The sequence below is a fragment of the Flavobacterium erigeronis genome (genome assembly GCF_054075165.1).
In genome coordinates, this window is the sequence record NZ_JBSKGP010000005.1 from 346,030 (window position 1) to 403,700 (window position 57,671).

Sequence of the window (57,671 nt, forward strand, 5' to 3'; positions counted from 1 at the left end):
AATGAAAAAATTAATTCATTAAGTGCAGAAATTACAACACCTTGGCTGACAGGTCAAGTTCAATACACCGTTTTAAACGATCATTTATATTTTAAGGATGATGCCTCAGCTGCACAGAAAGCAGCTGATATTCAAATTGTAAAACCTTTTCAATACGGAAATGCAATAAATTATTTAGAAATAAAAGCAAGCCGTGAATTTAAATTTGGAAAATTTGCTTTAGATAATACCCTTTTATATCAGAAAGTAGATCAGTCAGATTTAATTTTAAATGTACCTGATTTTGTAACTAGAAATACATTTTATTATTCAGGTCATTTTTTTAAAAAGGCATTGTTTATGCAAACGGGACTTGTCTTTAATTACATGACAAAATATTATGGAGATGATTATAATCCTGTAATCGCAGAATTTTTTGTGCAGCAGGATAAAAAAATCGGAGGTTTTGCAACATTCGATTTCTTCGTAAATGCCAGAATACGCCAAACGCGTTTTTATTTAAAAGCAGAGCACTTTAATGCTTTATTTTCGCAAAGCAACTACTATGCAACACCTAATAATCCGTATCGTGACTTTGTGTTGCGTTTTGGTTTGGTTTGGAATTGGTTTGAATAAAAAAAGAGTTAAAGATTTATTATAAAATCAAATATTAAATAATACAAAATGGACTTTTCAAATAATATTTTAGAAACAATAGGCAACACGCCGCTTGTAAAACTCAACAAAATTGTTGCTGAAATTGATGCGTTAGTATTGGCAAAAGTCGAAACCTTTAATCCTGGTAATTCTGTAAAAGACAGAATGGCTGTAAAAATGATTGAAGATGCAGAAGCAGATGGCCGACTAAAACCGGGAGGAACTATTATTGAAGGAACTTCAGGAAATACAGGAATGGGACTTGCACTTGTGGCAATCGTAAAAGGATACAAATTAATTTGTGTAATCTCAGACAAACAGTCTAAAGAAAAAATGGATATTCTTCGTGCTGTTGGTGCAAAGGTTGTCGTTTGTCCTACAGATGTTGAGCCAACAGATCCACGTTCTTATTATTCAGTTTCTAAGCGTTTAGCAGAAGAAACTCCAAATTCTTGGTATGTGAATCAATATGATAACATGTCAAATTCTTTGGCACATTATGAACAAACTGGACCGGAAATCTGGAAACAGACAGACGGAAAAATTACACATTTTGTGGTAGGAGTGGGAACAGGAGGAACGATCTCTGGAGTTGGAAAATATTTGAAAGAAAAAAATCCAAATATTAAAATCTGGGGAATTGATACTTACGGTTCTGTTTTTAAAAAATACCACGAAACAGGAATCTTTGACGAAAACGAAATCTACTCTTATATAACAGAAGGTATCGGAGAAGATATCTTACCTAAAAACGTTGATTTTTCTTTAATTGACGGTTTTACAAAAGTTACCGATAAAGATGCAGCCGTTTATACCAGAAAGATTGCTCTTGAAGAAGGAATTTTTGTAGGGAATTCAGCTGGAGCTTGTATAAAAGGTTTATTACAGCTGAAAGAACATTTTAAACCAGAAGATGTTGTTGTGGTATTATTTCACGATTCTGGAAGCCGTTATGTCGGAAAAATGTTCAATGACGACTGGATGCGTGAGCGCGGATTCTTAGAAGAAAACGTAACAAAAGCCGAAGACGTTATCAAAGATCATATCGATAAAGAATTGATCGTCGTTCGTACTGAAGAGCTGGTTTCTCATGCCATTGAGCGTATGCGTAAATATAAAATTTCGCAGATTCCAGTTGTAGACATCAACGGATTTGTTGGTTCTGTAGACGAAACAGATTTGTTTAGAAGCTACGTTGCCGATAAAAATGTTGCAGAAAAACCAATTAAGGACGTAATGGGTAAACCTTTCCCGATTGTAAAATTAGGAACGCCAATTGAAGAAGTTTCAAAACTTTTCAGCAAAGAAAACGATGCTGTTTTGGTTGATTTAGGAAACGGACATCATCACATTATTACCAAATATGACATTATTGGCTCAATAAAATAAGCCATTTCAAACAAAATAATCCATAAACCCTTATTGTAATTCAATTGGGTTTATGGATTTGTCTTTTAAAAATAGAAAATGAATTTTACTGCTATTGATTTTGAAACTGCGACAGGATATCATCCTTGTTCTGTAGGTATTGTTACAGTTGAAAACGGAGTTATCGTTGATGAATATGTCTCACTAATCAAACCGCCGAACAATGAATATAATCCGTTTACAATTCGCGTTCACGGCATTTATCCAAAAGATACAGTCAATGCAAAATCTTTCTTTCAAATCTATCCCGAAATTGAAAAACGACTTAAAAACAGAGTTGTCGTAGCGCATAATGAAAGCTTTGATCGTAATGTTTTGATGAAAACGATGCTGTTGCATGGTTTAAATTATGAAGATTTAAATATCGCTTTGAAATGGGAATGCACAGTCAAAATATATAAAGCTAAAGGGATCAAGCCAACCAAATTGAGCGATTGCTGCCGTGAGATGGAAATTCAGCTCAATCATCACGAAGCCTTATCTGATGCAAGGGCTTGTGCAAAGCTTTATATCCTTCGTTAAAAAAAAACCATAATTTGTAAGAATAGTATTAAAATTTAATTATTTTTAGATTTTGTAATCATACTATAAAATCTAAATGAAAGAAGACTTCCTTCATTATCTCTGGAAATTCAAGAAATTCGACACCTTGAATTTGAAATCGACTCAAGGCGAACCAATTACCATTATTAAAACAGGTGATTATTTAGAACTTTCTGGACCTGATTTCTTTAATGCTCACATAGAAATTGGAAATCAAAAATGGGCTGGCAATGTCGAGATTCATTTAAAATCTTCAGATTGGTACCTTCATAACCATGAGAAAGATCCAGCCTATAAAAATGTTATTCTTCATGTGGTTTGGGAGAATGATACTGCCATTTTTAGAGAAAACAATACAGAAATTCCCGTTTTGGTTCTTAAAGATTATGTTTCAAAAGAAATAATAGAAAATTATACCGCATTGATTGCTCCAAAAACATGGATTTCTTGCGAAAGAGAATTAAAGCAAATTGATGGTTTTGTTTTCAAAAACTGGCAAGAAAGATTGTTTTTTGAGCGTTTAGAACGAAAATCAAAGTTTATATATCAATTATTGGAAGAAACCAATCAAGATTGGGAAGCGGTTTTATTTTGCCTTTTGGCTAAAAATTTTGGACTAAATACCAACGGAAATTCTTTTCTGCAAATTTCTAAAGCTATTCCGTTTTCAGTGATTAGAAAAGAGAGTTTTGAAGTCGAAAATTTAGAAGCGCTTCTTTTTGGAACTTCAAATTTATTAGAAGCTGAAAAAGAAGATGTTTATTATAAAGATCTCAAGTTTCGCTATTTTTATTTGTTGCATAAATATCAAATAGAAAAAACGCACACAGATCCGCTTCAATTTTTTAAACTTCGTCCAGATAATTTCCCAACAATTAGGCTTTCGCAATTAGCGGCTTTATATCATAAACATCAAAATCTGTTTTCAAAAATTATTGATTTAAAATCTACTACTGATGTATATCGTTTGCTAAATGTCTCTGCAAGTTCCTATTGGCAAAATCATTATATGTTTGATAAAGAAAGTCCAAAGAAATTAAAAATGCTCTCTACGTCGTTTATAGATTTAGTAATTATCAATACCATTATTCCGCTTCAATTTGCTTATTCAAGCATCATGGGAGAATCAATTGCCGAAGATTTAATTGATTTTATGAATGAAGTCACTTCAGAGAAAAATGCCATTATCGATAAGTTCAATTCGTTCGGAATTAAGTCTAAAACCGCATTTGAAAGCCAAACCCTATTAGAACTCAAAAATGAATATTGTGAGCGTAAAGCTTGCTTAAAATGTGCAATAGGAATAGAATTGCTTAAAAATAATTAGCCAATTAGAAAATTTGATAATTAGATAATTCTTATTTTTGTAAATCTAAAATCTAAAGTCATAAATCTAAAATATAGATGTCAGCAATTTTAAAACTTAAATTCTTCTTCGAAAAATATGGTTTTCATGTTTCTTCAAGATTAGCAGATAAACTCGGAATGCGCGTAACAAGCGTGCGATTGTTTTTTATCTACATTTCCTTTGTCACAGCCGGTTTAGGATTTGGAGTTTACCTGACTCTGGCTTTCTGGATTAGACTAAAAGATTTAATCCGTTCCAAAAGAACTTCAGTATTCGATTTATAAAAAAAAAGCTCCAAATTTTACGTTTGGAGCTTTTTTTTATTTTTTATGAATGTATTTATTATTCTTCGCTTGTTGTATTATTAAGTTTAGATCTTTTCTTGCTATATCCAAAGTAAACTAAAATACCAATTATAAGCCATCCAAATGATAATAATTGAGCATCTAAACTTAAATTGAAAATTAAGTAAGAATTGATCGCGATTCCCAAAACAGCAATAACCGGAAGAGCAGGAACTTTAAATGTTCTGTTTAATCCTGGTTGTTTTACTCTTAAAATCCAAACTGCGATACAAACCATAGTAAAGGCAAATAAAGTACCAAAACTTGTCATATCTGCCAATTTGTTAATTGGTGTAAAAGCAGCAACCGTTGCAATAATACCACCAAGAATCATTAAGTTCGTTTTTGGTGTTCCAGAAATTGGGTTTACTTTAGAGAAAACTTGCGGAATTAAACCATCTTTAGACATTCCTAAGAAAATTCTAGATTGTCCCATAATCATTACCATTAATACAGAAACTAAACCAATAGTAGCTGCGACAGTAATAATAGAACCAGCCCAACCTTGTCCAGCAATATCAAAAGCATAAGCAACAGGAGCTTTGATAGCTTCAGGATATTTTCCTAGCGGGTTAAAATCTTGGTAATTCATCATTCCAGTTAATACTAAAGAAACTAGAATATATAAAGTAGTACAGATTAATAAAGAAGCGATGATCGCAAAAGGAACATCTTTTTTAGGATTGATAGCCTCTCCAGCTTGAGTAGAAACAGCATCAAAACCAACATAAGCAAAGAAAATTGCAGCAGCTCCAGAAATGATTCCTCCAATTCCGTAAGCATTATGAGTAGTTTCTTTTTCAATAATTTGAGTTGCTTCAGGAATAAATGGGCTCCAGTTTGCAGTATTGATGAAGAAAAGACCAGCAACAATTACAAAGATTACTGCCGAAACTTTAAGGATTACAATAGCATTATTGGCTTTGGCAGCGCTTTTTGTTCCTTTAATAAGTAATGAAATAACTAAAATAACGATCAAGAAAGCAGGAAGATTCATAGAGAAACCTTCTCCAGTATAACTTGCAGGATCTGTTGTAAGCCAATCGGGAAGTTTTATGTGAAATAATTTTAGCAATTTATTAAAGTACCCAGACCAGGAAACCGCTACAGTCATAGATCCCATTGCGTACTCGAGAATAAGTCCCCATCCAATAATCCAGGCAAAAATTTCTCCAATTGTACCATAAGCATACGCATAAGCAGATCCCTCTACAGGTAAAATTGATGCAAATTCAGAATAGCAAAGAGCCGCAAAAACACAAGCAATACCTGCGATGATAAACGAAATTGCTAATGCTGGACCTGCATGGTAATAGGCTCCAGTACCCGTTAATACAAAAATTCCTCCGCCAATAATGGCACCAACTCCAATTGCAGTAAGGCTCCATTTTCCTAAAACCCTTTTTAAATCACTTTTTTTCATATCGGCCTCAAAGGCAGATATTGGTTTAACTCTCATTATTGACATACTATATAATATTGGTTTATTGTTATTAAGTGCCAAATGTATTGTTTTTTGTAAAAAATAAAAACAATTATCATCTTTTAAGTTATAAAATGTTTCTTTTTTTTACAGTACTCGTAAGAAAGATTCTCTAAGTATTGATATTCATTAAATTAATTGGGGTTTTGTAACAGATTCGATAATTTTTTAAAAACTACTTTTCTTACTAATTTTCTTAATAAATTTGAAAGATTTTTCTTAAATTGTTTTTTTAAAGTATTTTCTATCATGAATTTTAAGTTTCTCAATAAGTATTTCCATTTTACAAAACAGCAGCGAGTAGGCATTTTTATGCTTTTTGTTCTAATAATCGGTTTACAGCTGTTTTATTTATTCGCTGATTTTAATATTTCAGAAACCAGTAACGTAGAAAAAGAGCAGTGGCTAGCGCTGCAATCAGAAATCGATCAGGAGAAATTAAGCCTTACAAGCGCAAAGCCGGTGGTTTATCTTTTCAATCCAAATTTTATTTCAGATTATAAAGGCTACAAACTCGGAATGTCGGTAGAAGAAATTGACCGTTTAATAGCATTTCGCAAAGAGAACAAATATGTAAACTCAGCAGAAGAGTTTCAAAAAGTGACTGGAATTTCAGATTCATTATTAAACAAAATTTCTCCTTTGTTTAAGTTTCCAGATTGGAAACAGTATAAAAGTAATTCCCCTGTAGAGAAAAAAGAATTTGCTGTAAAAAGCTTTCCGAAAAAAGAAAAGCTCCCAATCTTAGATATTAATCAGGCAACTCAAGAAGATTTGATGAAAATTTACGGAATAGGAGAAGGACTATCTTCTAGAATACTAAAGCAGAAAGAAATCTTAGGGGCATTTGTGTCAATGGAACAAATGAAAGACATCTGGGGACTTTCGCCAGAAGTCATAAATGAATTGAATAGCCATTTTAAAGCTCAAATCCCTTCAAATATGAAGAAAATAAATGTAAATGAGGCGTCACTAAAAGAATTAGCTCAATTCTCCTATTTTAAATATGGACTTGCAAGAGAAATAGTAAAATATAGAAGTATGAACGGAAATTTTAATAATATTGAGGATTTAGCAAAAATTAAAGATTTTCCTGTTGAAAAAGCAAAAATAATTAGTTTATATTTGGAGTTCTAAAAAGAAACTAACTCATGAACTTTGATTACAACGAAACACAACTAATGATCGCACAGTCGATAAAAGACTTTGCAGAAAAAAATATTAGACCTTATATAATGGAATGGGATGAAACGCAAATTTTTCCGATTCCGTTGTTTAAGCAACTTGGCGAGATGGGCTTCATGGGCGTTTTAGTTCCAGAAGAATATGGAGGTTCTGGTTTGGGTTATCATGAATATGTTACAGTAATAGAAGAAATTTCAAAAGTAGATCCTTCTATCGGATTATCTGTTGCAGCTCATAATTCTTTATGTACCAATCATATCTTAACTTTTGGAAACGAAGAGCAAAAGAAAAAATGGCTTCCAAAACTAGCTACAGCAGAACATATTGGAGCTTGGGGTTTGACAGAACATAATACAGGTTCTGATGCTGGTGGAATGAATACTACGGCAGTTAAAGACGGAGATCACTGGATTGTAAATGGTGCAAAAAACTTTATTACGCACGCAATTTCTGGAGATGTTGCAGTTGTTGTAGTAAGAACTGGTGAGAAAGGCGATTCTAAAGGAATGACCGCTTTTGTTTTTGAAAAAGGCATGAAAGGCTTTTCATCAGGTAAAAAAGAAAATAAATTAGGAATGAGAGCAAGCGAAACAGCCGAATTGGTTTTTGATAATTGCCGTGTTCCCGATGAAAATAGATTAGGTGAAGTTGGCGAAGGTTTTGTTCAAGCCATGAAAATTCTTGATGGCGGAAGAATCTCTATTGGTGCTCTGTCTTTAGGAATTGCAAAAGGCGCGTATGAAGCTGCATTGAAATATTCAAAAGAAAGACATCAGTTCGGACAGCCAATTAGTAATTTCCAAGGAATCTCTTTTAAGTTGGCAGACATGGCAACAGAAATTGAGGCTTCGGAATTATTGCTTCATAAAGCCGCTTTCTTGAAACAAAAACATAAACCAGTTACGACATCAGGCGCTATGGCAAAAATGTATGCCTCTGAAGCATGTGTCAAAATTGCTAATGAAGCCGTTCAGATTCATGGAGGATATGGGTATACTAAAGACTTTCCGGTAGAAAAATTCTACAGAGACTCTAAATTGTGCACAATAGGAGAAGGAACAACCGAAATTCAGAAACTTGTTATTTCTAGAAATTTGTTGAAATAAAATATCATTTTGGGCGTGCCCCTAAAAACAAAAGCATTTAGCAAACGCGTAGAAGCTTTTGTTTTTAGGGTCGGGCTTTCCACTATAATCTTTTTGTTTTTAAAGAAAAAACAAAAAGGATTTCCGTTGCAATCCCTCACGCATACTCGGTTAAATCGAGTTTAGTGAAAATAATTCAAAATTTATAAGTCATAATTCATAATTAATACATACATTTGCAGCCTTAACGAGAGGAGGTGTCTATATTATGTTAATTATACCAATTAAAGACGGAGAAAATATCGATAGAGCATTAAAGCGCTATAAAAGAAAATTTGATAAAACAGGAACTGTTCGTCAATTAAGAGCACGTACTGCTTTTATTAAGCCTTCTGTTATCAAAAGAGCTCAAATCCAAAAAGCGGCTTACATTCAAGGCTTGAAAGATAGTTTAGAAAGTTAGTATTAGCTTTTCGAAAATAATTACCGTTAGTGGTCAAAATGTTTTAATTTTGATGCTAACGGTTTTTTTATGCTTAATTTTTAGATTCAATGAAAACGAACAAAGAAGCTTTTTCAGATTATCTTTTATTAGAAAAGAAGTATTCTTCACATACGGTTGGGGCTTACTTAAATGATATAATGTCGTTTGAGTCATTTTTAAAAGAATCTTTTGATCAGGAAAATGCTGATTTGGTAAATTATAGTCAGGTGAGAAGTTGGATTGTTTTTTTGGTTGATCAGAATATTTCAAATGTGTCTATTAATAGAAAAATGGCTTCTTTAAAAGCTTTTTATAAATTTCTTTTAAAGACAAAACAGATTGAAATTAATCCGATGCTGAAGCATAAGTCTTTAAAAACGCCAAAAGTAATTCAGATTCCTTTCTCGGAAAAAGAATTGCAAGATTTGCTTACTGTAATAGATGTGCCTGTTGGTTTTGAAGAAATTCGGGGTAAGCTTATTGTGGAGATGTTTTATGTTACAGGAATGCGTCGGGCGGAGCTGATTCACTTGATGATTAAAAATGTAGATCGCTCAAATAATACAATTAAAGTTCTAGGAAAAAGAAATAAAGAACGCATTATTCCAATCTTGCCAATTATTGCAGATCAAATTGACTTATATATTAAAGAAAGAGATGGTTTGGAAAGTGTAGCAGATTATGACTATTTTTTTGTTTCGAAAAAAGGGTTAAAATTGAGTGAATCTTTTGTTTATCGTTTAATAAATTCATACTTTAGTAGGGTCTCAGAAAAGGTGAAAAAAAGTCCGCATGTGCTTCGGCATACTTTTGCAACTCACCTATTAAACAATGGGGCAGATTTGAATTCAGTTAAAGAATTGCTGGGGCATTCTAGTTTAGCGTCTACTCAGGTTTATACTCATAATAGTTTGGCGGAACTTAAAAAAGTGTATAGAGGTGCGCATCCAAGAAATAAATAGCAGTTCTAAATGTTAACCCTAAAATTTTTATTATGAAGGTAGATGTTCATGCAGTTAATTTTACTGTCGACAGAAAATTGGTCGATTTTATCCAGGAAAGAATGGGTAAGCTAGAGAAATACTACGATCGAGTGGTTTCATCAGATGTTTTTTTGAAAGTGGAAAGAACAAGTGATAAGGAGAATAAGATGGTGGAGATAAAGATTAATGTTCCTGGTGATGATTTTCTGGTAAAAAAACAGTGTAAAACATTTGAAGAGGCGGTTGAGCTTTCGGCAGAATCGTTAGAACGTTTACTTGTAAAAAGGAAGGAAAAAATTAGAGCGCACATTTAATTGAAATTTTTTTTAAAAAATGTTTTGATTAAAAGATAAAATAGCTACATTTGCAGTCCGTTAGAAATAGCGGACTTTTTTAATGTATTCGCCGATGTAGCTCAGCTGGCTAGAGCAGCTGATTTGTAATCAGCAGGTCGTGGGTTCGAGTCCCTCTATCGGCTCAGAAAATTTCAAATACGATTTGAAATTGGTTCTTTAAAATAATGGAATCATAAATTATTAGGGGAGATACTCAAGCGGCCAACGAGGGCAGACTGTAAATCTGCTGTGTGAACTTCGCAGGTTCGAATCCTGCTCTCCCCACAAAACAAGAAGTCGAGATTTGGTATTGTAGATTTTGGAAGAAAAATCTGGAATCTAAATTCTGAAAATCTAAAATCAGAACTCTCTGCCGGTGTAGCTCAGGGGTAGAGTGCTTCCTTGGTAAGGAAGAGGTCTCGGGTTCAAATCCCGACATTGGCTCAAGTAAGTAGGAAATTGAAAATTAATATATAACTAAGATTAAAAATTAAGTAAAATGGCAAAGGAGAATTTTAATCGTTCCAAACCGCACTTAAACATAGGTACAATTGGACACGTAGATCACGGAAAAACTACATTAACTGCTGCAATTACAAAAGTATTGTCAGATGCTGGTTACTGTCAAGCAAAATCGTTTGATCAAATCGATAACGCTCCAGAGGAGAAAGAAAGAGGTATTACTATTAATACATCACACGTAGAGTACGAAACTGCTAACCGTCACTACGCTCACGTTGACTGTCCAGGTCACGCGGATTACGTAAAGAACATGGTTACTGGTGCTGCTCAAATGGACGGTGCTATCTTAGTAGTTGCTGCTACAGATGGTCCAATGCCACAAACTCGTGAGCACATCCTTTTAGGACGTCAGGTTGGTATTCCAAGAATCGTTGTTTTCATGAACAAAGTGGATATGGTTGATGATGCTGAGTTATTAGAGCTTGTTGAAATGGAAATTAGAGATTTATTATCTTTCTACGAATATGATGGAGATAATGGTCCTGTAGTTCAAGGTTCTGCTTTAGGAGGATTAAACAATGATCCAAACTGGGTACCTAAAATTATCGAATTAATGGAAGCTGTTGATGCTTGGATCGAAGAGCCAGTACGTGACGTAGCTAAACCATTCTTGATGCCAGTTGAGGACGTATTTACAATTACAGGTCGTGGAACTGTTGCTACAGGTCGTATCGAAACTGGAGTTGCTAACACTGGAGATCCTGTTGAAATCATTGGTATGGGAGCTGAAAAATTAACTTCTACTATTACAGGAGTTGAGATGTTCCGTAAAATCCTTGATAGAGGAGAAGCTGGAGATAACGTAGGTTTATTGTTAAGAGGTATTGATAAAGCTGATATCAAAAGAGGTATGGTTATTATTAAGCCAGGTTCAGTAAAACCACACGCTAAATTCAAAGCTGAGGTTTATATCTTGAAAAAAGAAGAAGGTGGACGTCACACTCCATTCCATAATAACTACCGTCCACAGTTCTACGTACGTACAACTGACGTAACAGGAGTTATTTCTTTACCAGCAGGTGTAGAGATGGTAATGCCAGGTGATAACTTAACTATCGAGGTTGCTTTATTAAGCCCAATCGCTATGAACGTAGGTTTACGTTTCGCTATCCGTGAGGGTGGTAGAACAGTTGGTGCTGGTCAGGTAACTGAAATCGTAGAGTAATTCTATTAAAATAAATAAAAAGCCAGTTGATTCTTAATTGAAACAACTGGCTTTAATTACGGGCGTAGTTCAAGGGTAGAATAGCGGTCTCCAAAACCGTTGATGGGGGTTCGAATCCCTCCGCCCGTGCAATAAAAAATATATCAAATGACAAAAGTTACTAATTATTTATCAGAGGCTTTCGAAGAGTTAAAGTCAAATGTTACTTGGCCATCTTGGGCTGAAGTTCAAAAATTGACAATTGTTGTGGCTGTATTTTCGATTTTATTCGCTTTGGCAACATGGGGAGTAGACGAATTTTTTGCAAAAGCTTTGGCTGGATTTTTTAACTGGTTAAAAGGATAATTTTTTTGTGATGGCAGATAATAATGTGAAAAAATGGTACGTAGTTAGAGCGGTTAGTGGTCAAGAGAATAAAGTGAAAGCTTATATCGAGACTGAGATTGCGAGATTAGGTATGGAGGATTATGTTTCTCAGGTTTTGGTTCCTACTGAAAAAGTAGTTACTGTAAAAGATGGGAAAAAATCATCTAAGGATAAAGTGTATTTTCCTGGATATGTTATGATCGAAGCTAACTTGGTTGGTGAGATTCCTCATATTATTAAGTCAATTACTAGTGTTATTGGATTTTTAGGAGAGACAAAAGGCGGAGAACCTGTTCCTTTGAGACTTTCTGAAGTAAACCGTATGTTAGGTAAAGTAGATGAGTTGGCTGTTAATACAGATACTCGTTCTATTCCATTTAGCGTTGGAGAAACGGTTAAGGTTATTGATGGACCATTTAACGGATTTAACGGATCTGTTGAGAAAATCAATGAAGAAAAGCGTAAGCTTGAGGTAATGGTTAAGATTTTCGGAAGAAAAACTCCATTAGAACTAAGTTTTATGCAAGTAGAAAAAGTATAATTTTTTGTTACACTATAATAAACCATTGTAATCGCTTCCATTGATTACAGTGTTAAATTTTTTAAAAATGGCTAAAGAAATTAGTAAGGTAGTTAAACTACAAGTTAAGGGAGGTGCTGCGAACCCGTCGCCACCGGTTGGACCTGCTTTAGGAGCTGCTGGGGTTAACATCATGGAGTTTTGTAAGCAATTTAATGCTAGAACTCAAGATAAACCTGGCAAAATTTGTCCAGTGCAAATCACTGTGTACAAAGACAAATCATTTGATTTTGTTGTTAAGACTCCTCCAGCAGCAGTTCAGTTAATGGAAGCTGCAAAGCTAAAATCTGGTTCTGGTGAGCCTAATCGTAAAAAAGTAGCTAGCGTTACTTGGGAACAAATTAGAACTATTGCTGAAGACAAAATGCCTGACTTAAACGCTTTCACAATCGAGAAAGCTATGAGTATGGTTGCTGGAACAGCTAGATCTATGGGTATAACTGTATCAGGAGATGCTCCTTTTTAATTAAGAAAAAGAAATGGCAAAATTAACAAAAAAGCAAAAAGAGGCTGCTTCAAAAATTGAAAAGAACAAATTATACTCTTTAAAAGATGCTGCGGCATTAATTAAAGTTGTTGCTTCTGCAAAATTTGATGAGTCTGTTGATATCGCAGTTCGTTTGGGTGTTGATCCAAGAAAAGCGAATCAAATGGTTAGAGGTGTAGTTACATTACCTCACGGAACAGGAAAAGACGTTAAAGTATTAGCATTGGTTACTCCAGACAAAGAAGCGGAAGCTAGAGAAGCAGGAGCAGATCACGTTGGTCTTGACGATTACTTACAAAAAATTAAAGACGGTTGGACAGATGTTGATGTGATCATTACTATGCCTGCTGTTATGGGTAAATTAGGTCCATTAGGTCGTATTTTAGGACCTAGAGGTTTAATGCCAAACCCTAAAACAGGTACAGTAACTATGGATGTTGCTAAAGCTGTTCAAGAAGTTAAAGCTGGTAAAATTGACTTTAAAGTTGATAAAACTGGTATCGTTCACGCTGGTATTGGTAAAGTTTCTTTCGGAGCTGAGCAAATCGTTGAGAACGCACACGAAATTATTCAAACATTAATAAAACTTAAACCAACTGCTGCTAAAGGTACATACATTAAAGGTATTCACCTTACAAGCACAATGAGTCCTGCTATCGCATTAGACCCAAAAGCAGTATAATTGGTAGTTAAAAATTTTTAGTATGACTAGAGAAGAAAAATCAATCGCGATTGAAAATTTAACTGCGCAGTTAGCTGGTACAAATATCATTTACATTTCTGATATTTCTGGTTTAAACGCAGAGACAACTTCAAACTTACGTAGAGCTTGTTTTAAAGCAGGTATCAAATTAGAGGTTGTAAAGAACACTTTGCTTGCAAAAGCAATGGAAGCTTCTGATAATGATTATGGTGATTTACCTACAGTTTTATCTGGTAACAGTGCTATCTTCATTTCTGATGTTGCTAACGCACCTGGAAAAATCATTAAAGATTTCCGTAAGAAATCTGATAAACCAGTTTTAAAAGGAGCTTATATCAATTCTGAAGTATATATTGGAGATAATCAATTAGATGCATTAGCTACAATTAAATCTAAAGAAGAGCTTATTGGAGAAATCATTGGATTATTACAATCTCCAGCTCAAAGAATTATTTCTGCTTTACAAAACAAATTCGCAGGAAGCGAAGAAGAAGGAGCAGAGTAATCAACGTAAGGGAGCTTGCTTCCTTGCTGCTTAATTAGCGCACAATAATTAAATTATATTTTTTACACAAATCATTTTAAACGATAGAAAAAATGGCAGATTTGAAACAATTCGCAGAACAATTAGTTAACTTAACAGTTAAAGAAGTTAACGAATTAGCAACAATATTAAAAGATGAGTATGGAATCGAGCCTGCTGCTGCTGCTGTAGTAGTTGCTGCTGGAGGTGGAGACGGTGCTGCTGAAGAAGCACAAACTGAATTTACAGTTGTATTGAAAGATGCAGGAGCTTCTAAATTAGCTGTTGTAAAATTAGTTAAAGAATTAACTGGTTTAGGTCTTAAAGAAGCTAAAGATGTAGTTGACGGTGCTCCAAGTAACGTTAAAGAAGGTGTTTCTAAAGAAGAGGCTGAAGGTCTTAAAAAATCTTTAGAAGAGGCTGGAGCTACTGTTGAGCTTAAATAATTAAACTCAGTTTAAGAACTAGGTTTAGGTCTTGGGTTAACACTCAAAGGCCTAAACCATTTTTCGTATAATAAAATATATATCAAGTTTTATTATCCCATAGTTTAAAATACGAAAAAGTTTTAGATCAATACGAAGAAAGAAAGTTGAACTTCATTTAAGTTTTAATTTTTAAAGATGTATTGATTATAATAAGAAAGTATAGATTAAACAGTGTGTATTTACACAAAAAAAATTACTTTTTTTTAATCAAAATTTTGTCCATTGATGATAACAAATCAGACTGAAAGATTGAATTTTGCCTCTACAAAAAATATCCCTGATTATCCAGACTTCTTGGATGTACAGGTTAAATCTTTTAAAGATTTCTTCCAATTAGAAACGAAATCTGACGAAAGAGGCAACGAAGGGTTATACAACACCTTCATGGAAAACTTTCCAATCACAGATACAAGAAACAACTTTGTATTGGAATTCCTAGATTATTTTGTTGATCCACCACGTTATACAATTCAAGAATGTATAGAGAGAGGTCTTACTTATAGTGTGCCATTAAAAGCTAGGTTGAAACTATACTGTACAGATCCAGAACACGAAGATTTTGAAACGATTGTACAAGATGTTTATCTTGGAACAATTCCTTACATGACTCCAAGCGGTACTTTTGTAATCAATGGTGCTGAGCGTGTAGTAGTATCTCAATTACACCGTTCTCCAGGAGTTTTCTTTGGACAGTCATTCCACGCAAATGGAACTAAACTTTATTCTGCAAGAGTAATTCCTTTTAAAGGTTCTTGGATAGAATTCTCTACAGATATTAACAGCGTAATGTACGCTTATATCGATAGAAAGAAAAAATTACCTGTAACAACTTTATTCCGTGCTATCGGATTCGAAAGAGATAAAGATATCTTAGAAATTTTCGACTTAGCAGAAGAAATTAAAGTTTCTAAAACAGGAATTAAAAAATATATTGGAAGAAGACTTGCTGCGCGTGTTTTGAACACTTGGCACGAGGATTTCGTAGATGAAGATACTGGAGAGGTAGTTTCTATCGAGCGTAACGAAATCATCCTTGATCGTGATACAATTATCGACAAAGATAATGTTGAAGAGATCATCGATTCTAACGTTAAATCTATTTTGTTACACAAAGAGGATAATAACCAAGCAGATTATGCTATTATCCACAACACGTTACAAAAAGATCCAACTAACTCTGAAAAAGAAGCTGTAGAGCACATTTACCGTCAGTTGCGTAACGCTGAACCGCCTGATGAGGAAACTGCTCGTGGTATTATAGATAAATTGTTCTTCTCTGACCAACGTTACAACTTAGGTGAAGTAGGTCGTTACAGAATGAACAAAAAATTAGATTTAGATATCCCTATGGATAAGCAAGTGCTTACTAAAGAGGATATCATTACAATCGTTAAATATTTGATCGAGTTGATCAACTCTAAAGCAGAGATTGATGATATCGATCACTTATCAAACCGTCGTGTTAGAACAGTTGGTGAACAATTGTCTCAACAATTCGGTGTTGGTTTAGCACGTATGGCTAGAACTATTCGTGAAAGAATGAACGTTAGAGATAACGAGGTGTTTACACCAATCGATTTGATCAATGCTAAAACATTATCTTCGGTTATCAACTCTTTCTTTGGTACTAATCAGTTATCTCAATTTATGGATCAAACGAATCCATTAGCTGAGATTACACACAAAAGAAGATTATCTGCACTTGGACCAGGTGGACTTTCGAGAGAAAGAGCTGGTTTCGAGGTTCGTGACGTTCACTACACGCACTACGGACGTTTATGTCCAATTGAAACTCCTGAGGGACCAAACATTGGTTTGATTTCTTCTCTGGGTGTTTACGCGAAAGTAAATGGAATGGGCTTCATTGAAACTCCTTACCGTAAAGTTACTAACGGTGTAGTTGATTTAGAAAGTACTCCAATCTACTTAAGTGCTGAAGAAGAAGAAGGAAAAATGATTGCTCAGGCAAACATTGAAATGGACGAAACTGGTAAAATTACAGCTAGCAATGTTATTGCTCGTGAGGAGGGTGACTTCCCAGTTGTTGAGCCAAATGTAGTTCATTATACTGACGTTGCACCGAACCAGATCGCTTCGATTTCTGCATCTTTGATTCCTTTCTTGGAGCATGATGATGCGAACCGTGCGTTAATGGGATCGAACATGATGCGTCAGGCAGTTCCTTTGATCCGTCCTGAAGCTCCGATTGTTGGTACAGGTTTAGAGCGTCAAGTTGCTTCTGACTCAAGAGTATTGATTAATGCTGAGGGTCATGGTACTGTAGAATACGTTGATGCTAATATCATTACTATTAAATACGACCGTACTGAAGATGAAAGAATGGTTAGTTTTGATGCTGATGAGAAAACATACAACTTAATTAAATTTAGAAAAACAAACCAAGGAACAAGTATCAACTTGAAACCAATCGTAAGAAGAGGTGACAGAGTTGTTCCTGGACAAGTATTATCAGAAGGATATGCTACTCAAAATGGTGAATTAGCTTTAGGTAGAAACCTTAAAGTTGCGTTCATGCCATGGAAAGGGTACAACTTCGAGGATGCGATTGTAATTTCTGAAAAAGTAGTTCGCGATGATATTTTTACTTCTATCCACGTTGATGATTATTCATTAGAGGTTAGAGATACTAAGTTAGGAAACGAAGAGTTAACAAACGATATTCCTAACGTTTCTGAAGAAGCTACTAAAGATTTAGATGAAAACGGTATGATCAGAATTGGAGCAGAGGTTAAACCTGGCGACATTTTGATCGGAAAAATTACACCAAAAGGAGAATCAGATCCAACTCCAGAGGAGAAATTGCTTCGTGCAATCTTCGGAGATAAAGCTGGTGATGTAAAAGATGCTTCATTAAAAGCTTCTCCATCTTTACATGGTGTAGTTCTTGACAAAAAATTATTTGCAAGAGCCGTAAAAGATAAACGTAAACGTACTCAAGATAAAGATGCTTTAGGAGCTCTTGAAATGGAGTTCGAAACTAAATTTGTTGAATTAAAAGACAGATTAGTAGAGAAATTATTCTTGATCGTTAACGGAAAAACATCTCAAGGTGTAATGAATGATTTGGGTGAAGAAGTTTTGCCAAAAGGTAAAAAATATACTCAAAAAATGCTTTACGCAGTAGAAGATTTCGCTCATTTAAGTAAAGGTCAATGGGTTGCTGATGATGCTACTAACAAAATGGTTAATGATTTAATTCATAACTATAAAATTAAGCTGAACGACTTACAAGGAGCTTTAAGAAGAGAGAAATTTACGATTACTGTTGGAGATGAGTTACCATCTGGTATCTTAAAATTAGCTAAGATTTATATTGCTAAGAAACGTAAGTTGAAAGTAGGGGATAAAATGGCAGGACGTCACGGTAACAAAGGTATTGTTGCAAGAATCGTTCGTCATGAAGATATGCCTTTCTTGGAAGACGGAACGCCAGTTGATATCGTGTTGAACCCACTTGGGGTACCTTCACGTATGAACATTGGTCAGATTTATGAGACTGTTCTTGGATGGGCTGGTATGAACTTGGGTAGAAAATTTGCTACTCCAATTTTCGACGGTGCTTCTCTAGACGAGATCAATGCTTTGACTGATGAGGCTAACGTACCACGTTTCGGACATACTTATCTATTTGATGGTGGAACTGGAGAGCGTTTTGCACAAAAAGCGACTGTGGGTGTAATTTACATGCTTAAATTAGGACACATGGTTGATGATAAGATGCACGCACGTTCTATCGGACCATACTCGTTGATTACTCAACAGCCACTTGGAGGTAAAGCTCAATTTGGAGGTCAGCGTTTTGGAGAGATGGAGGTTTGGGCACTTGAGGCTTATGGAGCTTCTAGTACACTACGTGAAATCTTAACTGTTAAGTCTGATGACGTTATTGGTAGAGCTAAAACTTACGAGGCTATCGTTAAGGGTGAAACTATGCCAGAACCAGGCTTGCCAGAATCATTCAATGTATTAATGCACGAATTGAAAGGTCTAGGATTAGATCTTCGTTTGGAAGAATAATAAAAAGTTTTGTAATCGGTCCCGATAAAAATCGGGACTGATTACTCATTTATATAAGTTTTTAAAGATTTATACCCGTAACCCGTTCCGATTTTTCATATACATTATATGACTAGCGCTTCAAATTAGATTTGAGGTTTAGAGAAGTAACCCGAGGTAGTAGCTGAATGATTAACTCTTTATTTTTTAAAGAGTAGATTATAAATCTAAAATCAATTTTTTAATTGCAAATAAATCAATAGTAAAAACTATGATGAATAACAGAAACAATAAAGATAAAAATCCAGTAAAAAGATTTAACAAAATCTCTATTGGATTGGCTTCACCAGAATCTATCCTTAAAGAATCAAGAGGAGAGGTTTTAAAGCCGGAAACAATTAACTATAGAACTCACAAACCAGAGCGTGATGGACTTTTCTGCGAAAGAATCTTCGGACCAGTAAAAGATTTCGAATGTGCTTGTGGTAAGTATAAAAGAATTCGTTACAAAGGTATCATCTGTGACCGTTGTGGTGTTGAAGTTACTGAGAAAAAAGTACGTCGTGATAGAGTAGGACACATCAACCTTGTTGTGCCAATTGCTCACATCTGGTACTTCCGTTCTCTTCCAAACAAAATTGGTTATATCCTTGGTCTTCCATCTAAGAAATTAGATATGATCATTTACTACGAAAGATATGTAGTAATTCAAGCTGGTATTGCTAAAAATGCAGATGGAGAATCATTACAAAGATTAGATTTCTTAACTGAAGAAGAATACTTAAATATTTTAGATACTCTTCCACAGGAAAACCAATATTTAGATGATTTAGATCCAAATAAATTTGTTGCCAAAATGGGAGCAGAGTGTATTATGGATTTATTAGCTCGTATTGACTTAGATGCTTTATCTTATGAATTAAGACACAGCGCTAACAACGAAACATCTAAACAAAGAAAAACTGAGGCTTTAAAAAGATTACAAGTTGTGGAGTCTTTCCGTGAGTCTAACGAAAACCGCGAAAACCGTCCAGAATGGATGATTATGAAAGTGGTTCCTGTTATCCCGCCAGAATTACGTCCGCTTGTGCCACTTGATGGAGGTCGTTTTGCAACTTCAGATTTGAACGATTTATATCGTCGTGTAATCATCCGTAACAACCGTTTGAAAAGATTAATGGAGATTAAAGCTCCAGAAGTTATCTTAAGAAACGAGAAACGTATGTTACAAGAATCTGTAGATTCATTATTCGATAACACACGTAAAGCTTCTGCTGTTAAAACAGAATCAAACAGACCATTAAAATCATTATCTGATTCCTTAAAAGGTAAGCAAGGACGTTTCCGTCAAAACTTACTTGGAAAACGTGTGGATTATTCTGCTCGTTCGGTAATCGTCGTTGGTCCAGAATTAAAATTATATGAGTGCGGATTGCCAAAAGATATGGCTTCTGAATTATACAAACCTTTCGTAATCCGTAAATTGATTGAAAGAGGTATTGTAAAAACAGTAAAATCTGCTAAGAAAATCATTGACAAAAAAGAGCCAGTAGTTTGGGATATCCTTGAAAACGTAATTAAAGGTCACCCAGTATTACTTAACCGTGCTCCTACTTTGCACAGACTTGGTATTCAGGCATTCCAACCAAAATTAATTGAAGGAAAAGCGATCCAGTTACACCCATTAGTATGTACGGCATTCAACGCCGATTTCGATGGTGACCAGATGGCGGTTCACTTACCATTAGGACCAGAAGCTATTTTAGAGGCGCAATTATTAATGTTGGCTTCTCACAATATCTTGAACCCTGCAAATGGTGCTCCAATTACTGTACCTTCTCAGGACATGGTCTTGGGTCTATACTATATGACCAAAGAGCGTATTTCTACAGAAGATCACAAAATTATTGGTCAGGATTTGACTTTCTACTCTGCTGAAGAAGTAAATATAGCATTAAACGAAGGAAGATTAGAATTGAATGCTCGTGTGAAAATTAGAGCAAAAGATTTTAATGACGCTGGAGAATTAGTGTACAAAATTATCCAAACAACTGCTGGACGTGTATTATTTAACGAAGTAGTACCTGAAGCAGCTGGATATATCAATGACGTATTGACTAAGAAAAACCTTAGAGATATTATCGGACACATTTTAAGCGTGACTGATGTACCTACAACGGCAGCTTTCTTGGATAATATGAAAGATATGGGTTATAAATTTGCATTTAGAGGAGGTTTATCATTCTCTTTAGGTGATATTAGAATTCCAGAACAAAAAACTAAATTGATTGCAGATGCCAGAGAACAAGTTGAAGGTATCTCAACCAACTATAACATGGGTCTTATTACCAATAACGAGCGTTACAACCAAGTTATTGACGTATGGACTTCTGCGAATGCTCAGTTAACAGAGTTAGCAATGAAAAATATTAGAGAAGATCAGCAAGGTTTCAACTCTGTATATATGATGCTTGACTCTGGGGCGAGGGGTTCTAAGGAGCAGATTCGTCAGTTGACAGGTATGCGTGGTTTGATGGCAAAGCCTAAAAAATCTACTGCCGGTGGTGGTGAGATTATTGAAAACCCGATTCTTTCTAACTTTAAGGAAGGTCTTTCGATCCTTGAGTACTTCATTTCTACTCACGGTGCTCGTAAAGGTCTTGCGGATACGGCTCTTAAAACGGCCGATGCTGGTTACTTGACAAGAAGGCTTCATGACGTTTCTCAGGATGTTATTGTTAACATCGAAGACTGTGGAACTCTTAGAGGTGTTGAAGTATCTGCATTGAAGAAAAATGAGGAAATCGTTGAATCATTAGGAGAGAGAATTTTAGGACGTGTTGCTTTACAAGACGTTATTAATCCGCTTACTAATGAAGTAATGGTTCAGTCTGGTCAGCAAATTACTGAAGCAATTATGAGAACTATCGAAGCTTCTCCAATTGAAAAAGTAGAGGTTAGATCTCCATTAACTTGTGAAGCTACAAAAGGTATTTGTGCAAAATGTTACGGTAGAAACTTAGCTACTGGTAAGATGACACAAAGAGGTGAAGCTGTCGGAGTTATTGCAGCTCAGTCTATTGGTGAGCCAGGTACACAGTTGACACTTCGTACGTTCCACGTTGGAGGGGTTGCTGGAGGTATCTCTGAAGAGTCTAGTATTGTTACAAGATTCAACGGTAGATTAGAAATTGAAGATTTAAAAACAGTAAAAGGAGAAGACGGAGAAGGAAATTCTGTTGATATCGTAGTTTCACGTTCAACTGAGTTGAAATTAGTTGACGAGAAAACTGGAATTGTTTTAAATACACATAACATTCCTTATGGATCTAGTATTTTTGTTAATGACGGAGATACTGTTGCTAAAGGAACTGTAATCTGTAAATGGGATCCATATAACGGTGTAATTGTTTCTGAGTTTACTGGTAAGATTGCTTACGAAGATTTAGAGCAAGGACAATCGTTCATGGTTGAGATCGATGAGCAGACTGGTTTCCAAGAAAAAGTAATTTCTGAAGCTAGAAACAAAAAATTAATTCCAACTTTATTGGTTTACGGTAAAGAAGGAGAATTGATTCGTTCATACAACTTACCAGTAGGTGCACACTTAATGGTTGAGAATGGTGAGAAAATTAAAGCAGGTAAAGTATTAGTAAAAATCCCACGTCGTTCTTCTAAAGCAGGCGATATCACGGGAGGTTTACCAAGAATTACTGAGCTTCTTGAGGCTCGTAACCCTTCTAACCCAGCGGTTGTATCTGAAATTGATGGTGTTGTATCTTTCGGTAAAATCAAAAGAGGTAACCGTGAGATCGTTATCGAATCTAAATTTGGTGAGATTAAAAAGTATTTGGTTAAACTTTCTAGCCAGATCTTAGTACAAGAAAATGACTTCGTAAGAGCGGGAGTTCCATTGTCTGACGGTGCAATTACACCAGATGATATCTTAAGAATTCAAGGTCCAGCTGCTGTTCAACAGTACTTGGTAAATGAAATTCAAGAGGTTTACCGTTTACAAGGGGTAAAAATTAATGATAAGCACTTTGAGGTAGTTATTCGTCAAATGATGCGTAAAGTAAGAGTTCAGGATCCAGGTGATACTTTATTCTTAGAAGACCAATTAATTCACACTAAAGATTTCATCGTTCAAAACGATAAATTATATGGTATGAAAGTGGTTGAAGATGCTGGAGATTCTTCAGTATTGAAACCAGGTCAGATTATTACGCCTCGTGAATTACGTGATGAGAATTCATTATTGAAACGTACAGATAAAAATCTTGTTGTAGCAAGAGATGTAATCACTGCAACTGCAACGCCAGTTCTACAAGGTATTACAAGAGCTTCGTTACAAACTAAATCATTCATTTCTGCGGCTTCATTCCAGGAGACAACGAAAGTACTTAACGAAGCTGCAGTAGCTGGTAAAGTAGATGATCTAGAAGGATTAAAAGAAAATGTAATTGTTGGACACAGAATTCCTGCGGGAACTGGTATGAGAGAATACGATAATACTATCGTAGGATCTAAAGACGATTACAACGAAATGATGGCTAATAAAGAAGAATACATTTATTAATTAGGAAACTATGAGTAATCCGAAACAACAGCAAGAGCAAATTAATATTGAGTTAGATGAAAGCATCGCAGAAGGAATTTATTCTAATCTTGCGATCATCAACCACTCATCATCAGAGTTTGTTTTAGATTTTGTGAGCATTATGCCAGGTATTCCTAAAGCCAAGGTAAAGTCAAGAATTGTTTTGACACCACAACATGCTAAAAGATTATTGCGAGCAATAGGTGAAAATATCCACAGATTTGAGGCCGCTCATGGCGAAATCAAAGAAACGGAACAAGCACCAATTCCGCTTAATTTTGGTCCAACTGGACAAGCATAAATTCTAAAGCCCCTTTTTTAAGGGGCTTTTTTTTTTGCCACACATAGTTAAGAATGCAGTTTGTCTGATTTAATTTACTTTAATCGACTAAATTTCTTTTCAGCAAAGTATTATTTTAAATTGGTGTTGCCTAAAAAAGATTGAATTTTGAAATATAATGACTTAGTAAAGGTTGATTTAATTCAAGTTATAAAAAAGCGCTAATTCTGTTAGCGTTTTTTTTATTGTCTCAATCTTCTATTTTTAATAGGCCATTTTTATCCATTACGAATTACTCTTATGCATCTTTAAAAAAGAAATATTATTTGTACGATTCATTATAATTCCTGCCGCTGTTAGGATAGATTCTAAAACTGGCAGTTTCCAGTTTTTGATTGTTTACCAGAATTTCAATGCTTCTATTGTCTTGGGCAATTTTGATTTTAATTTCGTTCTCACCCGATACTGTTTTAAAACAATTGAAAATTTCTTTTTCGCTAAAGAAAATCCTGCCTTCAAATTTTTCATTTTTACCTGTTTCCCAGAAAAACTGCATGACTTGAGGCAGTGCCCTATCTCTCATTTTATTTTCTAAAAGCCATGGACGGAACATTTGATCCTTTTCTCCATTATAGTATTCGGTATTAAGCTCAAAAATTCTGAACTTTTCATTTTCAGAAGTGATGACAGGCTTCCATTGGTAACGGATACGATAAGTATCCCATAAGGAGCAATCGGCATCTGGATTGTAATTTTTCTTAGCCAGTTCATCAAAATATTCTGGAGTAAATCGCCAGGTTCTCAAGTGAATCTCTTTGGCTTGTTTCAGTTCTTCGGCATCTGTGATTTTCTGTGACTGGTAGCGTCCGATTTCAATTACCGTTAAACCATAATTTACCCAGACGACCACCATGCCTTTTGGTGCAAAGCCAAAAATCAGCCTTTTAAAAGGATTGTAAGACTCAAAAGCAGCATCTGGGTTGTACTGAGAAAATTGTATGTCTGGATCTCCCTCATATTTAAATTCTTCTATTGCTTTTCCTTTTACTTCTGCAAATGCATAGCACCTTCTTACCAAATCCTTCATTTTCTCTTCAGAGAAGTTTATTTTAAGCCTGTAAAAAGCGTTGTCGTAACCTGCATAATAGGTAATATCTGCTCCAATAGGGGTGCCGTACTGTTCTGTCCACATTTTTCCTGAAGCTCCCCATCTCCCTGATGAACTGCCAAAAGGCAGACCGGCGTGAATGCCCTCTAAGGTAAAAATTTCATCTTTTACCATTTCTACACTATATTCATTGGCAGGATGGCACATTTCTGCATGCCATACGGGTGTTTTTTCTTTTTTCATCTGGCAGTTGGTTATTTGGGTGCATACTATAAAACATAGTACCATTTTTATCCACTTTTTATCCATTACGAATTACTCTTATGCATCTTTAAAAAAAGAAATATTATTTGTACGATTCATTATAATTCCCGCCGCTGTTAGATAGATTCTAAAACTGGCAGTTTCCAGTTTTTGATTGTTTACCAGAATTTCAATGCTTCTATTGTCTTGGGCAATTTTGATTTTAATTTCGTTCTCGCCCGATACTGTTTTAAAACAATTGAAAATTTCTTTTTCGCTAAAGAAAATCCTGCCTTCAAATTTTTCATTTTTACCTGTTTCCCAGAAAAACTGCATGACTTGAGGTAGTGCCCTATCTCTCATTTTATTTTCTAAAAGCCATGGATGGAACATTTGATCCTTTTCTCCATTATAGTATTCGGTATTAAGTTCAAAAATTCTAAACTTTTCATTTCCAGAAGTGATGACAGGCTTCCATTTGTAGCGGATGCGATACATATCCCATAAGGAGCAATCTGCATTTGGATTGTATTTTTTCTTAGCCAGTTCATCAAAATATTCTGGAGTAAAGCGCCAGGTCCTCAAGTGAATCTGTTTAGCTTGTTTCAGCTCTTCGGCATCTGTGATTTTCTGGGACTGATAGCGACCGATTTCAATTACCGTTAAGCCATAATTTACCCAGACGACCACCATGCCCTTTGGTGCAAAACCAAAAATCAGCCTTCTAAAAGGATTGTAAGACTCAAAAGCAGCATCTGGGTTGTACTGAGAAAATTGTATGTCTGGATCTCCCTCATATTTAAATTCTTCTATTGCTTTTCCTTTTACTTCTGCAAATGCATAGCACCTTCTTACCAGATCCTTCATTTTCTCTTCAGAGAAGTTTATTTTAAGCCTGTAAAAAGCGTTGTCGTAACCTGCATAATAGGTAATATCTGCTCCGATAGGGGTGCCGTGCTGTTCTGTCCACATAGCGCCAGAATCTCCCCATCTCCCTGATGAACTTCCAAAAGGCAGACCAGCATGAATGCCCTCTAAGGTAAAAACTTCATCTTTTACTATTTGAATTCTATACTCATTGGCAGGATGGCACATTTCTGCATGCCATACGGGTGTTTTTTCTTTTTTCATCTGGCAGTTGGTTATTTGGGTGCATACTATAAAACATAGTACCATTTTTATCCACTTTTTATCCATTATGTATTTCTCTCTTTCTATATTTTTCTTCTAGTGCTCCTTCTTTGGATGGAGCTTGACTTTCTCTGCCTCCGGGAATAGCTGTAAACTCACAACTGTAATTTCCGTTTACTTCAGAATGATGGGTGACTTCTATGGCGATCAGTTCATGTTCTACAGTTTTATTCTGGATCGTAAAAACCTGTCCGACTCCGATGGGATAATAGGAAATTCCGCCGTAAAAAACACTGTTGGCATCTTTTGCAGCAGTTTGCATCTTAACCATTTCGTCAAGCTCTTCTTTGTTTTGAGCATTGTTGGTGTAAGTGCCGACGGTTAAATTTTTTCTAGCTACAGCTGCTTGATTGTATGCCGCAGAAATTGCAAATCTGTCCCGGCTTCCCGAAGTTGTTTTTTCTGATGAATTTCTGATACTTTCTGCTGATAAGTAATCGTAGCCACCAAAAGAGCTTTTGTGAGAAACTAAATAGGTTCTAATTCTAAATTTGTGAAGAGAAGATCCGTTAATTAGTGTTGTTTTAGTGGCTTTGGTTTGTCCAAACTGCATTCGCATTCCGTCAAAATAATACCATTGGCCATAACGTGCCGCGAGTCTTTTCAAAAAATCAAAGCTCGATTCATTATACTGGCAAATGCTTCTGAAAACTTTAGTATTAATTGGCGCAATGGCTTCTCGCTGATAAAATTCATTAGACTCGGCCTCAGAGAATATCTCTAAAACAATTTGCTGCAGGTTTTTATCCAAAAAGATCCTTGATTTCTCCATGTCATCGAGCAGGACAGTGTGACTTATGCCGCACACATGTAGCCCTGCCGGACTGCCATGAAGGTCGATAGATTCTAATCCGTTTATTATTCCTTTCGACATCAGTTTGATGCCATTGACTTTGAAGGTAAATATTACCTCACTTCCTTTGTATTTACTGATTGCTTTTTCCTGGTCTTCTGGCTCAATAATCGCTTTTCCGGTATATTGCCATACAAAAGAAAAATAATGGTGGTCGGACATCTTTTGTGATAGCTTCAAATCATAATAAATAATGTTTTTTTCGAAGGCGTTAATAGAAATGTGAACCTGTTCTGAAAATTTTGACATGGTTTTCTAAGTTGGTTAGGTTAATTGGATGAAATGTAAAAATCGATTTTATCGTATGCTCTTGATTTAAAATTTTTGAAGAATACAGGGAATCTATGGCAGACATCTCCTTCAATATGACGGAAAAACGCAGATTCCATTCGTACTAAAATTCCAAAATGCTTGTCTATAAAACGTTTAAAATATTCCCACGCCATATCTATAACTATTTCTTTAGTGGTGAAATAGTATTTTAATCCATCTCCGGTAATAGCATCGCCTATTTTAGGATAGTGCCTAACACCATTTATTATTAATTTTTCAGGAATGTTGACCCAAGTTTCATTTTCGGCATCTGTAAAAGCAAATAGGGAATCATGAGAAATAATGAGTGTTGATCCGTTCTGACTGTCGAGAATCGATATGATTTTTTCTTTTGAGTCTCTTAATATTGAAATATTCGGAAAGAATTTTTCTGCTAATAATTTATTGAGTTTTTCTTCGATCTCCATTTCCATTAATTTTAATAGCGAGTTATATGTAAATATATCGCTACAAGAAATGTTTTAGAAGGCGCTGGAGGTTTTTATTGTATCAGAATAAGGTATTTTATTCTTGTAAATAGGTTGAATTGTTGAGATTATGGGATTTAAGAAAAAAGTGATTTCAGTAGTTTATTCCAATAAAAAAAGCGCTATAATACTATAGCGCTTTTTAAGATTTTAATTTTATATGTAATTTAATCAAATTCAGAAGTAAAATACAACTTCACACTTGGGTATTTGCTTTGCGTCATCTGGATTGTAAAATCAGAATCGGCTAAGAATACCAATTGGCCGTATTTATCGTGTGCCAAGAATTTTTGTTTGATACGCTTAAATTCTTTGAACTCTTCATTTTTAGAATCGTCAGGTTTAACCCAGCAAGCCTTATGTACAGGGAAATTCTCGTAAGTACATTTTGCTCCGTATTCGTGCTCTAGACGATATTGGATTACCTCGTATTGAAGTGCTCCAACTGTTCCGATAACTTTACGGTTGTTCATTTCTAAAGTAAATAACTGAGCAACTCCTTCGTCCATTAACTGATCGACTCCTTTTTCTAATTGCTTAGCTTTCATCGGGTCAGCATTGTTAATGTATCTAAAGTGTTCTGGAGAGAAACTCGGAATTCCTTTAAAGCTCATGATTTCGCCTTCTGTTAAAGTATCTCCAATTTTAAAGTTTCCAGTATCGTGTAAACCTACAATGTCACCAGGATAAGAAATGTCTACAATTTCTTTTTTCTCAGCGAAAAACGCATTCGGACTAGAGAATTTTAAATTTTTCTTCTGACGAACGTGGTAATAAGGCTTATTTCGTTCGAAAGTTCCCGAAACAATTTTAATAAATGCTAAACGGTCACGGTGTTTCGGATCCATGTTTGCGTGGATTTTGAAAACAAATCCCGTCATTTTTTCTTCGGTAGGCTCAACGGTACGAGTTTCTGACTCTTTTGCTCTTGGTGAAGGTGCAATTGTAATGAAACAATCTAACAACTCGCGAACTCCAAAGTTATTCAATGCAGAACCAAAAAATACAGGCTGAATTTTTCCGTCTAAATAATCTTGACGATCAAATTTTGGATATACTTCATCAATTAATTCTAATTCTTCACGAAGTTTAGTTGCAGCTTTTTCACCCACAATTTTATCCAATTCTGGATTATTCTGAACATCAGAAAAAGCAATTGTTTCTTCTATATTTTTACGGCTGTCTCCACTAAAAAGATTAATGTTTTCTTCCCAAAGATTGTAAATTCCCTGAAAATCGTAACCCATTCCGATAGGGAAACTTAATGGTGTAACTTTTAAACCTAGTTTCTGTTCTACTTCATCCATTAGATCAAAAGCATCTTTACCTTCACGGTCTAATTTATTGATGAAAACAATCATCGGAATATTACGCATTCTACAAACCGAAACCAATTTTTCAGTCTGTTCCTCAACTCCTTTTGCAACGTCAATCACAACGATTACGCTATCAACCGCAGTTAAAGTTCTAAATGTATCTTCGGCAAAATCCTTGTGTCCTGGAGTATCAAGGATATTGATTTTTTTATCTTTATAATTAAAAGCAAGAACAGAGGTAGAAACCGAAATACCTCTTTGGCGTTCGATTTCCATAAAGTCACTGGTTGCTCCTTTTTTAATCTTATTACTTTTTACCGCACCAGCTTCCTGAATTGCACCTCCAAATAACAATAATTTCTCGGTCAATGTTGTTTTACCGGCATCGGGATGCGATATAATTCCAAATGTTCTTCTGCGTTGTATTTCTTTTAAAAAGCTCATATTTTGTATAAATAGGTTGCAAAAGTACTATTAATTACGGCTTAATAAAAATATTCAGTTCGCAAATTGAATGTTGAAAATAGTAGCAGCTAATTTGGAAAAGTTTTTTGCCACGAATTGCACGAATTTCACTAATTATTGTTTTGCAAAAAAATCAATCCGAATTTTATAGCTATCTTTAGTAGTGAAAAGTAAACGTAAAGAATTTGTACTAAATAATTATTTTAGACAGAGAAAAAAAATAGTGAAATTCGTGCAATTAGTGGCTAAAAAAAAACACAATCTTGGCAAAAATAAAAAGCTGCTCTCGAAAGAACAGCTTTTAGAAATAGTCATTTTAAATTACTGATTAATTGACCAAACTGAATATCCTTTTGGAGGACATTGTATTTTTACCCATTTGTCTGCTTGAGTTGTTGGGTACCAAGATGAGTTTCCTGTAAAATCTTTAATTTGCGTGTTAGCCCAATTGGTCTGAATCCATCTTTCTTGCCAAACATCTGAATTGTTGATATAAACCACTAAACCAGGATTTCCGTTATAACCATTTCTTCTCGCTACATACTCGTCATTATCAGAATATAAAATAGAAGTTGTTCCAGTTGCTTTATTGTTGTGAATCCAAATAAGATTGTTCAATTTATTTTTGTCTAACCATTCTTCATAATCTCTGTAAAAGATAGTAGGATAGCCTTCGTGAGTTAATATATAGGAGTAAGCTAACATTTTACTGTAAATCTCATCTGTATCATGATTGGTTACAAAAGTTACCGCTTTATACGGATTACGTTTCCACATCATATCATCATTCAAAAGAGCAAGATTATTGCCATCAAAGGCATCATTCATTTTGTAATAACATGCAAAGTCAAAAACAGAACTGTTTGCATTGTTTGCCCAATCATTTAATACATTCACATTAGAATCCCATAATTCTCCAACGGAAAATCCGCCAACATTTGCATTCCACGCATTTACAACCCAGGCGCCAAAACCTTTCACATAATCAAATCTCCATCCGTCAAATTTCATAGTGTTTTTATAATATTTTCCAACTCCGTCAGCTCTAAGCCAAAGCCAGTTTTGAACATTTGGGGCAGCGTGGCATAAATCTGGAAAACCTCCAAAAGATCCTTCGTCATTATTTCCGTAACTATTTTTATAAAAATCATTATAGGTGCGAGGAAATTTACCAGAAGCAACTCCTGTAAAATTCGTCCAAGTATTTGTTCCAGTAAACGGATTGGCTTCAGATTGTCCTCCACTGTTATGATTAATTACGATATCAGCATACACTTTTATATTTTCAGTATGAGCTGCAGTAATTAAATTTACTAATTCAGTCTTTGAGCCAAATCTTGTTTCTGTAGTACCGTTTTGGTTGTAATCTCCAAAATCAAAATAATCTGTTGGGTCATATCCCATAGAAAAAGCTCCGTTTTGCGCTTTTGAAGCAGGAGGTAGCCAGATAGAGCCAATTCCAGCATTTCCCCATGCAGTTACTTTGCTGCTAACAGTATTCCACCAAGTTCCCCCAGCAGGAACATCCCAATAGAAAGCCTGCATCATAACGCCTCCGCCAGGATTATCTACATATTTTCCAGTAGAAGAAGAATTAGAAACTCCTGTACTAAAAGGTTTTCCGTCGTGGTGTGTAACCTCAATAACTTTAAATTTTTGGCTTTCAGCTTTCGCATCCGATTCGCTAATTTCATTTGTAGAACACGAATACAGCAGTCCAGTAAATGCCGTAATAAGGCATAACTTAAAAATAGGTTTTTTCATAATAGATGTGGTTAAGTTAAATAGTTGTTTTTGTAATTGTTAAAATTCAAGTCTTAAAATGCAGATATTGCTATTTTTTGATTGTGAAAATTATCAATTACGCATCTAAAGTAATTTTTTTTTGATTTATTTTTAATTTGTAAGAAAATAGTTTGCTACGAAAACGTTGTAGTGTTAAGAACTTTTTATTAGGATGCTTATAATTAGGTTTTTATTTTATTTGAAATTTAAATTTTCAAAGCAACTATAAAGTTATATTTCATTGAATTGAGAAAGTTAAAAGAGATGATTTTATCCAACGAAATAAAACTATCCTATAATTTTATGTTAATAGTATATCGGATAGTTGGATTATGTAATTGAATTGTTATTTTTGTTCGTTATAAGTTACGAAAGAACTATACTTTAATTATTTATGTTTAAGTTCAGCATCAATAATTTTAGAAGGATTATCTAAAACAGGCTTACATTCAAATAAAAATTAAAATAATGCTATTAAAAAAATTACAGCTAAAAACAATTGATTTCAAGTTTGCACTTCCAATTTGTTTTTTTCTTTTTTTTACTCCAATTATCACAGCGCAAGAAATTATTCCTGATGTTGTTGCTCAAAAACCAGTAGAAACTCCTTCTGGCGGAAAATTGAAAATTGACGGAATTATTGCGACAGTTGGAGATTATATCGTTTTAGATTCTGATATCGATAAAGGTTTTTTGGAAATTACAGCACAAGGCGGATCTATTAAAGATATTACAAGATGCCAGATGCTTGGTAAACTTCTAGAAGATAAATTATACGCACACCAAGCCATTCAGGATAGTATTATTGTGAGTGATGCCGAAGTTAGAGGTATGATGGAAGACCGTCTAAACTATATGACGCAGCAAGTTGGTGATATCAATAAAGTAGTAGAATACTATAAAAAAAGTTCTGTAGAAGAATTCAAAACTTATTTTGCTGATATCTTAAAGGAGCAGAAATTAGCTTCTGAAATGAGAGATAAAATCATTAAAGATGTTGAGATTACTCCTGAGGAAGTTCGTAATTTCTTTAAAAAAATACCAAAAGATGAATTGCCAACTTTTGGAGCAGAAATGGAAGTAGCACAAATTGTGGTAGAGCCTAAAATTTCTAAAGAAGACAAACAAAAAGTTATCGATAGATTAAATGCTATAAGAAAAGATGTTCTTGAAGGTTCTAGTTTTGCAACAAAAGCAGTTTTGTATTCTCAAGATCCAGGATCTTCACCAAACGGAGGTTATTACAAAATGACAAGAAAAACTCCTTTTGTAAAAGAGTTTAAAGATGTTGCTTTTAGTTTGCAGGCAGGTGAGGTTTCAGAACCATTTGAAACTACTTTCGGATACCATATTATTATGGTAGAAAAAATTAAAGGACAAGAAGTAGAACTTCGTCATATTTTGATTGCTCCGACAGTTTCTGAGGCAGCTTTAAAAGAAGCTAAAGAGAGAATTACCAATATTAGAAATAAGATCGTTAATAAAGAGATTACTTTTGCTGAAGCAGCAAGAACAGAGTCTGACGAAAAAGAAACTAGAGCAAACGGAGGAACATTGGTAAACCCGACAACTCAAGATACTCGATTCGAATTGACTAAAATGGATCCGACTTTGTATAGCCAGGTTTCAAATTTAAAAGGAGACGAAGTTTCTCAGCCACTTTTAAATACAGATGATAAAGGCAAAAAAACATATAAGTTGATTACCGTTACAAACAGAATTGACGAGCACACTGCAGATTATGCTAAAGATTATACTAAGATTAAAGAATTAGCATTAAAAGAAAAGCAGATTAACGCAATTGCAAAATGGTTTGATACTAAGATTAAAGACACTTATATCAAAATTATCGGAGAATATAAAGACTGTACTTTTGCAAACAATTGGTTGAAAAAATAAGTTTTAATAAATAAATAAAAAGAGTTAGTTTTATGAATTCATAGAATTAACTCTTTTTAATTTTAAATACATTCATAAATGTCTGACGTAACAGCAATTCACAATTTAGTTCAAAAAAGAAACGAATTAAAAAAAGAAATAGCGAAAATCATTGTAGGGCAGGACGCCGTTGTAGATCAAATTTTACTTTGTATATTTTCTGGAGGACACGCACTTTTAATTGGAGTTCCAGGTTTGGCAAAAACCTTAATGATAAACACTTTGTCTCAGGCTTTGGGGCTAGATTTTAAAAGAATTCAGTTTACACCAGATTTGATGCCTTCTGATATTTTAGGAAGTGAAATTTTGGATGAAAATAGAAATTTCAAATTCATTAAAGGGCCAATTTTTTCTAATATTATTTTGGCTGACGAGATTAACAGAACACCGCCAAAAACGCAAGCAGCTTTGTTGGAAGCCATGCAGGAAAGATCGGTTACGATTGCGGGACAACATCATAAATTAGATTTGCCTTATTTTGTTTTAGCAACTCAGAACCCAATTGAGCAAGAAGGAACTTATCCGTTGCCAGAAGCGCAATTGGATCGTTTTATGTTTGCTATTAAATTAGAATATCCAACTTTTGAAGAAGAAGTTCAAGTAGTAAAACGAACAACTTCTGATGTTAAAACAGAGATTAATCCTTTGTTTAGTGCGCAAGAAATTATCGATTTTCAGCATTTAATTCGCAGAATTCCTGTCGCAGATAATGTTATCGAATATGCGGTGACTTTAGTAAGTAAAACGCGTCCAGATAATAGTTTAACTACAGATTTTGTGAAAAACTACTTGGATTGGGGAGCAGGACCGAGAGCTTCACAGAATTTAATTTTGGCAGCAAAAGCACATGCCGCTTTTAATGGGAAATTTTCACCAGATATTGAAGATGTTCAGGCTGTTGCAACGGGTATTCTAAGACACAGAATTATTAAAAATTATAAAGCTGATGCTGAAGGAATAACGGAAGAAGTTATTATTAAGAAATTAATGTAAAATCTTAAAATATTTTTATAGAAATCCTGATAATTTATTGTCAGGATTTTTTGTTTTTAGAAGTTAGAAAAACCTTTCTCAACGACGTTTAAAATCTTAACTATAACGTTATAATTGCTTATTTAGAAAGATTCTTAGCGAAAATAGAGGTAAAAACTTACTTGCATTATAACATAGAATTTCGACTTTGTTAAAGAAAAGATTTTTAAATGTTAATAATTCATTATTTTAATATTAAATTGATTTATTGATAAAAACAAGCAGTGAAAATCGTTTTTTAGCAATAATAATTTTTGAAAACGCTAGTTCTATTAAATTTTTTTTAATTATCGTCTTTAATGCTTAAATTTGCCTCAAAAAAATAAATCCGCTTTATTATGAATATTTATCAGGATTACATTCAAGAAATTGAAGAAAGAAAAAATCAAGGGTTACACCCAAAACCAATTGATGGAGCTGAGTTATTAAGCGAAATCATTGCCCAAATTAAAGATGTTGATAACGCACACCGCGAAGACTCTCTTAAGTTTTTTATTTACAATACTTTACCTGGTACGACAAGTGCTGCAGGTGAAAAAGCAAAATTTTTAAAAGAAATTATTTTAGGTGAATCTTTAGTAAAAGAGATTACTCCTGATTTTGCTTTTGAATTATTATCGCACATGAAAGGTGGGCCTTCAATCGAGGTTTTACTAGATTTAGCTTTAGGTAATGATGTAGCTATTGCACAAGAAGCGGCGAAAGTACTTAAAACACAAGTTTTCCTTTATGATGCAGATACAGATCGTTTGAAGGAAGCATATAAAAATGGAAGTGTAATTGCTAAAGATATTTTAGAAAGCTATGCAAAAGCTGAATTCTTTACTAAGCTTCCAGAAGTTGCAGAAGAAATTAAAGTGGTGACTTTTATCGCTGGAGAAGGTGATATTTCTACAGATTTATTATCTCCAGGAAACCAAGCTCACTCACGTTCAGATCGTGAACTTCACGGTAAATGTATGATCACGCCAGAAGCACAAGCTGAAATTCAAGCTTTACAAGCAAAACATCCAGACGCAAGCGTGATGTTAATTGCTGAAAAAGGTACAATGGGTGTTGGTTCTTCTAGGATGTCAGGTGTAAACAACGTGGCGCTTTGGACTGGTAAACAAGCAAGTAAATATGTTCCGTTTGTAAATATTGCTCCAATTGTTGGAGGTACAAATGGTATTTCTCCAATCTTCCTTACAACGGTTGACGTTACAGGAGGTATTGGTGTTGACCTTAAAAACTGGGTTAAAAAAACGGACTCAGAAGGAAATGTTATTCGTAACGAAAATGACGAACCAATCCTTGAGCAAACGTATTCTGTTGCTACAGGAACAGTTCTTACAATTAATACAAAAACAAAAAAACTATACAACGGTGATCAAGAATTGATTGACATGTCTAAGTCATTCACTCCGCAAAAAATGGAATTCATTAAAGCTGGAGGATCTTATGCTATTGTATTTGGTAAAAAATTACAAACATTCGCAGCAAAAGTTTTAGATATTGAAGCTCCGCTAGTATTTGCTCCATCAAAAGAAATTTCTATTGAAGGACAGGGGCTTACTGCGGTAGAGAAAATCTTCAATAAAAATGCTGTTGGTATCACTCCAGGAAAAGTTTTACATGCTGGTTCAGACGTTCGTGTAGAAGTAAACATTGTAGGTTCTCAAGATACTACAGGTTTAATGACTGCTCAAGAATTAGAGTCTATGGCTGCTACAGTAATTTCTCCAATTGTTGACGGTGCTTACCAATCAGGATGTCACACAGCTTCTGTATGGGATAAAAAAGCGCAAGCTAATATTCCTAAATTGATGAAATTTATGAACAACTTTGGTTTGATCACGGCTCGTGACCCTAAAGGTGTTTACCACTCAATGACAGACGTTATCCATAAAGTACTAAATGATATCACTATCGACGAATGGGCAATCATTATCGGTGGTGACTCTCACACTAGAATGTCAAAAGGTGTTGCTTTTGGTGCTGACTCTGGAACCGTTGCACTTGCATTGGCTACAGGTGAAGCTTCTATGCCAATTCCAGAATCTGTAAAAGTGACTTTCAAAGGAGATATGAAAGGTTATATGGATTTCCGTGATGTGGTTCACGCTACACAAGCGCAAATGTTACATCAGTTTGGTGGAGAAAACGTATTCCAAGGTAGAATTATTGAGGTTCATATCGGAACTCTAACTGCTGACCAAGCGTTTACCTTTACAGACTGGACTGCAGAAATGAAAGCTAAAGCTTCTATCTGTATTTCTGAAGATGATACTTTGATCGAATCATTGGAAATTGCTAAAGGCAGAATCCAAATCATGATCGAAAAAGGAATGGATAACGAAAGACAAGTTCTTCAAGGATTAATCAATAAAGCAGACAAACGTATTGCTGAAATTAAATCTGCTGAAAAACCAGCTTTAACTCCAGATGCAAACGCTAAATATTATGCTGAAGTTGTAGTTGACTTAGATCAGATTGCTGAGCCAATGATTGCTGACCCAGACGTTAATAATATTGATGTTTCTAAAAGATATACTCACGATACTATTAGACCATTATCTTTCTACGGTGGAGTGAAAAAAGTAGATCTTGGATTTATCGGTTCTTGTATGGTTCACAAAGGAGATATGAAAATCCTTGCTCAAATGTTGAAAAACGTTGAAGCTCAAAATGGTAAAGTTCAATTTAATGCGCCGCTTGTAGTAGCGCCACCAACTTATAACATTGTTGATGAGCTTAAAGCTGAAGGTGATTGGGCAGTTTTACAAAAATACTCTGGTTTCGAATTTAATGATGATGCTCCAAAAGGTGCAGCACGTACAGAATACGAAAACATGCTTTACTTAGAGCGTCCAGGATGTAACCTTTGTATGGGTAACCAAGAAAAAGCGGCTAAAGGAGATACTGTAATGGCAACATCTACACGTCTTTTCCAAGGTAGAGTTGTAGAAGATACAGAAGGTAAAAAAGGAGAATCATTGCTTTCTTCTACGCCAGTTGTAGTTCTTTCTACGATTTTAGGTAGAACTCCGACTATGGAAGAATACACTGCTGCGGTAGATGGTATCAACTTAACTAAGTTCGCACCTTCTAACAAACAATTAGTTATGTAATCGATAGATTATTTAATAATATTTTCAAAGCCCGAGTCATAAAACTCGGGCTTTTTTAGTAATAATTACTCTATTTTTTGTAACTTGTCATGTTCAAAAAAGAATAATAAAAAACAAAAAATCTATGGCTTTTGATATCGAAATGATTAAAAAAGTGTACGAAAACATGCCTGCGCGAGTTGATAAAGCGCGTGAAATTGTTGGACGTCCGCTTACTTTAACAGAGAAAATTTTATACAATCACCTTTGGGACGGAAATCCGACAAAGGCATTTGGAAGAGGAGTTGATTATGTTGATTTTGCGCCAGACCGCGTAGCTTGTCAAGATGCAACTGCACAAATGGCATTGTTACAGTTTATGCACGCTGGAAAATCTAAAGTGGCAGTTCCTACAACGGTTCACTGTGATCACTTGATTCAGGCAAAAGTAGATGCTGTAACCGATTTGGCTAGAGCAAAAACACAAAGTAATGAGGTTTTCGACTTCTTATCTTCTGTTTCTAATAAATACGGAATCGGTTTCTGGAAACCGGGAGCTGGAATTATTCACCAAGTTGTACTTGAAAATTATGCTTTCCCAGGTGGAATGATGATTGGTACAGACTCTCATACTGTAAATGCAGGAGGTTTAGGAATGGTTGCAATTGGTGTTGGTGGAGCAGATGCTGTAGATGTTATGTCTGGAATGGCTTGGGAGCTTAAATTTCCAAAACTTATCGGAGTTAAATTAACTGGAAAATTATCTGGATGGACAGCTCCAAAAGACGTTATTCTTAAAGTTGCGGGTATTTTGACTGTAAAAGGTGGTACTGGAGCAATTGTAGAGTATTTTGGAGAAGGTGCTACGGCAATGTCTTGTACTGGTAAAGGAACTATTTGTAATATGGGAGCTGAAATTGGGGCTACAACTTCAACTTTTGGTTACGATGATTCAATGGGCCGTTACCTTCGTTCTACAAACAGAGCTGATGTGGCTGATGCTGCAGATAAAATTGCTTCTTATTTAACGGGAGATGCAGAGGTATACGCAAATCCGCACGAATATTTTGACCAAGTTATCGAAATTAATCTGTCTGAATTAGAGCCACATTTAAATGGGCCTTTTACACCAGATTTAGCTACTCCAATTTCTAAAATGAAAGAAGAAGCAATCAAAAACAACTGGCCATTACAAATTCAGGTTGGTCTAATTGGTTCTTGTACGAACTCTTCTTACGAAGATATTTCACGTGCGGCTTCATTGGCAAGACAAGTTGCCGATAAAAATTTAAAAACAAAATCACAGTTTACAATTACTCCAGGTTCTGAGGTAGTACGTTCTACTATTGAAAGAGACGGATTTATTGATACTTTTCATAAAATCGGAGCAACTGTTTTTGCTAATGCCTGCGGACCATGTATTGGTATGTGGGATAGAGAAGGAGCAGAAAAAGAAGAAAGAAATACAATTGTTCACTCTTTTAACCGAAACTTCTCAAAACGTGCAGATGGTAATCCAAATACTTTAGCTTTTGTGGGTTCTCCAGAATTAGTAACTGCTCTAGCTATTGCAGGTGATTTGAGTTTTAATCCATTAACAGATACATTAATCAATGAAGATGGAGAAGAAGTAAGACTTGATGCTCCAACTGGAGACGAGCTTCCTTCTAAAGGTTTCTATGCTGAAGACCCAGGATTTCAAGCTCCGGCTGCTGATGGTTCAGGAGTTCAAGTTGTCGTAAATCCTACTTCAGAACGTTTGCAACTATTGGCTCCTTTTAATGCTTGGGATGGTAAAAATATTGCAGGTGCTAAATTGCTAATCAAAGCATTTGGAAAATGTACTACAGACCACATTTCTATGGCTGGACCTTGGTTGCGTTTCCGCGGACACTTAGATAATATTTCAAACAATATGCTGATTGGAGCTGTAAATGCTTATAATCAAAAAACAAACTCTGTTAAAAATCAATTAACTGGCGAATACGATGCTGTTCCTGCTGTTGCACGTGCATACAAAGCAGCTGGAGTTCCATCTATTGTAGTTGGAGATCATAACTACGGAGAAGGTTCTTCTCGTGAGCACGCGGCTATGGAGCCACGTTTCTTAGGAGTTAAAGCGGTATTAGTAAAATCTTTTGCGCGTATCCACGAAACCAATCTTAAAAAACAAGGTCTTTTGGGATTGACATTTGCAAACGAAGCAGATTACGATAAAATTCAAGAAGATGACACTATCAATTTCTTAGATTTAACAGAATTTGCTCCAGGAAAACCATTAACACTAGAATTTGTTCATGCAGATGGTTCAAAAGATATTATCTTGGCAAACCATACCTATAACGAAGGGCAGATTGGCTGGTTTGTTGCAGGTTCTGCATTAAACCTAATTGCAGCTGGAAAAGCTTAATATTTAGATTTTATATATTAGAAAGCCCTGTGAAAACAGGGCTTTTTGTTTTTGAAGAGTAATATTCTATGAGATTAGTTTTTGTTTGCTACATTATTTTGTGATAAAACTCTAATTCGGTAAGGTCTTGTAGTTTCAAATTCATCAAGCGAAACGCTATATACTTTTGAAGAAGGAGATGTGTAGTAATTTGTAAAATCATATCCTCCAATGATATATAATTTATCATTAATAAAATGCATTGCAGTAGATTTTAGTTCAAGATCAATGTAATATTCTTTAATTAATTTCGATTTTGTATTGTAAACGAACAGTTTTCCATCTTCAAACAGATAAATAGTGTCATGATTGTATGTAACTGCAGGATTTTCAAGTCGACAAAGTAATGTTGCTTCGTGTTTCCAGCTTTCATTTGTTAAATCGAAACTCTGGATCTCAGAAAAACTTCTGTTGTCGGGATTGCCAATTATAAAGATCTTATCGCCAATTAAAACTCCTTGTACTTCTTGCGCTACTGGCATTTTTGCCAGCTCATACCATAAACCAGAAGTTAAATTGTACAAATGAACCTTGTCGGTAAAAGTTTTTACGCCCTTTACAGTCGATTTTATTGAGCCACCCATAACGATAATATTATCTTTATAAGTGAAAGAAGCAAAGCTTACGGCTTTATGTGGGTTGGTTTTGTCAATTGCAAGGGTATTGTTGTTAAAGTCAAAAACTTCAATTTCATTATCTAGAAATTCATGTTTTTTATTGCCGAGAGGTGCTCTTTTTCCTCCTAAGACATAAAGTGTATTGTTGTGAAAATTTATATTATGATAAGCTCTTTTTTTAAATTTTTGATTCGATTTCTCCCATAAATCTGTTTTCGGATCATAAATTAACAGGTCTCCTTTGTAGAAAGTTTTAGCTAAATCGCCTCCTATTTCTTGAAGGTATCTGTTTAAATAGGTAGGATCGCTAAATCTAGTAGGGTCGCCACCAATATTTTTAGATTTTATGGCAGTTAAAACATTCCATTGCTCGCTATTATCACCTCCAACAACATAGATCTTGCCATTTGCTACTGCAGAACCAAAAGCATAAATGCCGTGATCTAAAGGCGAGAGTTTAGTAAAATCAAGTTTGGATTTTAATTTGGACCATCTGTTATCAGTTATATATACATTTTTTAAAGTTTCAATATCTTCTTCAAGAGAAACAATATAGTTTGATTTTATAAAATCTGTAACTGCAATTTTTGCTGTTATATAGCCAATATGAGAAACCTGAAGAGTGTCGTTTGGTTTTATTTTATTGTTTAATGAAAATTCTCCCTTCTTATTGGTTAATGTTCCAATTTGAGTGTTCAGTGCGTAGATATTTGCATCTTCTACAGGTAAATTGCTGTTTTGAGATTTAACAATTCCACTTATTGTTTGTGCGTTTGCAATTAAAGGCAGTAAAATGGCAATGAAAAGTAGTTTTTTCATAATAAAGAAATTTGGTTTTGGATTCAATTCTTTAATATTCAAAAAATGCCCAAATTAAAAGGCATTTTCTTGTATTAGCATTAATTTGCTTGCGCTAAATTATTTTCAGATAAAACTCGAATTCGATTTGGTGCGGTCGTATCAAATTCATCAATAGAAATGCTGTACACTTTTGATGAAGGAATCTTCATAAAAGAGCCAAATGAATACCCTCCGATAATATATAATTTGTCATTTATAAAATGCATGGTAGCGCCTCTTAGTTGAAGATCGACAAAGTATTCTTTAATTTGTTTTGATTTTGTATTGTAAATTGACAGCTTGCCATCTTCCAAAATGTAAATGTCATTAGCGCTGTAAGCAATTGCTGGGTTTTCTAGGTGAGAAATTAAAGTTGCTTCATTTTTCCAAGTTTCACTTGTTAAATCAAAGCTGTGAATCTCAGATAAGCTTTTGTTGTCTTTGCTTCCAATAGTAAAAATTTTATCGTCAATCAAAACTCCTTTTACTTCTTTGGCAACAGGCATTTTTTCTAACTCATACCATAAACCAGAAGTGATATTGTACATGTGCACTTTGTCGGTAAAAGTTTTTTGTCCTTTTTCAGTCTTTTTTATCGAACCGCCCATAACAATGATGTTGTCTTTATAAACAAAAGAAGCAAAGTCTGCAGCTGTATGAGGATTGGTTTTGTCAATGGTGATTTTATTCTTATTAATGTCAAAAACTTCAATTTCGTTTTCTAAATATTCAAATCTTTGGTTTGTAGCTACTCTTTTTCCTCCTAAAACATAAAGGGTATTGTTGTAATAATTTATATTATGATAAGCTCTTCTCTTGAATTTTGTATCTGATTTCTCCCATACATCTGTTTTAGGGTCATAAATAAGCAAATCTTCTCTGTAAAACTTTTTAGACACTTGCATCTGAAGTAAGTCTCGATATTTTTTTTCGAAGTTAGGATCATTGTCAGAGCTTATGCTTCTTTCTTTTAAAATGTTTAATACATTCTCTTCTTCGCTGATGTCTCCACCTGTGATATAAATTTTGCCATTTATTACTGTCGAACCAAAAGAATACAGAACATTATTTAAAGATTCAAGTTTAGTAAAATCAAGTTTAGATTTTAATCTCGCATGATGTTTTGTTATCTCTACATTATTAAGGGTTTCGATATCTTCCTGCAGTGAGATGATAAAATTTGATTTTTTAAAATCGGAAATTGCAATTTTTGTCGAAATGTAGCCAATATGCGATACCTGAAGTGTGTCACTTGCTTTTGCTTTATTTAATGAAAATTCTCCTCTATCATTTGTTATGGTTCCAATTTTACCTTGTAAAGCATATATGTTTGCATCTCCGATTGGTAAATTAGTAGTTTGAGATTTAACGATCCCGTTTATTGTTTGCGCATTCGTGATAAAAGGCAATAAAATGAAGAGGTAGAGTAGTTTTTTCACAATGTTTAGGGTTTGGTTCTGGTTAAATTAGTATAAAAATACATCTTTTTAGTTAAAAAACTGCATTTCAAAAAGTTGGCACAATTTCTATGCCTAGGCTGTTAATTTGAGGTAAAATAATTGTTAAAAATTATGGTTTTTATTGTTTTAAGCGTTAAATTCGCCTTTGAGGTAATATATTTGTAATTTTTAAGTTTAATTATGTAACTAAACTTAATAAAAGCAGGATTTAAGAACTTAAAAGGTAAATATGGTTTACAGGTTAATAATAGTATTGTTTTTTATCAGTGTTGGAGCTTTTGCGCAGGATAATTTTATTAAGCACAAAATTTCGCAAGGAGAAAACCTTTCTGTTATTGCTAAAAAATATGGAGTTAAAGTAAAAGATATTGCAGACGCGAATCCGAATGCTCCTAAAATATTAAAACTAAATTCGACACTTTTAATTCCGAATAAAAATAAAACTGTAAAGTCAAAAACTAAAAACGTTGAAGTTGCAGTAAATAATACCTCTCCTAATACTTCTGGAACTCACGAAGTAGCCTCTAAAGAAACACTTTGGGGAATTTCTAAAAAATACAATATCTCTGTTGATGATTTAAAGAAGGCCAATCCGCTTTTGGAGACAGAAGGTTTAAAAATAGGACAACAGATCATCATTCCTTCTAATATAGCTGTAGCAGATGAAAAACCCGCAGAAAGTACGGCAGAGGTAGTTTCGACAGATGTAGAACTTTATAGAGAAGTTAAAGCTAAAGAAACAAAATACGGCATTTCTAAAGAATATGGAATTACAGTTGCAGAATTGGAACGCCAGAATCCATCGATTAAAGGAAAAGTGCCAGTTGGATATCTTCTGAAAATTAAAGTTCCAAAAGAAAAAGCAGATTCAATTCAAGCCTTAAAAGCTTCTCAAGAATCTACTGAAAATGCAATTGCTTCTTCTTCAGATCCAGTTTCAAATCCGACAGTGGAAGCGGTATCAGAAATAAAAAGAGATTCTACATTGGTTCGAACGGGAAATCACTCAGAATTAATTGACCAGCTTATTGCAAATGCTACAGAAAATATAGGAGTTAGATACCGATCGGGCGGAACTACAAAAGCAGGTTTTGATTGTTCAGGTTTAATGATTTGTACGTTTAATAATTTTGATATTAAATTGCCGAGAAGCTCGATTGAACAATCGCGCGTAGGAACAAAAGTAAGTACAGATGAAGCTCAAAAAGGCGATTTAATTTTCTTTAGAACCAATGGGAGACGCCATATCAACCATGTTGGGATGATTGTAGAAGTTGCAGAAGGCGAAATTAAATTTGTGCACTCATCAACCCACGGCGGAGTAATTATTTCTTCTACAAAAGAGCCTTACTACACAAGAGCATTTTCTCAGGTAAACCGCGTTTTAAATTAAGCATGCAGAAAAGCATTTTGCAATATTTCTAATCTAAAAGGTTTATTCCAAAAGTCAGATACGTACTTATTCTCTTTGATTTTCTTAATTTCGTCGATATCGAGAGTCGATGAAAGCACAAAAATTTCTATATTTTCTTTTAGATCTTCTGGCAGTTTGTCAAACTCTTCTAAGAATTCAAACCCATTCATAATAGGCATCTGAATGTCTAAAAGAATAATTAATGGATTTTGGTTCTGATTTTTCAAGATCCAATTCATTCCTTCTTTTCCATTATTAGCGATATAAGCAGGATTGATGTCAAGTCCTTTTTTAAGAAGCTTTTTAGTTACAAATTGATCAATCAAATTGTCTTCTATAATTATAAATTGAGATCTATACGGCATAAGAATTAGGTATTGTTACTATAAATTTACTTCCAACACTGCTTTCAGAAAAAACAAAAATATCTCCTCTTATATTTTCGACAGCTTCTTTTACAATATAAAGGCCTAAGCCAGAACCTTTGTTTTTATTTGTTCCAAAATACATATCAAAAATATTAGCTTTATGATCGTCGTGAATTCCGATTCCATTATCTGTTACTTCTATTTTATTCAGACCTTCGCTAAAATAGGTTTTAATCGTGATAAACATTTCCTGTTTATTGCAATCCGCATATTTTATAGCGTTTGAAAGCAGGTTGTTTATAATGATTTTTAATCGTAATCCATCGCTTTCAATCTGATCAACCAAAAGTTCTTGTGTAAATTTAATTCTGTCTGCATTTTCAATATGCATTAATTGCAGAATAGCTTCATTGCACAATTCTTTCAAACTTACTGGTTCTATGATAACTTGTTTTCTCTTGTTTTTAGAATAGTCAATAATATCACTAATAAACTGGTCTTGTCTTTCTAGGCTGTGGTGCATCATTTGCAAATAATTTCGAACTTGCTGAGGATCGTCTTCCAATGCTGTTATTTCGATTAGACCTTTCAGCGAAGTAATTGGCGACCGCAAATCATGTGAAGCACTATAAACAAACCGATCTAATTCACGATTGACCAGAATAAGATTTTCATTTTTAACTTCAGTCTCTTTTTTCGAAACCAATAGTCTTTTAACCATTATAGAATAATAAAAACAGACACTTAAGATTATGATCAGGATAAAAAAGATGTTTGTAATAATTAGTAAATCTTTTATTTTTCGGGTTCCTTCTCCTAATGTGTTAGAAAAATTACGTTCATTAACAGTTAATCGATCACTTATTGAGCTTATTTGTTTTAAGAATTTTTTCTGATCTGCTGCGGTTAACAAATTATGTTCGATTTTTGCATTGATCTGATGGCCAATAACAAACAAATTAAAAATAAGTTTGTCTCCTTGTCCCCATTCATCTATAGCTTTAGATAAAAAGCTTATATTTTTGAAATTTTCAAATAGCCAGATAATATCGTCTAAATCATCTTCGTCATTTCGGCCAATAAGAAACCCTTTTCTGGCAACTTCATTATCTCCAGCCTTTAAAAGAGTGACCCTTGCAATACCATCGCCCTGTGGAACTTTTAATTCTTCAAGAAACAAATTCCATTGTGCAGTATTCTTGGTAAACAAATAAATGATTAAATGTCTTGATGCATCTTTTTGTCCTTTCGAATAATGTGACTCTCCATTTACATAAGCTCTGTTGGCAGACAAGATTTTAATAGTAAAAAAATTGATGCAGATTAACAACGCACATGAAACAAAAACTATTAAAATGAGGATAAAAACATTGGGAAAGCGAAAGTTTTTTAAAGCTTGCAATCTAGACATAATCTTAAAATTAGTAGGTTAATAATAAACTGTCTTTTGCGTGTTTTTTAGCAATTATGAATAAACAATTTGGGAATTAATTCATTATTAAACATTAAACACTTGTTAATATATTTTGCTATTTAAAAATGCCTTTAAAATGATTCTCTCAAATATAATAAAATTTATCTTATAGATTTCGTAAAAAAAATAATATTCAAACAAAAATATTTTTATTTCACGTTTGTTTGTTTAATTATTTGTTGTTTAGTTTGTTGTGATTTATTGGAAAGCTTTTTTTGCTTTTGATAAACTTTTTAAGCAAGCAAAAGAACAATTTTGGAGAGGAAAAAAGAACTAAAAGAAACAATAAATTAAAAAATGACGAGCTCTCTTTTGTTTAATGATTGGAATGTATTCTTAATGAATAATTTAATTAAAACTTAGCGCAAATAATCAATCGTCTAAATGCATAAATAGAGGGAACAACAGGAAAATAAGCATCTATTCTCTTCTTAAATTCGGTAGTTAGTGCTGTAAATTCTTCTTCTTTTAATCTTTCTTGGTAAACAGTTAAAGCAGACCCAGAAATGAAGTCGAAAAAATCGTCTTTTTGATTCGAAATTAAAGGATAAACTTTTTCATAGAGAACCAAATCTTGACCGCCATTTTCGAATAGAATTTTAGCATATTCATCTAAAGTTAATACAGGCGAGGGACGTGTCCAATTTTTAAGATACGATGCAAAAGGTTCTTCTTGCACCAATTGTAAAAGTATTTTATTAAGGATGTTTTCGTTTTGCTGAGGCATCTGAACCGCCAACTGCCCACCTGGATTTATACGTGAAATAATTTTCGGAAAAAGTTCGTTGTGATTGTCAATCCATTGCAATGCAGCGTTCGAGAAAATTAAATCCCACTTAATTTCATCACCGATTTGTTCTAAAATGGTTCTTTCTTTAAACTTAATATTTTCTTGTTTTGGAGCTTTTGCCAGCATTTCTGCAGAATTATCAATACCAAGAACAAACGGATTCGTAAGTTTTTGAGACAATTTCTTGGTAAGTTCCCCAGTTCCGCATCCGAGATCTATAACTCTCAGATTCGGTTTATCAATAATATGACTTGTAAGATCATCAAAAGGTTTAGAACGCTCTTCTTTAAATTCGTTGTATTTTTTAGGATCCCAAGTCATAATATTGTTTTTATTTAAAATTAGGGAAAATTTCTATCGCTTCAAAACCAATGGTAGCGGTTGTCCCATTTGTTTAAAAGTTCCCGTGATAGTTTGGTCTTTTCCGAGAACACCTTCGTATTCTATTTGTAAGTTGGAAATAGTAAATTTTAGTGTCGAATTTTCGAAGCTAACTGTCGTTACAGGAATCCCAAACGCTTTTTGGTCCACACTATCAAGTGTCGCACTCAAACCATTATCTGTTTTTGTGATATGCAAAACGAGATTAAGTTCTGCACCTGGAACTTTAAGTAAACCTTTCCAGTCACCTGTGGCATCTTGAGCAAATGTGTTTAAAGAAGCAAAAAAGAATAATAGCAGCAAAGTAGATTTTTTCATGTTTTTTTGAAATTAAAATGAACTGTAAGGAATAAAAAAAACTGCAAAAATATTTTTGCAGTTTTTTTATTCTAGAATTAAAAATTAGTTAGATGTTTCAAGCGGTCCTAATGTAAGTACGCTTGTCGTTACAGTCGGACAGCCATTATTAAAGTAAAATGTAGCATAGCATGTAATTTCTGCCATACATTCTGAATTAATAAAAGGTAAGCGAATTTTATTGTTATTGATATTATATGGAGGTGTTAAAGTTCCTTGAGTTTGATTGTATAAACTGCTTGGAGAAGTTACTGTAAATCTTGTTCCGTCAGAAAGGCTTACATCAATTTTAGATACTACAGACCAGTCGTTATTGCATGGAAGAGATAAATCAAGTGCTCCGCCAGCGCTTCCTGATCCGCTTCCTCTACAGATAAACGAAGCTGACAATAGTGGTGTGCAGCATGTTTCTGTTGTTGCTAGCGCCGATTTGTTTGTTATTGCTGTTTTGCTCACAGCTTCTTTTTTTGTAGAACCTGCAGTTTGTTGTTGGGTATCATCGTTAGAGCAAGCAAGAAAAAATGCACTTGCAGTTAATGAAATGATTAAAATGCTAAAATAAGTTTTTAAATTTTTCATGATTTTTTTTATTTCCCTTTTTGAAGCAAAATAGCCTTTAAAGACGAAAACTTTAGGTACTGGATTTGGGTTAAGTTGTTCCGCCTTTCAGATTTTAACTTTAGATTTTGCAATCCGCTCGATTAATTTATTTGCAGTTATATCAAAGTACCTGAAATTACTAATGGAACGTTAGGTTAAATTTCTGAGGTTTATATTTACAAGTGTCTGTTTTTGGCTTGTATGAATTGGGTTTTTTCTGTTTTAATCAAATTTATGTAAAACAAATAGTACAACATTACGTAAAACCGTAAAATAGTAAGTTTTTTTTGTACTTTTTTCTTTTTTTTAAAATTATCACTGAAGATTAAGATTTCAGAAAAAAGTATATCTTTAGCCAACCTAAACCAATAAAAATGCAAGAAAACGACCAAGAAAATTTTAAAAGAGAACTCGGGCTCTTAGACGGAACCATGCTTGTGGTGGGCTCTATGATCGGATCCGGGATATTTATTGTAAGTGCCGATATCGCTCGACAAGTAGGTTCGGCAGGATGGCTTACATTGATCTGGCTTTTGTCTGGATTTATTACTGTTGTTGCAGCAGTTAGTTACGGCGAATTGAGTGCGATGTTTCCTAAAGCTGGAGGACAATATGTTTACCTAAAAGAAGCCTACAACAAACTGATTGCCTTTTTGTACGGCTGGAGTTTTTTTGCAGTGATTCAGACTGGAACAATCGCGGCTGTAGGAGTGGCTTTTTCTAAATTTGCTGCTTATTTATATGAGCCGTTAAGTGACGAAAACATTCTTTACGAATTGGGAGCTTTCAAATTGAATGCAGCTCAGTTGGTTTCGATCCTTACCATTATCATTCTTACTTTCATCAACAGTCGCGGTGTAAAAAACGGAAAAATTCTACAGACCGTTTTAACTATAATCAAGATTTTATCGCTACTCGGATTAGTTATTTTTGGATTAGCGCTTGCCGCGAAAGCTTCTGTTTGGGATGCCAACTGGGCAGACGGATGGAGCACAAGAACATTTGATAAAGAAAGCGGTTCGTGGCTACCTATTAGTGGTACGGCTTTGATTTCTGGAATTTCTGCTGCAATGGTTGGATCATTATTTTCGAGTGATGCTTGGAATGGTGTGACTTTTATTGCGGGAGAAATTAAAAATCCGAAACGAAATGTAGGTCTTAGTTTGTTTCTGGGAACTTTTATCGTGACTTGTATTTATGTTTTGACCAACCTGATGTATTTGGCTGTAATTCCGTTTGACGAAATGGCAACGGCAAAATTTGATCGTGTTGCAGTTGTGGCTTCAGATTATATTTTTGGAAATATTGGAGCTTTGATTATTGCAATTATGATTATGATTTCGACTTTTGCCTGCAACAACGGACTAATTATGGCGGGTGCAAGAGTATATTATACGATGGCAAAAGACGGTTTGTTTTTCAAAAAAGCGGCTGTCTTAAATAGTTCAAGTGTTCCTGCGTGGGCGCTTTGGGCACAATGTATTTGGGCTTCGGCTTTGTGTCTGACAGGAAAATATGGTGATTTGCTGGACTTTGTAATTATAATTGTTCTTATTTTCTATATACTGACCATCTACGGAATTTTTATTCTAAGAAAAAAGATGCCAGATGCAGAAAGACCTTATAAAGCATTTGGTTATCCATTTTTACCGATGGTATATATCATTGTAGCATCAGCAATTTGTATTTCGTTATTAATTACAAAATTCTCAACTTGCGGGTGGGGCGTATTAATTATGTTAACAGGAATTCCAGTTTATTATTTAACAAAACCAAGTGAATAATATTTTTGTTTAAAATGATTTTAAAAAAAAAGCATCTTCAAGATGCTTTTTTTATTTGGTGCTTATAGTTTTAACGATCAGATAAATCATTAATAATTCTTTCTTCTGTGGGTCTTAGGAAAAGAAGATAAATGAGGATAAGTATTCCGAAGATTATAAATTCTGGCTTTACAAATAATATCAAAAAAGCGGCACCTTCTAGAACCGCCCATCGCATAATCGAAGCAGCTTGGTAAACAGGCAGTTTATCTTCGAGTTTTAATTTCGGATCTATCTGTTTTAATTGTGCTTTAAATAATATACTGCTTAAAACAAATGCCAGGACAGGAATCGCAAGATATAGTATTGAATTTGAATCGATAACAGGAATATTCAGTTTTTCTAAAGAAAGATCTCCCATAATGTAATAAGCGATAATGGCTCCTGCACAAATGGCAAGATGGATAATTTGTAAAGCTTTGATTTTTTCGGTCATGATTGGGTTAGATTTGAGTTTGATAGTATGCAAGTTAAGGCTAATTCTTTTTAAATGAAGAATTTCCTCTTTAGATTTTATTCAGTTGTGTAGTCTTCCAACAAAAAAAAGACACTAAATTAGTGTCTTTTAAATGTAAATAATCGCTGTAAACTCGGGTTATAATACAACCGGTTCATCAACAGATTTTATAGTTGAATTAATAATAGACAAAGTAAGCGGATCGGTTTCTCCAGAGAAGAACGCATCCAGAATTTCCTGAAATACCGGATTTGCATTTTCTACCAAAGAAAACAAAGTCATGCAAGAGCGTAATTTTCGAGCATCTAAATCTCCAAAAATCCCGTCAGCCGATTTCATTTTAAAAGTTAATAACAATTCTGAAATTTCAATTAGATGTTTTCCTAAGATAGGATGTTCCAAATAATCAGTAGCTTCTTTTAAATCATTAATGGCATAAAGATTTGCAGTATCGCTTTTTCCTAAGCCTTTTATTTGCGGAAAAATAAACCACATCCAGTGTGTTTCTTTTTTCCCTTTGCTGATTTCAGAAAGAGCAGTAAGATAAAGTTTGTTCTGTGCGTCTAAGAAACGCGCTAAATCATTGTTCGAATAAGCCATTACGGTATTGTATTTAAAAAAAGGTTGCAAAAATAGTAAAAAAGATAGGTTTTGCCTAATAAAACGTTCATACAGTGCATGTTTTAACTTTTAGAGCAAGTAATATCTTACGTCTGTTTTTATAAAAAATGCTTCTTTTGGAGCTTCAATTCTATAAAAATCAAAGATTTCGATTGGTTCTTCTAAAGGTAAGATTGATCCTCGGCAAAACATCTCGAGCGGTTTTTGGAACTTGATGTTGCCAAAAACTATTAGTCGTTCCTGCCATTAATAAAAAAGAACCATGATGCAGCGGAATTTCGATTTGCGGAATTTCTTTGCTGTATTTATGACGAAGTCTAAACATTCGGGTTTCTCCAAAAGTTACAGAAGCAATAATCGGATTTGGTCCTGTATTATGCTCTTTGTCGCTATGCCAACCCACGCCATCATTTCCGTCTCGATATAAATTAAGCAGAACGGTATTAAAATCAAGTTGCGTTTCTTTTTCGACACGGCCTCTTATTTTTAATAATTCATAAGTCCAATCTGGCCCTTTGGGGTCTGCTCCAACATTATCTTTGTCTTCGTACCAAGCGATCATTCTAGGAACGGTATAGGTTTTATCATAAATCTCCATTTGATGTTCTCTCCATTTGGTTTTGCGGAGTATTCTTTCATAAAAGCTGTCAGACTCTTCTTTGGAAAAGAAATTATCAATTAAAATCAATTCAGAATCTGGGATGTCAAATATTTTTTTTCCTCCCAAACCTGTTGTAAACAATTCGGTGTCGTTAAATAATGTCATGATTCTATTTATTTTTTGTCAATTTCAATCCAAACAGGCGCGTGATCACTCGTTTTTTCCCAACCGCGCACATGACGGTCAACTCCGCCCGAACGCAACATTTTAGCAATTTGCGGACTCAATAAAAAATGATCAATTCGAAGTCCGGCATCTCGCTGATAAGCATTTCTGAAATAATCCCAAAACGTATAAATCTTTTCATTAGGATACAATGTCCGAATCGCATCTGTCCATCCCTGAGCAACAATGGCTGCAAAAGCCTTTCTGACTTCTGGTAAAAAAAGCGCGTCTTTTACCCATTTTTCAGGTTTATAAACATCTAATTCTGTCGGCATAACATTGTAATCGCCAACCAATATCACGGGAACTTTTAAATTCAATAACGTTTCAGCCCGATGCGCCAGACGATCAAACCATTTCATTTTGTATTCTAATTTTGGCCCCGGAGCCGGATTTCCGTTTGGGAGGTACAGACAAGCAATTACAATTCCGTCAATCAAAGCTTCTGCGTACCGGCTTTGTACATCGTCTTCATCTCCAGGAAGTATGCGGGTTATTTCTTCAATTTCCATATTTCGAGCTAAGATTGCAACGCCGTTCCATTGTTTTTGCCCGTGCCAAATAGCATTGTATCCTGCGTCGTTAATGGCTTTTATCGGAAATTTGTCTTGTGGCGCTTTTAATTCCTGCAGGCACACAATATCAGGTTTGGTTTCTTCGAGCCATCGCAATAAAACATTCAGCCTTCCATTGACTCCGTTTACGTTATATGTCGCTATTTTCATAGTAGATTTAATTAGTTGTCTTAAACGCTCCGCACAGATTTTAAACACATAGAAACATAGTTTTTTGAAGCTTAAAAAAGGCGTTTCACTTATTTAAATTCACATAGCTCGGACTATGTGCTAGAAACGAGTTTCTTTTGGCTAATCTCTAATCGTAATCAAAATCTATGTTTCTATGTGTTAAAATGTTCTATGATTAAATTTACAGCTTTTCAAATTTTAAATCTTATATAATTTCTTATTTACTTTAAAAAGTGCTTGTTAAAGAATACTTTACCTGGATATTTTTCGGCGAAAGCAAAAATTAACTGCTCGATATATTGATTGCTTTTGTAAAGTGTAACATAACTTTTTACATCTTCGGGATCATTAATCGCTACATCTCTCGGGATATAGCCCATTCCGTGAAAACGGCCATTTTCAATCCAAATACAGCTTCTTTCGTCTGCAGATCGTCCTTTGTCTATGATCGCAAAAGTGGGTCTGTTATTTAATAAAAAATCAATTGCATTGTCTACTTGTTCATTATGAAGTATTGGGTCTGGTAATTCTTTTATTTCATGGTTATAGAAAAATTCACCTTCTTCAGGTCTTGAATATTTACAAAAACGATGATCGATTTGAAATTGCTCTGCCAAATTTCGCAAAAGATGAATGCCAGTGTGCTGGTTATTAAATTCATGAATACAAGTCTGAAATTTGCTCATTTTCCCAATTGCGAGATATTTGTAGCCATTTCGAGCTTCGTATTGATAAATGCCAAATTTGCCTTCAAAACGTTTTAAAGCTCTGTTGTAAGTCGGCCAAAGTTTTTTGATTTCGGTGCATTCCAAAAGAAGCGCCATAAGTTCAGTCGCACAGACTTCAAAAGAAATTCCGTGAATATCTCTTAAAAAATGCTGCCGTTGAGGTTTGATATTATTTCCTGTAAAATGCGATGTAACACGTTTTTTCAGATTAATGGCCTTACCGACATAAATCACTTTTTTCGCCTGATTATAAAAATAATAAACTCCGGGTTTTTCGGGCAATTCATTAAAATCTTCAGGAGGAAGGTTAGGAGGCAAACGCTGATCTTGAGCTGTTTTCTTGATCATTTTATCAATTTCTCCAGCATCGTCCCATTCTAATAAAAGAGAAAATAAAAGAGCGGTAGCATCAGCATCTCCGCCAGCGCGGTGCCTGTTTTCTAAAGATATATTTAAAGAATTGCAAAGATTTCCTAAACTGTAGGATCCTAATCCGGGTTTTATTTTTCGGGCAGCGCGCACAGTACAGAGTTTTCTCGCTGTCCACTTAAATCCCGCTTGTTCCAGTTGATGACGGACAAACGAATAATCGAAATTGACATTGTGCGCAACAAAAACACGATCAGTCAGCATTTCGAGCACTTTTTCTGAAATATCATCAAAGATCGGTGCATGAGCCACCATTTCGTTATTAATTCCCGTTAATCCAAAAATAGCAGGAGGAATGTCCTGTTCAGGATTAACAAGTGTTTTGTAACGATCCAGCACATTTATACCATCATGAATAATAATGGCAATTTCTGTAATACGGCTTCCACTGGCATTACCGCCTGTGGTTTCAATATCGACTATGGCATATTCTTGCTTCTTCATTTGTATATAACGTAAAATCGATTGTTTTTCTGTTGTTCATCTCTTATTATTTGCCTAAAAACTTCTAAGCTTTAACTGTAATAACATCTTTAAGTAAAGTAGAAAACTTTGGCGATAATCGGTCTTGTTTCATTTTCCATTGTCGTCCTAAAGACTGTACGCCGAATTTAATTTTATTGTTACCATAATTTTGGTTCATCTTGTCAATCACACTCATTAAAGGTTGATGTTTAGGATTTGATGTTTGAAATAAATTAAGTTGCGTTTCATTATTTGGGGTTAATCCCATTACAATGACACCAGCCTTTTTATAACGATATCCCTTTTTAAAAATGGCTTTAAATCCTTTTTGTGCGGCTTTATTAAGCTCTATTGTCGAATTGGTAGGGAAATCGGTAGTAATAGTAATGCTTCTTGAATAGTGTGATTCTTCATTTTTTATAAAACTAGTCTGAATGAAAACGGTTACCATATTGCAATGACAATTCTGTCGCCTTAATTTTTCTGCACAAGAAGCTGTAAATGTGCTGATTCGCTCTGATATTTCTTCATAAGTAGTATATCTTTTTTCGAAAGATCTCGTCGTAGCAATCATTTTACGATCTGTAGCTTCTTCTAATTCCAAAGTTGGTTTTCCTTCTAATTCATGTTTCAATCGAAGCCCCACTACAGACATTTCTTTTCTTACCCAAGCATCAGGGAGCTGGGTAAATTCATAAGCCGTATTGATTTTTCTTGCTTTAAGTCTTTTGGCCAGTTTTCTCCCAATTCCCCAGACATCTTCAACTTTGGACCATTTTAAGGCTTTAATTCTCTTTTCTTCAGAATCAATACAATAAACGCCCTGCGTACGATCTGCGAATTTTCTAGCAATTTTATTTGCCATTTTCGCCAAAGCTTTAGTAGGAGCAAAGCCAATACTGACAGGAATTCCAGTTCCTTGCGTAACTTCTTTTCGCATTTTTAAGCCCAATGCATTCAAATCAAATAAATCGTAGCCAGAAAATTTTAGGAATGCTTCATCAATACTATATACTTCGACTTCGTTAGTATAAGTTCGGAGAAGGTTCATTACCCGATTGCTCATATCACCGTACAATGGATAATTAGAAGAATAAACAAAAATATTTTTTTCTTTAAAAATGGCTTCATATTTAAAAGCAGGAATAGCCATTGGTATTCCCAAAGCTTTAGCTTCATCAGAACGCGAAATAACACAGCCGTCATTATTAGAGAGAATAACGATAGGTTTTCCTCTTAAATGTGGCTCAAATACTCTTTGGCAAGAAGCATAAAAATTGTTACAATCGACTAAAGCAAACATTTTATTTTCTGATTTAAAAAGATTTAATGCAGTGAATCACAATTCCCCAAATCACAAAATTATTTTCTGGGGTCACTTTTATAGGCTGATAATCTTCGTTTTCGGCAATAAGCCAAATGATATCTTTTTCTATTTTGATACGTTTTACAGTGAATTCGCCATCAATTTGGCAAACTGCAATTTTATTATTTTGTGGCTCCAGACTTTTGTCTATAATTAATAAATCACCGTCATTGATACCTATATTTTTCATAGAATGTCCTTTCACTCTAGCAAAATAAGTAGTGTATTGATGTCTGATGAGTTCTTTATTAAGATCAATGGAAGACTCAATAAAGTCATCAGCAGGCGAAGGAAAACCGGCGCTTATACCCACGTCAAAAAAAGGCAGTTTTACTTCCGAATTAGTATCTGGAATATATAATTCTATTGATTTTATGGTATTTATATTTCTCAATTTCATAATCACTTCAAAAAAGAGGTCTTTTTCGCATTACAAAACTAGTACAGATAATAACATTTTTCATATATTTGCTGTTCCAAATTATAACAAATTAATTATGTCCTTATTTTCAGACAACATCAGAGCGTTAAGGGTTAAGCATAAAATATCACAGGAGAAATTAGCTGAAAACCTTAGCATTACAAGAGGAAGATACGTGAAATACGAAGACGGAACTTCGGAAGCACCGTATGATATTCTAAAAAAGATTGCATTATATTTTCATATGAGTATCGACTTGATATTATCGGTCGATATTCGCAAAATCGATGTGCAAAATTTGATAAAATTAGAAGGCAATCGACTTATTTTACCAATTCAAGTGGATAGTTTTGGAGAAAATTTTATCGAAATTGTATCTCAAAAAGCAAAAGCAGGATATCTAAACGGATATGCTGATCCGGAATACATTGAAAGTTTACAGCAAATTACGCTTCCGTTTTTAGGACCTGGAAAACATCGCGGATTTCCCGTTGAAGGTGATTCGATGCCGCCTCATGAAGATGGTTCGATTATTATTGGACGTTATGTAGAAAAACTGGGAGAAGTAATGGATGGGAAAACGTATATCCTCATTACTAAAAATGAAGGAATGGTCTACAAACGTCTCAATAAAAATAAAAAGAACGCTTTGGTTTTAGAATCCGATAATAGTTTTTATCCGAATTATGAAGTGAAAGCTTCTGATATTCTCGAAATCTGGGAATACGAATGCAACATCGGCCGTTCAGATAAAAAACAAGAAACAACCGAAACTGGAGCAATGAAAGATTTACTTTTAGAATTGAAAAGAGAAGTTAGAGAGATTAAGAATAATACTTCGAATGCGTGATTTTTTCCGCCACGAATTCACGAATTTTGATTTTAAATAATTCGTGAATTCGTGGCGGGAAAAAAAATCTAAACCTTCAACGCAAACCAAAACGTACTTCCCAATCCCAAATTACTTTCTACGCCAACCGTTCCATTCTGCGCTTCAATAAATTCCTTGCTAATCGCTAAACCTAATCCCGTTCCGGTTTTTGGACTTCCCGGAATTTGAAAATATTTATCAAAAACCTTGTCTTTATATCTTGGTTCAATTCCTTTTCCGGTGTCGATAACCTGAAAAACAATCTGATTATTTTCTTCTTTTAATTTAATGAGAATCGTACTTTTTTCTGATGAATACCGAATTGCATTTGATAAATAATTAATCAAAACCCAGCCTGTTTTTTCGCTGTCCGCCTTAACATCTTTTAGATTTTCATCGGCATCAATAATTAATTGAATCTGCTTTTGATCTGCTTGAACTTTTACCGCTTCAACTGCATAATCGGCAATTTTGTACGGATTGCTTTTTTCAATATTCAGCTGAATATTTCCCGTTTCCAATTGTGATAAATTGAGTAATTCGCCTGTAATTTTCAGCAAACGCTGACTGTCGTCCTTTATACTTTCTACCAGTTGTTTCTGGTCGTCGTTCATTTCGCCAGTTTTTGTGTTTTCAAGCAATTGCAAACTCAATTTTATAGAAGCAATTGGTGTTTTTAATTCGTGGGAAACCGTTGCAATAAAGTTAGTTTTAGCAAAATCAAGTTCTTTAAACAAAGTAATATTTCGCAGAATAATCACAT

At 34.4% G+C, this 57,671-nt stretch carries 49 protein-coding genes and 4 tRNA genes (2 of these 53 only partly in view); 31 read left to right on the plus strand and 22 right to left on the minus strand.

Features of this window, described 5'->3' with window-relative positions; genetic code table 11:
* From ACWA1F_RS12410 to ACWA1F_RS12430, 5 genes are all read left to right on the plus strand, one after another.
* On the plus strand, window positions 1–615 hold the end of the coding sequence (locus tag ACWA1F_RS12410; protein ID WP_456894002.1) for a putative porin. It extends 1,371 nt beyond the left edge of the window; only the last 615 of its 1,986 coding nucleotides appear in the window; its start codon lies off the left edge, out of view; its stop codon occupies window positions 613–615.
* A 48-nt stretch (window positions 616–663) separates the two neighbouring features.
* The gene (locus ACWA1F_RS12415) at window positions 664–2,025 is read left to right on the plus strand and encodes a pyridoxal-phosphate dependent enzyme (RefSeq protein WP_306158580.1); all 1,362 of its coding nucleotides are present in this window, start codon (window positions 664–666) and stop codon (window positions 2,023–2,025) included.
* Window positions 2,026–2,103: 78 nt separating this feature from the next.
* The gene (locus tag ACWA1F_RS12420) at window positions 2,104–2,586 is read left to right on the plus strand and encodes a 3'-5' exonuclease (RefSeq protein WP_456894003.1); all 483 of its coding nucleotides are present in this window, start codon (window positions 2,104–2,106) and stop codon (window positions 2,584–2,586) included.
* A gap of 76 nt (window positions 2,587–2,662) precedes the next feature.
* Entirely contained in the window at window positions 2,663–3,934 is a 1,272-nt protein-coding gene (locus ACWA1F_RS12425) for a DUF2851 family protein (RefSeq protein WP_456894004.1), read from the plus strand.
* A gap of 77 nt (window positions 3,935–4,011) precedes the next feature.
* Complete coding sequence (locus tag ACWA1F_RS12430) at window positions 4,012–4,239, plus strand: PspC family transcriptional regulator (protein ID WP_008466940.1); 228 nt, start codon at window positions 4,012–4,014, stop codon at window positions 4,237–4,239.
* Window positions 4,240–4,297: 58 nt separating this feature from the next.
* On the opposite strand, the gene ACWA1F_RS12435 is transcribed toward ACWA1F_RS12430, so the two are convergent.
* Window positions 4,298–5,767, minus strand: a complete 1,470-nt coding sequence (locus ACWA1F_RS12435; RefSeq protein ID WP_306158595.1) for an APC family permease — start codon at window positions 5,765–5,767, stop codon at window positions 4,298–4,300.
* A gap of 264 nt (window positions 5,768–6,031) precedes the next feature.
* Here ACWA1F_RS12435 and ACWA1F_RS12440 point away from each other — a divergent pair, with 264 nt between their 5' ends.
* The 19 genes from ACWA1F_RS12440 to ACWA1F_RS12530 all read left to right on the plus strand — a co-directional run bounded on the left by ACWA1F_RS12440 (window position 6,032) and on the right by ACWA1F_RS12530 (window position 23,606).
* The gene (locus ACWA1F_RS12440) at window positions 6,032–6,919 is read left to right on the plus strand and encodes a helix-hairpin-helix domain-containing protein (RefSeq protein ID WP_456894005.1); all 888 of its coding nucleotides are present in this window, start codon (window positions 6,032–6,034) and stop codon (window positions 6,917–6,919) included.
* Between the two features lie 14 nt (window positions 6,920–6,933).
* The gene (locus ACWA1F_RS12445; RefSeq protein ID WP_456894006.1) at window positions 6,934–8,073 is read left to right on the plus strand and encodes an acyl-CoA dehydrogenase family protein; all 1,140 of its coding nucleotides are present in this window, start codon (window positions 6,934–6,936) and stop codon (window positions 8,071–8,073) included.
* Between the two features lie 247 nt (window positions 8,074–8,320).
* Window positions 8,321–8,515 (plus strand): 30S ribosomal protein S21, encoded by a 195-nt coding sequence (gene rpsU, locus ACWA1F_RS12450; protein WP_026730435.1) that lies wholly within the window; start codon window positions 8,321–8,323, stop codon window positions 8,513–8,515.
* An 89-nt stretch (window positions 8,516–8,604) separates the two neighbouring features.
* Window positions 8,605–9,498 (plus strand): tyrosine-type recombinase/integrase, encoded by an 894-nt coding sequence (locus ACWA1F_RS12455; RefSeq protein ID WP_456894007.1) that lies wholly within the window; start codon window positions 8,605–8,607, stop codon window positions 9,496–9,498.
* 32 nt (window positions 9,499–9,530) lie between these two features.
* Complete coding sequence (gene hpf / locus ACWA1F_RS12460) at window positions 9,531–9,833, plus strand: ribosome hibernation-promoting factor, HPF/YfiA family (RefSeq protein ID WP_125722466.1); 303 nt, start codon at window positions 9,531–9,533, stop codon at window positions 9,831–9,833.
* Between the two features lie 90 nt (window positions 9,834–9,923).
* A tRNA-Thr gene (locus ACWA1F_RS12465) sits at window positions 9,924–9,997 on the plus strand.
* 61 nt (window positions 9,998–10,058) lie between these two features.
* Window positions 10,059–10,139, plus strand: a tRNA-Tyr gene (locus tag ACWA1F_RS12470).
* Window positions 10,140–10,226: 87 nt separating this feature from the next.
* Window positions 10,227–10,298 (plus strand) — tRNA-Thr (locus tag ACWA1F_RS12475).
* A gap of 55 nt (window positions 10,299–10,353) precedes the next feature.
* The gene (gene tuf / locus ACWA1F_RS12480) at window positions 10,354–11,541 is read left to right on the plus strand and encodes an elongation factor Tu (RefSeq protein ID WP_026730432.1); all 1,188 of its coding nucleotides are present in this window, start codon (window positions 10,354–10,356) and stop codon (window positions 11,539–11,541) included.
* A gap of 58 nt (window positions 11,542–11,599) precedes the next feature.
* Window positions 11,600–11,670 (plus strand) — tRNA-Trp (locus ACWA1F_RS12485).
* A gap of 18 nt (window positions 11,671–11,688) precedes the next feature.
* The gene (secE, locus tag ACWA1F_RS12490; protein ID WP_125722465.1) at window positions 11,689–11,886 is read left to right on the plus strand and encodes a preprotein translocase subunit SecE; all 198 of its coding nucleotides are present in this window, start codon (window positions 11,689–11,691) and stop codon (window positions 11,884–11,886) included.
* A gap of 10 nt (window positions 11,887–11,896) precedes the next feature.
* Window positions 11,897–12,448 carry a transcription termination/antitermination protein NusG gene (nusG, locus tag ACWA1F_RS12495; protein ID WP_008466925.1) on the plus strand — a complete coding sequence of 184 codons (552 nt, stop codon included), beginning with the start codon at window positions 11,897–11,899 and terminating at the stop codon, window positions 12,446–12,448.
* A gap of 67 nt (window positions 12,449–12,515) precedes the next feature.
* Complete coding sequence (gene rplK, locus ACWA1F_RS12500) at window positions 12,516–12,953, plus strand: 50S ribosomal protein L11 (protein WP_008466923.1); 438 nt, start codon at window positions 12,516–12,518, stop codon at window positions 12,951–12,953.
* Window positions 12,954–12,966: 13 nt separating this feature from the next.
* Window positions 12,967–13,656 carry a 50S ribosomal protein L1 gene (rplA, locus tag ACWA1F_RS12505; protein WP_008466920.1) on the plus strand — a complete coding sequence of 230 codons (690 nt, stop codon included), beginning with the start codon at window positions 12,967–12,969 and terminating at the stop codon, window positions 13,654–13,656.
* A 22-nt stretch (window positions 13,657–13,678) separates the two neighbouring features.
* Window positions 13,679–14,182: a 50S ribosomal protein L10 gene (rplJ, locus tag ACWA1F_RS12510; protein ID WP_091492767.1), complete on the plus strand. Its 504-nt coding sequence runs from the start codon at window positions 13,679–13,681 to the stop codon at window positions 14,180–14,182.
* Window positions 14,183–14,274: 92 nt separating this feature from the next.
* The gene (gene rplL / locus ACWA1F_RS12515; RefSeq protein ID WP_008466917.1) at window positions 14,275–14,646 is read left to right on the plus strand and encodes a 50S ribosomal protein L7/L12; all 372 of its coding nucleotides are present in this window, start codon (window positions 14,275–14,277) and stop codon (window positions 14,644–14,646) included.
* 267 nt (window positions 14,647–14,913) lie between these two features.
* Entirely contained in the window at window positions 14,914–18,726 is a 3,813-nt protein-coding gene (gene rpoB, locus ACWA1F_RS12520; protein WP_306158613.1) for a DNA-directed RNA polymerase subunit beta, read from the plus strand.
* Window positions 18,727–18,976: 250 nt separating this feature from the next.
* A complete protein-coding gene (gene rpoC / locus ACWA1F_RS12525) occupies window positions 18,977–23,284 on the plus strand; it encodes a DNA-directed RNA polymerase subunit beta' (protein WP_306158615.1) in 4,308 nt (1,435 codons plus the stop codon).
* Window positions 23,285–23,294: 10 nt separating this feature from the next.
* Window positions 23,295–23,606, plus strand: a complete 312-nt coding sequence (locus ACWA1F_RS12530; protein WP_201998146.1) for a DUF3467 domain-containing protein — start codon at window positions 23,295–23,297, stop codon at window positions 23,604–23,606.
* Window positions 23,607–23,907: 301 nt separating this feature from the next.
* On the opposite strand, the gene ACWA1F_RS12535 is transcribed toward ACWA1F_RS12530, so the two are convergent.
* The 6 genes from ACWA1F_RS12535 to ACWA1F_RS12560 form a co-directional block, all read right to left on the minus strand.
* Complete coding sequence (locus tag ACWA1F_RS12535; RefSeq protein ID WP_456894008.1) at window positions 23,908–24,936, minus strand: DUF2931 family protein; 1,029 nt, start codon at window positions 24,934–24,936, stop codon at window positions 23,908–23,910.
* A gap of 78 nt (window positions 24,937–25,014) precedes the next feature.
* Entirely contained in the window at window positions 25,015–26,067 is a 1,053-nt protein-coding gene (locus ACWA1F_RS12540) for a DUF2931 family protein (RefSeq protein ID WP_456894009.1), read from the minus strand.
* A 58-nt stretch (window positions 26,068–26,125) separates the two neighbouring features.
* Window positions 26,126–27,229: a contractile injection system protein, VgrG/Pvc8 family gene (locus ACWA1F_RS12545; RefSeq protein ID WP_456894010.1), complete on the minus strand. Its 1,104-nt coding sequence runs from the start codon at window positions 27,227–27,229 to the stop codon at window positions 26,126–26,128.
* Between the two features lie 20 nt (window positions 27,230–27,249).
* The gene (locus ACWA1F_RS12550) at window positions 27,250–27,720 is read right to left on the minus strand and encodes a hypothetical protein (protein WP_456894012.1); all 471 of its coding nucleotides are present in this window, start codon (window positions 27,718–27,720) and stop codon (window positions 27,250–27,252) included.
* A 227-nt stretch (window positions 27,721–27,947) separates the two neighbouring features.
* Complete coding sequence (locus ACWA1F_RS12555) at window positions 27,948–29,540, minus strand: peptide chain release factor 3 (protein ID WP_456894014.1); 1,593 nt, start codon at window positions 29,538–29,540, stop codon at window positions 27,948–27,950.
* Window positions 29,541–29,882: 342 nt separating this feature from the next.
* On the minus strand, window positions 29,883–31,325 hold the full coding sequence (locus tag ACWA1F_RS12560; protein WP_456894016.1) for an alpha-amylase: 1,443 nt from the start codon (window positions 31,323–31,325) through the stop codon (window positions 29,883–29,885).
* Between the two features lie 489 nt (window positions 31,326–31,814).
* Here ACWA1F_RS12560 and ACWA1F_RS12565 point away from each other — a divergent pair, with 489 nt between their 5' ends.
* The 4 genes from ACWA1F_RS12565 to ACWA1F_RS12580 all read left to right on the plus strand — a co-directional run bounded on the left by ACWA1F_RS12565 (window position 31,815) and on the right by ACWA1F_RS12580 (window position 39,815).
* A complete protein-coding gene (locus tag ACWA1F_RS12565; RefSeq protein ID WP_456894018.1) occupies window positions 31,815–33,245 on the plus strand; it encodes a peptidylprolyl isomerase in 1,431 nt (476 codons plus the stop codon).
* Window positions 33,246–33,323: 78 nt separating this feature from the next.
* Window positions 33,324–34,277, plus strand: coding sequence for an AAA family ATPase (locus tag ACWA1F_RS12570; protein ID WP_306158625.1), 954 nt, complete (start codon window positions 33,324–33,326; stop codon window positions 34,275–34,277).
* A gap of 377 nt (window positions 34,278–34,654) precedes the next feature.
* Entirely contained in the window at window positions 34,655–37,426 is a 2,772-nt protein-coding gene (locus tag ACWA1F_RS12575) for a bifunctional aconitate hydratase 2/2-methylisocitrate dehydratase (protein WP_456894020.1), read from the plus strand.
* A gap of 124 nt (window positions 37,427–37,550) precedes the next feature.
* On the plus strand, window positions 37,551–39,815 hold the full coding sequence (locus ACWA1F_RS12580) for an aconitate hydratase (protein ID WP_306158628.1): 2,265 nt from the start codon (window positions 37,551–37,553) through the stop codon (window positions 39,813–39,815).
* Between the two features lie 74 nt (window positions 39,816–39,889).
* Here ACWA1F_RS12580 and ACWA1F_RS12585 read toward each other — a convergent pair whose 3' ends face one another.
* Window positions 39,890–41,290: a Kelch repeat-containing protein gene (locus ACWA1F_RS12585; RefSeq protein WP_456894022.1), complete on the minus strand. Its 1,401-nt coding sequence runs from the start codon at window positions 41,288–41,290 to the stop codon at window positions 39,890–39,892.
* A gap of 80 nt (window positions 41,291–41,370) precedes the next feature.
* The gene (locus ACWA1F_RS12590; RefSeq protein WP_456894024.1) at window positions 41,371–42,750 is read right to left on the minus strand and encodes a Kelch repeat-containing protein; all 1,380 of its coding nucleotides are present in this window, start codon (window positions 42,748–42,750) and stop codon (window positions 41,371–41,373) included.
* 250 nt (window positions 42,751–43,000) lie between these two features.
* On the opposite strand from ACWA1F_RS12590, the gene ACWA1F_RS12595 reads away from it, so the two are divergent.
* A complete protein-coding gene (locus ACWA1F_RS12595; RefSeq protein WP_456894026.1) occupies window positions 43,001–44,164 on the plus strand; it encodes an NlpC/P60 family protein in 1,164 nt (387 codons plus the stop codon).
* Here ACWA1F_RS12595 and ACWA1F_RS12600 read toward each other — a convergent pair.
* The 5 genes from ACWA1F_RS12600 to ACWA1F_RS12620 form a co-directional block, all read right to left on the minus strand.
* A complete protein-coding gene (locus tag ACWA1F_RS12600) occupies window positions 44,161–44,550 on the minus strand; it encodes a response regulator (RefSeq protein ID WP_456894028.1) in 390 nt (129 codons plus the stop codon). The two genes, ACWA1F_RS12595 and ACWA1F_RS12600, sit on opposite strands and share 4 nt — an antisense overlap.
* Window positions 44,540–45,847 carry a sensor histidine kinase gene (locus tag ACWA1F_RS12605; protein WP_456894030.1) on the minus strand — a complete coding sequence of 436 codons (1,308 nt, stop codon included), beginning with the start codon at window positions 45,845–45,847 and terminating at the stop codon, window positions 44,540–44,542. Before ACWA1F_RS12605 ends, ACWA1F_RS12600 begins: the two co-directional genes overlap by 11 nt.
* Before the next feature lie 532 nt (window positions 45,848–46,379).
* Complete coding sequence (locus tag ACWA1F_RS12610; RefSeq protein ID WP_456894032.1) at window positions 46,380–47,138, minus strand: methyltransferase domain-containing protein; 759 nt, start codon at window positions 47,136–47,138, stop codon at window positions 46,380–46,382.
* A 33-nt stretch (window positions 47,139–47,171) separates the two neighbouring features.
* Window positions 47,172–47,516 (minus strand): hypothetical protein, encoded by a 345-nt coding sequence (locus ACWA1F_RS12615; protein WP_456894034.1) that lies wholly within the window; start codon window positions 47,514–47,516, stop codon window positions 47,172–47,174.
* 84 nt (window positions 47,517–47,600) lie between these two features.
* Complete coding sequence (locus tag ACWA1F_RS12620; RefSeq protein WP_456894036.1) at window positions 47,601–48,134, minus strand: hypothetical protein; 534 nt, start codon at window positions 48,132–48,134, stop codon at window positions 47,601–47,603.
* A 395-nt stretch (window positions 48,135–48,529) separates the two neighbouring features.
* Between ACWA1F_RS12620 and ACWA1F_RS12625 the strand changes: the two genes are divergently transcribed.
* Window positions 48,530–49,939, plus strand: coding sequence for an APC family permease (locus ACWA1F_RS12625; RefSeq protein ID WP_456894038.1), 1,410 nt, complete (start codon window positions 48,530–48,532; stop codon window positions 49,937–49,939).
* Window positions 49,940–50,009: 70 nt separating this feature from the next.
* Here ACWA1F_RS12625 and ACWA1F_RS12630 read toward each other — a convergent pair whose 3' ends face one another.
* The 7 genes from ACWA1F_RS12630 to ACWA1F_RS12660 all read right to left on the minus strand — a co-directional run bounded on the left by ACWA1F_RS12630 (window position 50,010) and on the right by ACWA1F_RS12660 (window position 56,016).
* Window positions 50,010–50,414 carry an MFS transporter gene (locus ACWA1F_RS12630; RefSeq protein WP_456894040.1) on the minus strand — a complete coding sequence of 135 codons (405 nt, stop codon included), beginning with the start codon at window positions 50,412–50,414 and terminating at the stop codon, window positions 50,010–50,012.
* A 159-nt stretch (window positions 50,415–50,573) separates the two neighbouring features.
* Window positions 50,574–51,035 (minus strand): DUF1810 domain-containing protein, encoded by a 462-nt coding sequence (locus ACWA1F_RS12635; protein ID WP_306158651.1) that lies wholly within the window; start codon window positions 51,033–51,035, stop codon window positions 50,574–50,576.
* Between the two features lie 160 nt (window positions 51,036–51,195).
* Window positions 51,196–51,822: an alpha-ketoglutarate-dependent dioxygenase AlkB family protein gene (locus ACWA1F_RS12640; RefSeq protein ID WP_306158653.1), complete on the minus strand. Its 627-nt coding sequence runs from the start codon at window positions 51,820–51,822 to the stop codon at window positions 51,196–51,198.
* Window positions 51,823–51,830: 8 nt separating this feature from the next.
* Window positions 51,831–52,607, minus strand: a complete 777-nt coding sequence (gene xth, locus ACWA1F_RS12645) for an exodeoxyribonuclease III (protein ID WP_306158655.1) — start codon at window positions 52,605–52,607, stop codon at window positions 51,831–51,833.
* A gap of 242 nt (window positions 52,608–52,849) precedes the next feature.
* Window positions 52,850–54,229 carry an exonuclease domain-containing protein gene (locus tag ACWA1F_RS12650; protein WP_456894043.1) on the minus strand — a complete coding sequence of 460 codons (1,380 nt, stop codon included), beginning with the start codon at window positions 54,227–54,229 and terminating at the stop codon, window positions 52,850–52,852.
* A 64-nt stretch (window positions 54,230–54,293) separates the two neighbouring features.
* Window positions 54,294–55,553 (minus strand): Y-family DNA polymerase, encoded by a 1,260-nt coding sequence (locus ACWA1F_RS12655; RefSeq protein ID WP_456894045.1) that lies wholly within the window; start codon window positions 55,551–55,553, stop codon window positions 54,294–54,296.
* Window positions 55,554–55,566: 13 nt separating this feature from the next.
* Window positions 55,567–56,016, minus strand: coding sequence for a LexA family protein (locus tag ACWA1F_RS12660; protein WP_456894047.1), 450 nt, complete (start codon window positions 56,014–56,016; stop codon window positions 55,567–55,569).
* A gap of 97 nt (window positions 56,017–56,113) precedes the next feature.
* Here ACWA1F_RS12660 and ACWA1F_RS12665 point away from each other — a divergent pair, with 97 nt between their 5' ends.
* A complete protein-coding gene (locus ACWA1F_RS12665; RefSeq protein WP_343537531.1) occupies window positions 56,114–56,887 on the plus strand; it encodes an XRE family transcriptional regulator in 774 nt (257 codons plus the stop codon).
* Between the two features lie 68 nt (window positions 56,888–56,955).
* Here the strand turns inward: ACWA1F_RS12665 and ACWA1F_RS12670 are convergent, their stop codons facing one another.
* Window positions 56,956–57,671, minus strand: partial view of a sensor histidine kinase gene (locus tag ACWA1F_RS12670; RefSeq protein ID WP_456894049.1) — the 3' portion only. Its footprint extends 1,003 nt past the window's final position; only the last 716 of its 1,719 coding nucleotides appear in the window; its start codon lies off the right edge, out of view — the gene reads right to left on this strand; its stop codon occupies window positions 56,956–56,958.

Excerpts from the sequence above, each read along its gene's own strand:
- ACWA1F_RS12415 (WP_306158580.1), top strand. The coding sequence starts at position 664 with ATGGACTTTTCAAATAATATTTTAGAAACAATAGGCAACACGCCGCTT.
- ACWA1F_RS12420 (WP_456894003.1), top strand. The coding sequence starts at position 2,104 with ATGAATTTTACTGCTATTGATTTTGAAACTGCGACAGGATATCATCCT.
- ACWA1F_RS12425 (WP_456894004.1), top strand. The coding sequence starts at position 2,663 with ATGAAAGAAGACTTCCTTCATTATCTCTGGAAATTCAAGAAATTCGAC.
- ACWA1F_RS12430 (WP_008466940.1), top strand. The coding sequence starts at position 4,012 with ATGTCAGCAATTTTAAAACTTAAATTCTTCTTCGAAAAATATGGTTTT.
- ACWA1F_RS12435 (WP_306158595.1), bottom strand. The coding sequence starts at position 5,767 with ATGTCAATAATGAGAGTTAAACCAATATCTGCCTTTGAGGCCGATATG.
- ACWA1F_RS12440 (WP_456894005.1), top strand. The coding sequence starts at position 6,032 with ATGAATTTTAAGTTTCTCAATAAGTATTTCCATTTTACAAAACAGCAG.
- ACWA1F_RS12445 (WP_456894006.1), top strand. The coding sequence starts at position 6,934 with ATGAACTTTGATTACAACGAAACACAACTAATGATCGCACAGTCGATA.
- rpsU (WP_026730435.1), top strand. The coding sequence starts at position 8,321 with ATGTTAATTATACCAATTAAAGACGGAGAAAATATCGATAGAGCATTA.
- ACWA1F_RS12455 (WP_456894007.1), top strand. The coding sequence starts at position 8,605 with ATGAAAACGAACAAAGAAGCTTTTTCAGATTATCTTTTATTAGAAAAG.
- hpf (WP_125722466.1), top strand. The coding sequence starts at position 9,531 with ATGAAGGTAGATGTTCATGCAGTTAATTTTACTGTCGACAGAAAATTG.
- tuf (WP_026730432.1), top strand. The coding sequence starts at position 10,354 with ATGGCAAAGGAGAATTTTAATCGTTCCAAACCGCACTTAAACATAGGT.
- secE (WP_125722465.1), top strand. The coding sequence starts at position 11,689 with ATGACAAAAGTTACTAATTATTTATCAGAGGCTTTCGAAGAGTTAAAG.
- nusG (WP_008466925.1), top strand. The coding sequence starts at position 11,897 with ATGGCAGATAATAATGTGAAAAAATGGTACGTAGTTAGAGCGGTTAGT.
- rplK (WP_008466923.1), top strand. The coding sequence starts at position 12,516 with ATGGCTAAAGAAATTAGTAAGGTAGTTAAACTACAAGTTAAGGGAGGT.
- rplA (WP_008466920.1), top strand. The coding sequence starts at position 12,967 with ATGGCAAAATTAACAAAAAAGCAAAAAGAGGCTGCTTCAAAAATTGAA.
- rplJ (WP_091492767.1), top strand. The coding sequence starts at position 13,679 with ATGACTAGAGAAGAAAAATCAATCGCGATTGAAAATTTAACTGCGCAG.
- rplL (WP_008466917.1), top strand. The coding sequence starts at position 14,275 with ATGGCAGATTTGAAACAATTCGCAGAACAATTAGTTAACTTAACAGTT.
- rpoB (WP_306158613.1), top strand. The coding sequence starts at position 14,914 with ATGATAACAAATCAGACTGAAAGATTGAATTTTGCCTCTACAAAAAAT.
- rpoC (WP_306158615.1), top strand. The coding sequence starts at position 18,977 with ATGATGAATAACAGAAACAATAAAGATAAAAATCCAGTAAAAAGATTT.
- ACWA1F_RS12530 (WP_201998146.1), top strand. The coding sequence starts at position 23,295 with ATGAGTAATCCGAAACAACAGCAAGAGCAAATTAATATTGAGTTAGAT.
- ACWA1F_RS12535 (WP_456894008.1), bottom strand. The coding sequence starts at position 24,936 with ATGAAAAAAGAAAAAACACCCGTATGGCATGCAGAAATGTGCCATCCT.
- ACWA1F_RS12540 (WP_456894009.1), bottom strand. The coding sequence starts at position 26,067 with ATGAAAAAAGAAAAAACACCCGTATGGCATGCAGAAATGTGCCATCCT.
- ACWA1F_RS12545 (WP_456894010.1), bottom strand. The coding sequence starts at position 27,229 with ATGTCAAAATTTTCAGAACAGGTTCACATTTCTATTAACGCCTTCGAA.
- ACWA1F_RS12550 (WP_456894012.1), bottom strand. The coding sequence starts at position 27,720 with ATGGAGATCGAAGAAAAACTCAATAAATTATTAGCAGAAAAATTCTTT.
- ACWA1F_RS12555 (WP_456894014.1), bottom strand. The coding sequence starts at position 29,540 with ATGAGCTTTTTAAAAGAAATACAACGCAGAAGAACATTTGGAATTATA.
- ACWA1F_RS12560 (WP_456894016.1), bottom strand. The coding sequence starts at position 31,325 with ATGAAAAAACCTATTTTTAAGTTATGCCTTATTACGGCATTTACTGGA.
- ACWA1F_RS12565 (WP_456894018.1), top strand. The coding sequence starts at position 31,815 with ATGCTATTAAAAAAATTACAGCTAAAAACAATTGATTTCAAGTTTGCA.
- ACWA1F_RS12570 (WP_306158625.1), top strand. The coding sequence starts at position 33,324 with ATGTCTGACGTAACAGCAATTCACAATTTAGTTCAAAAAAGAAACGAA.
- ACWA1F_RS12575 (WP_456894020.1), top strand. The coding sequence starts at position 34,655 with ATGAATATTTATCAGGATTACATTCAAGAAATTGAAGAAAGAAAAAAT.
- ACWA1F_RS12580 (WP_306158628.1), top strand. The coding sequence starts at position 37,551 with ATGGCTTTTGATATCGAAATGATTAAAAAAGTGTACGAAAACATGCCT.
- ACWA1F_RS12585 (WP_456894022.1), bottom strand. The coding sequence starts at position 41,290 with ATGAAAAAACTACTTTTCATTGCCATTTTACTGCCTTTAATTGCAAAC.
- ACWA1F_RS12595 (WP_456894026.1), top strand. The coding sequence starts at position 43,001 with ATGGTTTACAGGTTAATAATAGTATTGTTTTTTATCAGTGTTGGAGCT.
- ACWA1F_RS12600 (WP_456894028.1), bottom strand. The coding sequence starts at position 44,550 with ATGCCGTATAGATCTCAATTTATAATTATAGAAGACAATTTGATTGAT.
- ACWA1F_RS12610 (WP_456894032.1), bottom strand. The coding sequence starts at position 47,138 with ATGACTTGGGATCCTAAAAAATACAACGAATTTAAAGAAGAGCGTTCT.
- ACWA1F_RS12615 (WP_456894034.1), bottom strand. The coding sequence starts at position 47,516 with ATGAAAAAATCTACTTTGCTGCTATTATTCTTTTTTGCTTCTTTAAAC.
- ACWA1F_RS12620 (WP_456894036.1), bottom strand. The coding sequence starts at position 48,134 with ATGAAAAATTTAAAAACTTATTTTAGCATTTTAATCATTTCATTAACT.
- ACWA1F_RS12625 (WP_456894038.1), top strand. The coding sequence starts at position 48,530 with ATGCAAGAAAACGACCAAGAAAATTTTAAAAGAGAACTCGGGCTCTTA.
- ACWA1F_RS12630 (WP_456894040.1), bottom strand. The coding sequence starts at position 50,414 with ATGACCGAAAAAATCAAAGCTTTACAAATTATCCATCTTGCCATTTGT.
- ACWA1F_RS12635 (WP_306158651.1), bottom strand. The coding sequence starts at position 51,035 with ATGGCTTATTCGAACAATGATTTAGCGCGTTTCTTAGACGCACAGAAC.
- ACWA1F_RS12640 (WP_306158653.1), bottom strand. The coding sequence starts at position 51,822 with ATGACATTATTTAACGACACCGAATTGTTTACAACAGGTTTGGGAGGA.
- xth (WP_306158655.1), bottom strand. The coding sequence starts at position 52,607 with ATGAAAATAGCGACATATAACGTAAACGGAGTCAATGGAAGGCTGAAT.
- ACWA1F_RS12650 (WP_456894043.1), bottom strand. The coding sequence starts at position 54,229 with ATGAAGAAGCAAGAATATGCCATAGTCGATATTGAAACCACAGGCGGT.
- ACWA1F_RS12655 (WP_456894045.1), bottom strand. The coding sequence starts at position 55,553 with ATGTTTGCTTTAGTCGATTGTAACAATTTTTATGCTTCTTGCCAAAGA.
- ACWA1F_RS12660 (WP_456894047.1), bottom strand. The coding sequence starts at position 56,016 with ATGAAATTGAGAAATATAAATACCATAAAATCAATAGAATTATATATT.
- ACWA1F_RS12665 (WP_343537531.1), top strand. The coding sequence starts at position 56,114 with ATGTCCTTATTTTCAGACAACATCAGAGCGTTAAGGGTTAAGCATAAA.